General features: G+C 42.8%; 36 protein-coding genes, 3 tRNA genes and 1 other RNA gene. 12 read left to right on the top strand and 28 right to left on the bottom strand.

Annotated elements, in window-relative coordinates; genetic code table 11:
- Both QLG00_RS00630 and QLG00_RS00625 read right to left on the bottom strand, forming a co-directional pair.
- Window positions 1-2,435 (bottom strand): Ig-like domain-containing protein (locus QLG00_RS00630; RefSeq protein ID WP_282470348.1); only part of this gene is annotated, 2,435 nt, incomplete at its 3' end.
- A gap of 493 nt (window positions 2,436-2,928) precedes the next feature.
- The gene (locus QLG00_RS00625; RefSeq protein ID WP_282470347.1) at window positions 2,929-4,428 is read right to left on the bottom strand and encodes a cation:proton antiporter; all 1,500 of its coding nucleotides are present in this window, start codon (window positions 4,426-4,428) and stop codon (window positions 2,929-2,931) included.
- 198 nt (window positions 4,429-4,626) lie between these two features.
- Here QLG00_RS00625 and QLG00_RS00620 point away from each other — a divergent pair, with 198 nt between their 5' ends.
- Window positions 4,627-5,184 carry a hypothetical protein gene (locus tag QLG00_RS00620; RefSeq protein WP_004943159.1) on the top strand — a complete coding sequence of 186 codons (558 nt, stop codon included), beginning with the start codon at window positions 4,627-4,629 and terminating at the stop codon, window positions 5,182-5,184.
- A 23-nt stretch (window positions 5,185-5,207) separates the two neighbouring features.
- On the opposite strand, the gene QLG00_RS00615 is transcribed toward QLG00_RS00620, so the two are convergent.
- Complete coding sequence (locus QLG00_RS00615) at window positions 5,208-6,110, bottom strand: neutral zinc metallopeptidase (RefSeq protein WP_282470346.1); 903 nt, start codon at window positions 6,108-6,110, stop codon at window positions 5,208-5,210.
- A gap of 17 nt (window positions 6,111-6,127) precedes the next feature.
- Entirely contained in the window at window positions 6,128-7,048 is a 921-nt protein-coding gene (locus QLG00_RS00610) for a DUF808 domain-containing protein (protein ID WP_282470345.1), read from the bottom strand.
- Between the two features lie 206 nt (window positions 7,049-7,254).
- Here QLG00_RS00610 and trpS point away from each other — a divergent pair, with 206 nt between their 5' ends.
- Complete coding sequence (trpS, locus tag QLG00_RS00605) at window positions 7,255-8,268, top strand: tryptophan--tRNA ligase (RefSeq protein WP_004940919.1); 1,014 nt, start codon at window positions 7,255-7,257, stop codon at window positions 8,266-8,268.
- A 378-nt stretch (window positions 8,269-8,646) separates the two neighbouring features.
- Here the strand turns inward: trpS and pgaD are convergent, their stop codons facing one another.
- The 13 genes from pgaD to sdhC all read right to left on the bottom strand — a co-directional run bounded on the left by pgaD (window position 8,647) and on the right by sdhC (window position 26,738).
- On the bottom strand, window positions 8,647-9,186 hold the full coding sequence (gene pgaD / locus QLG00_RS00600; RefSeq protein ID WP_208477155.1) for a poly-beta-1,6-N-acetyl-D-glucosamine biosynthesis protein PgaD: 540 nt from the start codon (window positions 9,184-9,186) through the stop codon (window positions 8,647-8,649).
- Entirely contained in the window at window positions 9,183-10,442 is a 1,260-nt protein-coding gene (gene pgaC / locus QLG00_RS00595; RefSeq protein WP_282470344.1) for a poly-beta-1,6-N-acetyl-D-glucosamine synthase, read from the bottom strand. Before pgaC ends, pgaD begins: the two co-directional genes overlap by 4 nt.
- Window positions 10,442-12,268, bottom strand: coding sequence for a poly-beta-1,6-N-acetyl-D-glucosamine N-deacetylase PgaB (gene pgaB, locus QLG00_RS00590; protein ID WP_282470343.1), 1,827 nt, complete (start codon window positions 12,266-12,268; stop codon window positions 10,442-10,444). The genes pgaC and pgaB overlap by 1 nt, the downstream gene beginning before the upstream one ends.
- The gene (pgaA, locus tag QLG00_RS00585; protein WP_282470342.1) at window positions 12,268-14,721 is read right to left on the bottom strand and encodes a poly-beta-1,6 N-acetyl-D-glucosamine export porin PgaA; all 2,454 of its coding nucleotides are present in this window, start codon (window positions 14,719-14,721) and stop codon (window positions 12,268-12,270) included. Before pgaA ends, pgaB begins: the two co-directional genes overlap by 1 nt.
- Before the next feature lie 266 nt (window positions 14,722-14,987).
- Complete coding sequence (gene sucD, locus QLG00_RS00580) at window positions 14,988-15,878, bottom strand: succinate--CoA ligase subunit alpha (protein ID WP_004940921.1); 891 nt, start codon at window positions 15,876-15,878, stop codon at window positions 14,988-14,990.
- 12 nt (window positions 15,879-15,890) lie between these two features.
- Complete coding sequence (sucC, locus tag QLG00_RS00575; RefSeq protein WP_004940924.1) at window positions 15,891-17,057, bottom strand: ADP-forming succinate--CoA ligase subunit beta; 1,167 nt, start codon at window positions 17,055-17,057, stop codon at window positions 15,891-15,893.
- 174 nt (window positions 17,058-17,231) lie between these two features.
- A complete protein-coding gene (gene lpdA / locus QLG00_RS00570; protein ID WP_004940928.1) occupies window positions 17,232-18,665 on the bottom strand; it encodes a dihydrolipoyl dehydrogenase in 1,434 nt (477 codons plus the stop codon).
- 57 nt (window positions 18,666-18,722) lie between these two features.
- Entirely contained in the window at window positions 18,723-19,940 is a 1,218-nt protein-coding gene (gene odhB / locus QLG00_RS00565) for a 2-oxoglutarate dehydrogenase complex dihydrolipoyllysine-residue succinyltransferase (protein WP_004940933.1), read from the bottom strand.
- Window positions 19,940-22,780: a 2-oxoglutarate dehydrogenase E1 component gene (locus QLG00_RS00560; protein WP_004943169.1), complete on the bottom strand. Its 2,841-nt coding sequence runs from the start codon at window positions 22,778-22,780 to the stop codon at window positions 19,940-19,942. The genes odhB and QLG00_RS00560 overlap by 1 nt, the downstream gene beginning before the upstream one ends.
- 558 nt (window positions 22,781-23,338) lie before the next feature.
- Window positions 23,339-24,049 carry a succinate dehydrogenase iron-sulfur subunit gene (locus QLG00_RS00555; RefSeq protein WP_004940938.1) on the bottom strand — a complete coding sequence of 237 codons (711 nt, stop codon included), beginning with the start codon at window positions 24,047-24,049 and terminating at the stop codon, window positions 23,339-23,341.
- A 14-nt stretch (window positions 24,050-24,063) separates the two neighbouring features.
- Window positions 24,064-25,959: a succinate dehydrogenase flavoprotein subunit gene (sdhA, locus tag QLG00_RS00550; protein ID WP_004940941.1), complete on the bottom strand. Its 1,896-nt coding sequence runs from the start codon at window positions 25,957-25,959 to the stop codon at window positions 24,064-24,066.
- A 12-nt stretch (window positions 25,960-25,971) separates the two neighbouring features.
- On the bottom strand, window positions 25,972-26,337 hold the full coding sequence (gene sdhD / locus QLG00_RS00545) for a succinate dehydrogenase, hydrophobic membrane anchor protein (RefSeq protein ID WP_004940945.1): 366 nt from the start codon (window positions 26,335-26,337) through the stop codon (window positions 25,972-25,974).
- The gene (gene sdhC / locus QLG00_RS00540; protein ID WP_088459624.1) at window positions 26,337-26,738 is read right to left on the bottom strand and encodes a succinate dehydrogenase, cytochrome b556 subunit; all 402 of its coding nucleotides are present in this window, start codon (window positions 26,736-26,738) and stop codon (window positions 26,337-26,339) included. Before sdhC ends, sdhD begins: the two co-directional genes overlap by 1 nt.
- Before the next feature lie 1,041 nt (window positions 26,739-27,779).
- Here sdhC and gltA point away from each other — a divergent pair.
- The gene (gltA, locus tag QLG00_RS00535; RefSeq protein WP_004940950.1) at window positions 27,780-29,054 is read left to right on the top strand and encodes a citrate synthase; all 1,275 of its coding nucleotides are present in this window, start codon (window positions 27,780-27,782) and stop codon (window positions 29,052-29,054) included.
- Window positions 29,055-29,107: 53 nt separating this feature from the next.
- On the opposite strand, the gene QLG00_RS00530 is transcribed toward gltA, so the two are convergent.
- Window positions 29,108-29,563, bottom strand: coding sequence for a hypothetical protein (locus tag QLG00_RS00530; RefSeq protein ID WP_048765958.1), 456 nt, complete (start codon window positions 29,561-29,563; stop codon window positions 29,108-29,110).
- A gap of 273 nt (window positions 29,564-29,836) precedes the next feature.
- Between QLG00_RS00530 and QLG00_RS00525 the strand changes: the two genes are divergently transcribed.
- Together QLG00_RS00525 and QLG00_RS00520 are read left to right on the top strand one after the other, a co-directional pair.
- The gene (locus QLG00_RS00525; protein WP_282470341.1) at window positions 29,837-31,462 is read left to right on the top strand and encodes an NAD+ synthase; all 1,626 of its coding nucleotides are present in this window, start codon (window positions 29,837-29,839) and stop codon (window positions 31,460-31,462) included.
- A complete protein-coding gene (locus tag QLG00_RS00520; RefSeq protein WP_282470340.1) occupies window positions 31,455-32,489 on the top strand; it encodes a hypothetical protein in 1,035 nt (344 codons plus the stop codon). The genes QLG00_RS00525 and QLG00_RS00520 overlap by 8 nt, the downstream gene beginning before the upstream one ends.
- Window positions 32,490-32,530: 41 nt before the next feature.
- Here the strand turns inward: QLG00_RS00520 and QLG00_RS00515 are convergent, their stop codons facing one another.
- From QLG00_RS00515 to coaD, 6 genes are all read right to left on the bottom strand, one after another.
- Window positions 32,531-33,709 (bottom strand): porin, encoded by a 1,179-nt coding sequence (locus QLG00_RS00515; RefSeq protein WP_250365378.1) that lies wholly within the window; start codon window positions 33,707-33,709, stop codon window positions 32,531-32,533.
- A gap of 145 nt (window positions 33,710-33,854) precedes the next feature.
- Window positions 33,855-33,931, bottom strand: a tRNA-Met gene (locus QLG00_RS00510).
- A gap of 249 nt (window positions 33,932-34,180) precedes the next feature.
- Window positions 34,181-34,257 (bottom strand) — tRNA-Met (locus QLG00_RS00505).
- A 63-nt stretch (window positions 34,258-34,320) separates the two neighbouring features.
- An RNA gene (gene rnpB / locus QLG00_RS00500) (RNase P RNA component class A) lies at window positions 34,321-34,676 on the bottom strand.
- 27 nt (window positions 34,677-34,703) lie between these two features.
- Complete coding sequence (locus QLG00_RS00495; protein WP_025094358.1) at window positions 34,704-34,967, bottom strand: YfhL family 4Fe-4S dicluster ferredoxin; 264 nt, start codon at window positions 34,965-34,967, stop codon at window positions 34,704-34,706.
- A gap of 1 nt (window position 34,968) precedes the next feature.
- A complete protein-coding gene (gene coaD, locus QLG00_RS00490) occupies window positions 34,969-35,460 on the bottom strand; it encodes a pantetheine-phosphate adenylyltransferase (RefSeq protein WP_004940969.1) in 492 nt (163 codons plus the stop codon).
- A gap of 141 nt (window positions 35,461-35,601) precedes the next feature.
- Here coaD and smpB point away from each other — a divergent pair, with 141 nt between their 5' ends.
- A complete protein-coding gene (smpB, locus tag QLG00_RS00485) occupies window positions 35,602-36,078 on the top strand; it encodes an SsrA-binding protein SmpB (RefSeq protein WP_004940972.1) in 477 nt (158 codons plus the stop codon).
- Between the two features lie 36 nt (window positions 36,079-36,114).
- On the opposite strand, the gene QLG00_RS00480 is transcribed toward smpB, so the two are convergent.
- Genes QLG00_RS00480 through rluD form a run of 3 tightly spaced genes read right to left on the bottom strand, consistent with a single transcriptional unit; the run spans window position 36,115 to window position 38,522 of the window.
- Window positions 36,115-36,666, bottom strand: coding sequence for a flavodoxin family protein (locus tag QLG00_RS00480; RefSeq protein ID WP_004940973.1), 552 nt, complete (start codon window positions 36,664-36,666; stop codon window positions 36,115-36,117).
- A gap of 40 nt (window positions 36,667-36,706) precedes the next feature.
- The gene (gene pgeF / locus QLG00_RS00475) at window positions 36,707-37,447 is read right to left on the bottom strand and encodes a peptidoglycan editing factor PgeF (protein ID WP_282470339.1); all 741 of its coding nucleotides are present in this window, start codon (window positions 37,445-37,447) and stop codon (window positions 36,707-36,709) included.
- A gap of 22 nt (window positions 37,448-37,469) precedes the next feature.
- Window positions 37,470-38,522 carry a 23S rRNA pseudouridine(1911/1915/1917) synthase RluD gene (rluD, locus tag QLG00_RS00470; protein WP_025094360.1) on the bottom strand — a complete coding sequence of 351 codons (1,053 nt, stop codon included), beginning with the start codon at window positions 38,520-38,522 and terminating at the stop codon, window positions 37,470-37,472.
- Between the two features lie 72 nt (window positions 38,523-38,594).
- Here rluD and QLG00_RS00465 point away from each other — a divergent pair, with 72 nt between their 5' ends.
- Entirely contained in the window at window positions 38,595-39,644 is a 1,050-nt protein-coding gene (locus tag QLG00_RS00465) for an outer membrane protein assembly factor BamD (protein ID WP_149931174.1), read from the top strand.
- Window positions 39,645-39,791: 147 nt separating this feature from the next.
- Complete coding sequence (locus QLG00_RS00460) at window positions 39,792-41,678, top strand: CHC2 zinc finger domain-containing protein (protein ID WP_282470338.1); 1,887 nt, start codon at window positions 39,792-39,794, stop codon at window positions 41,676-41,678.
- A gap of 6 nt (window positions 41,679-41,684) precedes the next feature.
- Here the strand turns inward: QLG00_RS00460 and hemA are convergent, their stop codons facing one another.
- Complete coding sequence (gene hemA / locus QLG00_RS00455) at window positions 41,685-42,977, bottom strand: glutamyl-tRNA reductase (protein ID WP_282470337.1); 1,293 nt, start codon at window positions 42,975-42,977, stop codon at window positions 41,685-41,687.
- 87 nt (window positions 42,978-43,064) lie between these two features.
- On the opposite strand from hemA, the gene QLG00_RS00450 reads away from it, so the two are divergent.
- The 4 genes from QLG00_RS00450 to QLG00_RS00435 all read left to right on the top strand — a co-directional run bounded on the left by QLG00_RS00450 (window position 43,065) and on the right by QLG00_RS00435 (window position 46,276).
- Window positions 43,065-44,768: a tetratricopeptide repeat protein gene (locus QLG00_RS00450; RefSeq protein ID WP_004940993.1), complete on the top strand. Its 1,704-nt coding sequence runs from the start codon at window positions 43,065-43,067 to the stop codon at window positions 44,766-44,768.
- A gap of 3 nt (window positions 44,769-44,771) precedes the next feature.
- The gene (gene lolB / locus QLG00_RS00445) at window positions 44,772-45,353 is read left to right on the top strand and encodes a lipoprotein insertase outer membrane protein LolB (protein ID WP_282470336.1); all 582 of its coding nucleotides are present in this window, start codon (window positions 44,772-44,774) and stop codon (window positions 45,351-45,353) included.
- 13 nt (window positions 45,354-45,366) lie between these two features.
- Entirely contained in the window at window positions 45,367-46,188 is an 822-nt protein-coding gene (gene ispE, locus QLG00_RS00440; RefSeq protein WP_025094366.1) for a 4-(cytidine 5'-diphospho)-2-C-methyl-D-erythritol kinase, read from the top strand.
- 13 nt (window positions 46,189-46,201) lie between these two features.
- Window positions 46,202-46,276, top strand: a tRNA-Gln gene (locus tag QLG00_RS00435).

Here is a 46,276-nt window from a genome sequence, read left to right as displayed (position 1 = left end):
CCCGTCACTGGATCAACGTTGTCGATCGCTTGGGTAATCGTTACGGTTTGTACCGGTGCCGTGGTATCCACATTGATAGTGTAGCCGCTCGACACCGTGCCGCTGTTGCCTGCATCATCGACAATCGCAGCGGTGTAGGTGTGACTGCCTTCAGTCACAGCACTGTCAGTGTAGCTCCAACTGGTGCCGTTGACTGTCGCTGTGCCCACTTGCACACCGTCGCGGTACACGATCACTTGTTCGGTGCCCACTAAACCACTCGAGATGCTACCATTGAGCGTTGGGCTGGTGTCATTGGTAAAGCCGCCATTGGCCACCGTTCCTGTCACTGGCTCTACATCATCCACAATTGCGCCAATGCTCACCGTGGTGTTGCTGCCCGCAGTTTGGATGTTGATGCTATACGCATCCGAGGTACCGCCCACATTCCCCGCCGCATCTTCAACGCGTGCCGTGTAGCTGTAGCTGCTGCCGTTGCTGAGTCCGCCATCGGTGTAACTCCACGTGGTGCCATTCACCGTCGCTGTGCCGACTTTGACCCCATCTCGGTACACCGCAATCACTTCGTTTGCCGCCAGCGCTGCACTTACCGAACCTCTGAGTTCTGGTGTCGAGTCATTGGTGGTGCCACCATTCGCCACCGGTCCTGTCACCGGTTCAACGTTGTCGTTCACTGTCGTGATCGTCACGGTCTGGGTCGGGGCTGAGGTGTCGACATTGATGCTGTATGGACTGGAGATCGCGCCACGGTTCCCCGCTGCATCCACCGCACGGGCGGTATAAATGTAGCTGTTTCCATCAGTCAATCCATTGTCAGTGTAGCTCCACGTGGTGCCATTCACTGTCGCTGTGCCGACCACGACGCCATCACGTAGGATTTCCAGTGTTTCTCCCGCTGCCAAGGCCACACTCAGACTGCCTGAAAGCGTCGGTGTGGTGTCATTGGTGAAGCCACCATTGGCCACAGGGCCCGTCACCGGTGCCACGTCATCCACGATTGAGCCAATCGTCACTGCTGACAAGGGTGCAATCGTATCGACAGTGAAGTCTAGGCTTGGACTCTTGCCGCTTTCGTTCCCCGCCGCATCACTGGTGGTGTAGCTGATGCTGTGTGGACCATCGGTCAAGGCTGGCGATGGGATGAATGTCCACTTACCATCCGATCCTACGGTGGCTGTACCCAGCGCGGTGTTGCCATCATAGACCGTAATGGTTTGTCCCACGGTACCTGTACCACTTAACAGTGGCGTGTTGTCATTGGTCGAGCTGCCTGCTGCAATCGGTCCCGTGATCGGGGCTTGATCGTCTGTGCCTGATGGTGCTGTGGTTGGATCTGCCGGTGCAATCGTATCCACGGTAAAGTCAATTGCTGGACTCTTGCCGCTTTCATTTCCCGCTTTATCTGTTGCTGTGTAAGAAATACTGTGTGAGCCATCTGTTAGTGCAGGTGATGGTGTAAATATCCACTTACCATCCGATCCTACTGTAGCTGTACCGAGTTTGGTAGCGCCATCATAAACCGTAATGATTTCACCCGCAGTACCTGTACCCGTTAATGTCGGGGTGTTGTCATTGGTGGAACTTCCAGCAGTAATTGAACCTGTAACAGGGGCGACATCATCTGTAGCAGTTGGAGCAGTTGTTGGCGTATCTGGTGCGATAGTATCCACGGTAAAGTCAATTGCAGGGCTCTTGCCGCTTTCGTTACCCGTAGCATCTTTGACGGTATAGGTAATGCTATGCGCACCATCGGTTAATGGTGTGGTTGGTTTAAATGACCATTTACCATCCGAACCTACGGTGGTAGTACCCAAAACAGTATTACCGTCATATACCGTAATGGTTGTACCAGCTGTGCCTGAACCACTGATTAAAGGAGATGCATCATTCGTGGAGCTTCCGTTGCTTACATTGCCAGTGATTGGGTCTTTATCATCAAAGACAGTTGCTGGTGTGGTTGGTGTTGTAGGAGGGTTAATCACAGGCGGATTATTGTTATCGTTGTCATTATCTCGATTGTGTGCCCACCACAAGATGCCACCCGCAGTTACTGGAACGGCTGCCCATGCCCATGGACTGGTTTCACTGTGACCATATAGTAAGGGTTCAATGGAGTCGATTGGTTGATAAACAACATTCTCAAGCAGGGCACCTTGTGCATCTGTGAATTGCACCCAGATCAGTTTATTGGAATCATTTTGAAAGACTAGACTGTTATCGGTAGGACCTTCTGTACTGAAAAAGTCGTCAATAACGATGACTTCGTCATTTTTAAGCTTAATGATAACACTGGTACCATCCCGGGTTACTTCTTGAACATCATCTGCCGAAACCTTAACCAGAACAACGGATGCTTCTGTGAGTTTGGCGGAGTTTCCTGTGATATCTGCCAATACGGCATGCGATTCTTTAGCGATAATTTGTATGTTTGGCATGACTTTCATCTCTCTCGTATGCTTTATATTTTTTAATGTGCTTCCCAACACCGTGATGATTTACTCAAAACAACCATCTTTTATGATTTTTGCACGCAATCCATACCATTAAACATTCAAAAATGAAAAAAATAAATACAAGAACAGCCCAAAAAACAAACAAAGCGATAACTGGTTCACATAAATTACGCTTATATTTACCTTATAGTAAATTTTTTATTTTAATTAATTGATTTATATTGTTTTTTTATATAAAGCTTTTTAATCTCGAACAATTTTGATACAAATCTCTGATACATGAATCTTATAAAAAACTCTGGCAACAACTTTAAACTCAACAAATGATTTAAAAAGTGTGAAAGAACCGAGTTCAATCAGCTCAATCACAATTTTTACATCATTAGATATCATGATATATATTTTAATTTAAACTATACTTATTTATAAATTCTATTAAACAATCGAATGATCAAATTATGAATACTCTATATATTTAAAAATTATTCGGATTCTCCAGTCTTTTCGCTTCTTGTACTTTTGTGGGATTATGAACCGTCGCAATACCATCTTCGGCTTTCTGATCGGTTAGTTTATCCATGTCGTAAATGGTGATTGTTTCGTTGCCATATGCATCTTCTCCCACAATATACTTATACCCTTTGCGGTTCATTTTGTGGCACATACGTTGATACCAGCCTTTAAATCCTTGAGTTTCTTCATTGGGATTATAATAAAATGCATTCATCACAGCAGGTAAACCAAGTCCACAAACCACTCCCGACATCAGCACACTAATAAAGGTATACCCAATTAAAATACTGCTGTAATTTCGTAGCTCAGGTACGTTAGCGACCGCAAGAATCAAGGCCAATGAAATTCCACCTCGAACACCACCCCACGATAAAATTGCCAGACTGCCGTTGTAACTCTTATGCTTAAATGACGGGAAAAAAGAAAACGAGAGAAAGTTTGCGACAAAGCGCGAAATATGTAACGCGATAAAGGCGAAAATTCCACCTAAGATCATGCTTGTACTTAAATCTAGAATAAAAAGCTCAAGACCAATCAAAGTAAATAAAAATGAGTTAATAATGCCTTCTACGGTGTGCCAGAAATGGTTCACTTCTCGAATTTCACGTTCTTGTAAAATTTCTTTCCACTTATTTCCAACAATCAAGCCGCCAATCACACAAGCAATCGGTGCCGATGCGTGTGCGAACAATGACACCAAATAGGCACCACTTGCCAATAACGCTGTCGTCAGAATTAAAGATTCCATCTCGTGCTTACCACGCAACAGACGTAAAATTCCGACACCAAATGCCCAACCAATAATCACAGCGACCACGATTTCGTAAAGAAAGTTTTCGATTGTGCCCACCAAGCTAAAGTGCTCCCCTTTAAGTACATTTAAAAGGGTCATAAACACGGCGATACACATGGCGTCATTAAAGAGTGACTCACCTTCAAGTTTAACAATCAGGTGATGCGGGGCGCGAACTGAACTTAATACCCCTTTGATACCAATCGGATCTGTTGCTCCCAATGCAGAACCAAGTAACAGTAAAACCAGAATTGGAACAGGATTTCCAATCAAGTATTGAAAACCAAACAATAAACCTGCGAACAAGACAGCACAGAGCACCAACGCAATGGTGGCCAAGATACCGATTGGCTTCCAATGATTGCGCAAATCTGAAATTTTAAATTTGAGTGCCGAGGAGGTTAAAATAAAACAAATCACACCATTGATTAGGAAATCATAAAAATCAATACTTTTTACTGCATTTTCAATATTATGAATATTAATAGTAATAAACTGGTTGCCATTTAACAGGCTGGCTCCCCATTGCAAAATAAAAACTAAAACAGCCGAAACAATCGGCACACCAATCGCCTGAGGGAAATTTAAAATACGCTTATTAAAAATTGTGGTTGCAATCGAGAGCGCAAAAATAACCGTGAGAACTTGAAGGAGAAAAAAACTACCCATAAATATCCTTATGGATCATATAAATAAACAGATCTGTAATTTTACTTAAATTTACTTTGGATATTGCCAAAAATTAACTTTATTAACAAAAAACCATAATGTTTAGTTTTATCAAACACTTAAGCTTAGGTAGAAAACTTCTTTGTGAATTGAATCAAATCAGTTATTTTAATGGCGTTCAAAAGGAAGTCCTCGCACATGCATCAATCGATTAAAACTGTTGTTCGGCTTGTCTCAGCTACCTGTATTTTTTTAATTACGGCGGCACTCATCTTAACCTTTTATAGTAAGGCAAAGGAAATCTGGAATGCCGAGGATGAATATACCCACAAACAGATTTCACAGATTCAAAGTGATGCGACACATACTTATCGTCTATTAAGTAACAATAAAAAGCCCAATCAAGCTTTTTATATTGTGCTACAAGATCGCGGATATATCGCGAAATTGAATTGCGAACATTATCTTGCAACCTTATGTACAGATCGCTATAACGAAATTGGGACACGTGTAATTCAGGATGCAACGTTTCAAACCTTTGGTACACATAGTTATCTTGAGAAAATACGTTATATGGATACCCAGACCAATATGCCTGGCTCTTACACTTGGTCTGAGCAAGACATCAAGTCATTGTATGCTCAAGACATTAGCAATTTAAAATATGTACTTTTTGGCGTCGGTATTTTTGCCTTGATCGCTTTATATTGTAGTTACCGAATTCTTCGCAACTTCAAGCAGTTTCTTAAAAAATAAAAAAGAAGGTGTCGCCTTCTTTTTTAAATTGAACGACTATTGAATGTATCACACTGATTCAAGTCACCACTTTTTAATCCAGTTTCGAACCAATGCATGCGCTGTTGACTGGTACCATGGGTAAAACTATCGGGGACCACCTGCCCTGTTGCACGCTTCTGAAGATAATCATCTCCAATTTTTTGTGCTGCATCCATGGCTTCTTCAACATCTCCAGCCTCTAAAAATTGCGTGCGTTCTTGATTTCGATTGGCCCATATTCCGGCAAAGCAGTCGGCCTGTAGTTCAAGACGTACAGAAAGTTGATTGGCTTGAATACGATTGGCCTGTGCTTGCGCACGTTGTACCTGAGAGGATATACCCAATAAATTTTGAATATGATGTCCCACCTCATGTGCCACGACATAGGCCTGAGCAAAATCGCCTGCCTGATCTTGTCTGCTCAGTTCAGTCTGATTTTTATCGCCTGATATTCCCATTTGTTGGCGCATCTCTTTAAAGAACTGTGTATCGATATAAACTTTTTGATCACTTGGACAATAAAAAGGCCCCATCGCCGACTCCGCAGTACCACAGGCAGATTGAACGCGGCCATCAAACAACACTAATTTTGGCGCAACATAGCTTTGCCCCAGCTGTTGGAAGATGGGCGTCCAAGTGTCTTCTGTGTCTGCCAAAATTGTTCCTACAAAATCTGAGGCTTCTTTTTGTTCAGCAGATAATTGCTCTGGTGCTGTACCCGTCTGACTTTGTGCGGCTGTTATCTGCTGAGTTGCCTGATAGGCTTGTTGCGGATCGACACCAAAAAATTTCCATGCCACAAATGCCACCACCAAACCGACGATACTGATGCCACCCACTTTAGCACCACTACTTCCACGGCGATCTTCCACATTGCTACTGACTCGTCGACCTTTCCAACGCATAGATCATCTCCAATCGTTTACGCGGCTTTCGCTTTCATTTTTTGAAATACGGTTACGATCATAAACACGATCAAACCTGCCAGCATACCTATTCCAAAATTAATCAATGTTGGGGTAATCGCACCAATAATATTCCCAACTGTGGGAATCATTTCTAAATGATCACTGGTTTCTTCGCTAAAGTGATGAATCAGTGGAATCGTATGCGCAATAATGCCACCTCCCACTAAAAACATCGCAATCGTTCCAACCACAGACAGGGCTTTCATTAACCAAGGTGCAAATACCAACAACGCATTCCCAAGTTTTTGTTTAAAAGACGAACTTTGCTTGGTCCAGTACAAGCCCAAATCATCAATTTTTACAATCATGGCAACAAAACCATAAACACCCACAGTCATTACAATTGCGATAATACTGAGTACCATAACTTTGGTCATAAATGTTGCTGCGGCAACAGTACCTAATGAAATCACCACAATTTCGGCAGAAAGAATAAAATCGGTGCGAATGGCACCTTTTATTTTTTGTTTTTCAAAAGCAGCTAAATCAGTTTCATCGTTTTGTTGTTGTGGATCTGTGTGTTTTTCAGCGTGTGCTTTTTTTGAAAACAAACTATGAATGACTTTTTCAATCCCTTCATAACATAAAAATAAACCACCAATCATGAGTAACGGATTAATGAGCCAAGGTGCGACCACCGAAATTAATAATGCCAGTGGCACCAAAATCAGTTTATTAATAAAAGAGCCTTTTGCTACGCCCCATACCACCGGTATTTCACGCTCGGCGCGAACACCTGTTACTTGCTGGGCATTTAACGCCAGATCATCTCCCAGTACGCCAGCGGTTTTTTTCGCTGCCATTTTACTCATGAGGGCAACATCATCCAAAATCGTTGCAATATCATCGAGAAGTACAAGTAAGCCAGTTGCCATTTTTTATCCGAATTGATTTTTATCTCTCTATTGTAAGACGATTTTTTTGAATTTCTGTAATTTTAACCGATAGATTGACAGGATTATTTTATGAAAAGTACCGTGGATTGCTGACGATTTATTTTTATTTCCCGTACAATAACCCCATTCTTTTATATTGCAGCGGCTTAGCCTCTGAATAAACCCATTTAGTAGTGGACTATATAATGAGCAGTGTTGATCAACGACCTATTATTTTGACAGGTGACCGTCCGACTGGACAATTACATCTTGGACATTTTGTCGGTTCTTTACGTTCTCGTGTCGGTTTACAAGATAGTCATCATCAGCATATCTTGTTGGCAGACGCTCAAGCCCTAACAGACAATGCAGACAATCCAGACAAAGTACGCCGTAATATTCTTGAAGTGGCACTGGATTATTTGGCTGTGGGCATCGATCCAACTAAAACCACGATCTGTGTTCAATCATGCTTGCCAGCACTGAATGAACTGACCATGTTGTACCTTAACTTTGTGACTGTTGCACGTCTTGAGCGTAACCCGACTATTAAATCTGAAATTCAGATGCGTGGGTTTGAGCGTGATATTCCAGCAGGTTTTTTATGCTATCCAGTGGCACAGGCAGCCGATATTACTGCCTTTAAAGCGACCGTCGTTCCGGTGGGTGAAGACCAGATTCCAATGATTGAACAGACCAATGAATTGGTACGCCGTGTGAATCGTCAGATTGGTCAAGATTTGCTTCCTGAATGTAAAGCCCTACTTTCAAATACAGGACGTTTACCTGGATTTGATGGTAAGGCAAAAATGTCGAAATCTCTTGGCAATACCATTGTATTAAATGCAAGTGATAAAGATATTAAAAAAGCCGTCAATGCAATGTATACCGATCCAAATCACTTACGCATTGAAGATCCAGGTCAGGTCGAGGGCAACATTGTATTTGCATATCTAGATGCATTTGATCCAGACAAAGAAGAAGTTGAGGCTTTAAAGGCTCACTATCGCCGTGGTGGTCTCGGTGATGGAACTGTAAAAAAACGCCTTGAAGGTATTTTAAAAGAATTGATTTCACCTATCCGTGAACGTCGTGAAGCGTTGGCTAAAGATCCAGATTACATCATGGATATCTTGCGCGAAGGTACAATCAAATGTCAGAACATAACCCAAGCCACACTGGATGAAGTAAAAGATGGGCTTGGCTTATTCAAGTTCTAATCGATCATGATCGAAACACCATTGAAGTACTGTCTTATTCAGAGACAGTACGACTTTGGTCGAAAGCAAGCCTACATTTTGATCGATTATTTAACGTGATTTAACACATGTTAACGTGAATACCAATGAACTCTGAGTAGACCTTGAGTATATTAGGTTCATAGGTTATGCACTCCCCCAAGTTCATAACTCTTCTCCTTAACCGAAACTGTTATTACAGATTCGTTGTTCTGCGTAATGATCACCCCAATCATTACGCTTTTTTTTTGCTTTTTTAACCCTCAGCCATGCCGAGAATTTTCACAAAACATATCAATGATTAGAAAAAATAAATGCTTCAAATCATGGGATGAAATCGACAAGGATAAGATACCTCAATTAAGACAGTTCAGCTTGAGCATTTGATCTCACTTGAGGGTTTGATTGCTTACGTTGGTCACTCACATTATTTTCAAAGTCCACCAATTCACCTTGATCGTTGTAATATAAAGTTAAATTCTTATGCGCACGCATTCGTTTTAAATCAGCAGTTGAGACATTCAAACTTTGCGAAAGCTGATCGAGACAAGCTGGTTTCGGTGAGGAGCGACGTTCATTATTGACAAAACGAATCCAATTGTAGCTGGCCCATATCCAAAGTAATGCAACCAATACAGTAATACATACGCCTAGATTATATAGACTATATTTACCTGAGGTATGTAAGGAGAGAAATAGCTGCTCGTATACCATTTTACCTTCAAACCACCAAAGAAATAATGTCACAAGGGGCATCAGCAGCCACATCCATATTCCCCAGCCAACGATTTGTAAAAGATAACCTGCACTTTTATTTTTCACATACTCTGGTCGATCAATATACGCTGGAATATCAAGTGAGGTGGTGTCAGAGTGCATTACAGATTTGTTTTGGCTCATTTCGAATCACCTCTAAAACCACGATCGGGACTGACCCATCGGGCACGTTTTTGCTGTTTAAATAGTGTTTTTGGAACAGCTACAACTGTGGCAAGCATAGCCAGAACCCAATAAAATAAGGGATACCAAATCACCCAGAAATAGTTTCGAAAATGGCGCTGGTCATACTGGCGATCAATCATCAAACTCACCATAAATTGCATAAGACAGGTCAGACCCAAAATTACACCGTACCATTGTGGCAGTAATGACTGAATAGCCCACTCCCCCGGCAGACTGAAAAACAGGCCATAGAAATAAAGCATAAAGATCGTAAACATGGCATAAGCCCAAATCACACTGACAATCGCTTCAAACACAATTAACCACATGCGTCGTAATCTTAAGCTCAACATCTTATTGCTATAAGCCAAGATCACTTCGATGCCACCTTGTGCCCAGCGTAAACGCTGCTTCCACAAGCCTTTAAAAGTTTCTGGCATGTAAACGTAACACAATGCTTGTGGAATATATTGCAACTCCCAATGGTCAAATTGCAGTCGCCACGACACATCAATATCTTCAGTGATCATATCATCACGCCAGTAGCCAACTCTGGCTAATGCGGCTTTACGGAATCCAACAATTGCCCCCGAAACCGTAAACAACCGACCATAAGTACGCTGAGCGCGCTTAATCAGACCAATAATGGATGAAAACTCTCCAACTTGTATTTTCCCCAATACACTAGATCGATTGATAATACGAGGATTACCCGTGACAGCGCCTACGCGTGGAAATGAAACCAAGTGATGCATCATCCACAAAACGGTATGAGGATGCAGTAAAGCATCACCATCAATACAGATCAGATATTCATACTGGCTCACCATTGTACCTGCTTTGAGTGCATAAGCTTTACCCTGATTTTCCGCCAGATGCACGACACGTAAACACGGATGCGCTTGTTCAAGTTCATTCAAAATTTGAGCAGTTTGATCTGAGCTTCCATCATTCACAGCAATCACTTCAAATATGGGATAGTGACTTTGCAAGGCAAACCTGATGGTTTCACGCACTTGAGATGCTTCGTTAAAACACGGAATAATAATACTACAGCCTTGATCTGAGGCAATTGGAAGATCAGGTTGCTTATATTCCCTCTTGAGGTAGAACCAAACTCCGCCCCCAATCCAAATCCAAGCCATAAACAATGGATATAAAAAAGCAAAGCCAAAAAATAGATCACTCCAGCGCAATGAACCTAAATCTAACATTAGTTTCGAGCCCCTTGTGGTGAGGCTTTCATGACCTCTCGATAAGTCATTGCCGACGAGTTTAAACTCAGTTCACGATAAAGCTGCTGATGAATCATTGGCCCCGAATTTAATGTATAAGAATCAAGTCCTAATTTCTGAATTCCTTGACGCTTCAGCTTTTGATAAGCCTTTCGATAATTTGACCATGTTGGATGGGTTGATGAATAGGTAAAACCAACCATTAATTTTTGCTTTTCACTGGGTGTCAATGTACTTATTTCTCTTAACAATTTTTTAAATGCTTTAGGCTCTTGATCTGGATCTATTTCAAGATACAAATAGTCATTACTTCGCATATTTAATACCAAAAGCTGCTTTAATCCTTTAAAATTTGAATCTTGAGCAGACATTTTGATGATGGTACGAAATGTATTGCTGATATTGACTAAACGATGACTCTCTTGCGTCGTTCTCGACTTAATTCTCATCAGATCTTGAATCGTTATTTTGCAGGCTTCACCCCACTCGACCTGATTAAGTGCACAATTGAGCTGATCTGCCGTGTCTAGCACGACACCATCGAGGGCGCTATTATTTTTTAATAAGTCTTTCATGATGGCTGCAAAATCAATCTGCTGCTGTGTTGCTAACGAAAGAGGGAGCTGTGCATAGACTTTTTGTCCTGCGCGCGTTTTGCTCTGCCAAGCAATACGGTTCAATACGTCAATACTTGATGGAAATAGTGATGTAGGGAAATACGCCACTATGTGTTGCTGATTTGATGGATCGACTGTAACTGCATTCAAAATCAGCAGATTGGTTTTCAAACTTCCAATTTGGTCAAGAAATTGTCCAAGCTTTTGATCTGAAAGAGTGTTTGAAGAGTCAACCAAGAATGCAGGATCTAAAAGCACAAAACTTTTTCGAGCTGTTTTGTTTAACTGAGCATCTCTCAAAAAGTCGTTCATTTGGCCATGTAGTGTTTCAAGATTTGGATTATTCATCACAATCGCGCGTTGGAAAGTTTGAATGTCGGCATCTAAATCGGATACATCACCCAAGCTAAACGACAGTGGTAGCCCTGCACGCATTGCAATTTCCTCGGTTTGTTTGGTAACAGCACCATACGGCCAGAAAATTGCACGTGTATTAATACCCAGCTGCTGATCTAAAATCGCTTTTGACCGACTTAAATCTTGATAAATTCGCTCTTCAAATGCCTGATCGGTTTCATAAGTATGACGAATTGGATCATACTCATGTGTGATTGCTGCAGGCTGCATATTCTTTTGTGGGTTAGCCAAAATACCGTTATGTAAGTTATGCGAATGTGAAACGAATTCTGCAAATCCAGATTTTTGCATTTCTTGCATTTGTTTCCATGTCATCAGATTCCCCTGCCCATAAATTTCATAGGCATCTTTGGTATTGCCATTGATCCAACTGGTTGGAATCGCAAATACACCAGGGAGCTGATAATGCTTTAATAATGGAAAGACTCGGGTGTAACTACTTAATGCGCCATCATCAAAGGTTAATAAAACAGATTTTTCTGGTAAGGACAGACCACGCTGTTGCGCCTCAACAACTTGCTCTAAACGCAATACCTGCCAATCAGAATTTTTTAACCATGCCAAAAAGCGCGATAAGTGCTGCGTCTGAATGGCGTAAATATCTCGATCGCCTATTTGTGCTACATCATCTCTGACATCATGAAAAGTCAAAGTGACCAGCTGTTGCTGAAGCTTAGCTGCTGATTTACTCCCTTCAAACGGCTGCGCATGACCTGTCAAGCTTAATAACAACAGGCAAGTTAAAAACAAAAATTCCTTAAAAATCTGCATCAGAAACGCCCTTCAAATCCAAGTTGTGCATAGGTTTTTTGTTCACGCTCGCCGTTGTAATAATGGCTTGACCACCCCACGCCATAGTTGAGTCGCCATGTTCTTGAAAGCTGCCAATCGTGTTGATACATCAAATTCAAGATTGGTTTGGTGGCATAATCGGTTTGTGTAGCCGCACCAATATCAAATTTAAAATGTTGATTAAAATTGCGCTGATAATTCCGCCAAGTCATCCAGTCATGAGTGAAACTCAACTCGGTGCTTTGCAGATGAGATGGATTAAAGTAATTCACCGCAACATCTGAGTTTCTTGACCAATTTTGACTCAATGCAACATGGGTCAAATGATGTGGCGTTGCAAATATGCGCTGTTTGTAATAGACAGAGAGTTGTTGACGTAAGTTGTTATCTGTCATGTCGGTGCTTTGATAGCCAACGCCAGCCTGATAAGATTCATTGGCCTGCCAATTCAGATTCGCGGCATAAGCTTGCCCTGTCACCCCACGCTCTGAGGCTTGAAGCGGCACATCTGCTCGGCTATCAAAACCAATTGCATATTGCCAATGATCATTTAACCATTGCGACCAACGCACTCTCAGCCCCAAATCATTTTCTTTGAGCAAATGAGTGACGGCCAGATCTAAATCTTTACGATTGTCTTTCCACTCCATACCCAACGCCAAACGCTCTGCACGCAAGCTTTCTGCTCTAAACTCTGCTTGGCGCTGATGATGCGCGGCATAGAGTCGAAAATTATCGGCAAACCAAGGTGAATTTAATTGTGTAAAATATTCCTGCTCTGAGGTACCCAAGAGATTTTGTAGAAGTTGAGAATTATCAGCGCGACTTTTCGACCATGTGCTTTGATGCTGTATAGTCGCATGTTGACGGTCTTCCAACTCTTTTTTGCTGAGTTGAACGCCACTGTCATCTGGTAAAAAAGATTGCAAAAATTGGTTTTTGATCCGCCATTGTGCAATGTTATTTTGCGCTTGATCATTTTGCATCTGATTCAAAACAGAACCCAATGCCAGTGGTTCAATCCCATTAAATTGAGCGATTGTAGATTGGGAGGTTTCCGGTTTATTTCTCCAACGCTGCACAGTTGCCAATCCATTTTGATACATCAAATTATTAGGCGCTTTGGCCACTAAGTCTTGAAAATATCGCTCTGCAGCAGCATTCTGATTTTGATAAGCAAGGTTTAACCCTTTAAGCGCTAGAAATTCGGCTCGATCTTCATGAGTGGTTTTATCAACACCTTTGGCCGCACTGTATCGAAATTTTGGCAACTGAGTGCCCATTGTAAGTATCAGCTGGTCTGCTTCCTGAAATTTCTCTTGCTCGATCAGGGCATAATACAAACCAGAATATACAGCGTAATCAGCATAATTTTTTTCGTTAAGTAAAGACTTATATAGTCGCTCCGCAATCGCTGGTCGTCTTAGTTTTAAATAAGATTCAGCCACAGCATGCCGAATATAAGCAGGCATTTGCTCTACAGATTGCCCAACCTTTGGTAAAACTTCGATCACACTGGCGTAGCGATGCCTTGCATTCAACGCATAGATTTGGTGGTAATAAAATAAGGTGCGATAGTCAGAAGATGCGCTAAACAGATCTTCATTTTTTTGTAGTTCATTTAGAACATTATCAAGCTTAGCAAATGCATTTGAGTTCGATTGGGTTTCACTATTGAGTTTATAAAACGCTATAGCATCTCGAATATCTTGAGCAAACTGATTGATCTTGATGTATTGATCAATATTCGGAAACGTAAGCTGCATCCGATTCGCATCTACAAAATGAAGTGCACCTTCATAATCCTGATTACTAACCAAGGCATAAACATATTGTTCTTGAATAAATTTACTAGGTTGATGTGACAGTGCTGGAGTGATGACGTTAAGTGCATCTACAGGTTGATTGAGCAAACGATACGCATACGCCATTTGTGCACGCTGGTCTGGAGTACAACGTGACAAATCTACCTTCATGAGCGTGACAGCAGCAATTTTTGGCTTTTGAGCTTCAGCTTGAATAATACCGAGGATTAATTGCATATCATTGGATGGTTCGCGTTGCAAAAATATTGTGGCGTAATATTCAGCTAAGGCCATTTGTTTTAAGTCGCGAAGTGCTCTGATTAGAACCAATTGTCCATAACTTGGATAGGTCTTGGGGTCCAGATGATTTAAGCGCGGTATTAATGTGGTTGTAAATTGTCCGTTGATATAATGCGTGATGATAAGATCGGCCAGAAGTTTTTGATTATTTGGATATTGGTCCTGAAGTTGACGCAATGTTTCAAGACCGCTCTCGATCTGCCCTTTTTTAATTTGTGCGACAATTGCTTCACGCTTTAAATCGATTGGTGTTCGTGCATGTATACTATTTGAACAAGTAAAAATGAGAATACCGACAAGCGCGGTTAAGCCTAAATTATCAGCCATCTTTGACATATGGATAAAATACAATCAATAAAGTTATCTAAAATTGCGAATTAAATCACAAATTTTAAAATTATGGTAATTTTTTATACATTTTTATATTTTTTGGTTAATTAGTAAGCACAAATATAAGATATTAAATTGATTCTATCAAATCTCTCAACAATCAAATCCTATAAAATAGGGAAATTGTTTTGCCGAATGACAAATCAGAAAACAAAAAACCCTTCAGATGTTCTGAAGGGTTTTTATTGGATAAAGCTTAAAAATTATACCAAACCTTTTTCCTTAAGGACCTTATGCATGGTCGAGCCGAGTTCGGCCGGGCTACGCGTATACGCCATGCCTGCACGTTCAAATGCAGCAAATTTCTCTTCTGCTGTCCCTTTACCGCCCGAAATAATTGCGCCTGCATGCCCCATACGTTTGCCTTTTGGTGCAGTCACACCAGCAATATATCCAACAACTGGCTTACTTACATTCGATTGGATGTATTCAGCTGCTTCTTCTTCCGCAGAGCCGCCGATTTCACCAATCATAATGATCGCATCGGTATCTGGGTCATCTTGGAAAAGTTTCAATGCATCGATTTGGTTCATTCCTGGAATTGGATCACCCCCAATTCCGATACAAGTAGACTGACCTAAACCGAGTTTTGTGGTTTGCGCCACAGCCTCATAAGTCAAAGTACCCGAACGAGAAATAATCCCAATACGACCCGGTTGATGAATATGACCCGGCATAATTCCGATTTTACATTCGCCTGGAGTAATCACACCTGGGCAGTTTGGTCCAACTAAACGCACACCATTACCGTAGGTTTCAAGGTAACGCTTGGCTTTGAGCATATCTAGGGTTGGCACACCTTCAGTGATCACAACAATCAGACTCACACCTGAATCGACCGCTTCAACAATGGAGTCTAAAACAAAAGGTGCCGGAACATAAATAACCGATGCATCAGCATGAGTTTCACGAACCGCATCTTTCATGGTATTAAATACTGGCAAGTCCAGATGAGTAGTCCCACCTTTGCCTGGCGTTACCCCACCCACGACTTTCGTGCCGTAATCTAGCGCTTGGGCTGAATGAAATGTGCCGTTTTTACCCGTAAAACCTTGAACCAATACTTTTGTGTCTTTATTAATTAATACGCTCATTTTTATACTCCCTTAACCTTTTACCGCAGCAACAATTTTCTCTGCCGCATCCGATAATCCGTTGGCAGATGTCAGTTTTAAACCCGATTCGTCGAGAATTTTTGCACCCAATTCTGCGTTGTTGCCTTCTAGACGAACCACGACAGGAACGGTTACATTCACCTCTTGAACGGCTGCAATAATGGCTTCGGCAATCATGTCGCAACGTACAATTCCACCAAAGATATTGATTAAGACACCTTGAACAGAGGTATCAGCCAAAATGAGCTTAAAGGCTTCAATCACGCGCTCTTTGGTTGCACCACCGCCTACATCAAGGAAGTTTGCTGGTTGACCGCCGTACAGCTTGATAATATCCATTGTGGCCATTGCAAGCCCTGCACCATTGACCATACAGCCAATATTACCTTCAAGTGCGACATAGTTCAGTTCAAACTCAGACGCTTTTAATTCGCGCTCATTTTCTTGTGATTTGTCACGTGCTGCTGCAAGCTCTGGCAAACGATACAAGGCGTTTGAATCGATGCCAATTTTAGCATCGACCGCAAGAATATCGCCGTTTTCACGAACTGAGAGTGGATTAATTTCAAATAGGGCAAAATCATTTTCTACAAATGCTTGATAAGCACCTGTCATTAGCTTCACAAACTGGCTCACCTGTTTGTCTTTAAGTTGTAATGCAAATGCAACTTCACGTGCTTGGAACGGTTGTAAGCCTACAAGTGGATCTACTTCGACTTTAATAATTTTTTCTGGCGTTTCTTCAGCTACTTTCTCGATTTCAACGCCACCTTCGGTTGAAGCCATAAAAGTTACGCGACGGCTTGAACGATCCACCACAGCACCTAGGTATAGCTCACGTTCAACGGGATACACATCTTCGCAGATCAAGACACTGTTGACCGGCTGGCCGTTGGCATCGGTTTGATACGTTACAAGATTCGTACCAATCAACTGGTTGGCGTAGTCTGCAGCTTCTTCTTTCGATTTAACTACCTTTACACCACCAGCTTTACCGCGGCCACCCGCATGTACTTGGGCTTTCATCACGGCAAACTTGCCACCTAATTGTTCAAATGCAGCAACTGCTTCTTCTGCATTTCGTGCCAAAATTCCTTCTTGGACTGACACGCCATATTTTTTCAACAATGTTTTGGCTTGATACTCATGTAAATTCATTTAGTTACCTTTTTACGACTTTTGCCCTTGTTATAACTAACCTGTACTTAAACATCCGTCTCAGTAAATACAGATCATTTTTTCAATTTCATTTGTACTTATTTTTAGATGATTATTCAAATATAAACAACCATCTTAAACAAAAAAGAGCGGTCTAAACCGCTCTTTTCAATCTTACTTACGTTTGCGTTGAATTGCGTGAATGGCACGACCATCAACCGCTAAAGCGGCTTCATGTACCACTTCAGAATAGGTTGGATGACCAAATGTCATTAATTGTAAATCTTCTACAGAAGAAACAAACTCAAGTGCAATCATACCTTGGTGAACAATGTCAGATGCACCTGGTCCAATCACGTGCATACCCAACAAACGGTCGGTTTTTGCATCAGCCACAAACTTCACAAAACCTGCTGCTTCACCTGCTGCTAAAGCACGGCCGTTGACTGCAAATGGGAATTGACCCGTTTTAACGTCATGACCTTTTTCTTTCGCTGCTTCTTCAGTCAAGCCAACCCAAGCTGCTTCAGGATGCGTATAAATAACGCTGATAATTGTATCGTAGTTCACTTGTGCTGCATGACCGTGAATACGTTCAACCGCCATTACACCTTCTTCCATGGCTTTATGCGCAAGCATAGGACCACGTACAAGATCACCAATTGCATAAACACCTTCAAGAGAAGTTGCGCAGTGGTCATTGACTTCAATGAAACCACGTTCAGTCAACTTGATACCCGCATCTTCAGCCAACAAACCTTCTGCATATGGCTTACGGCCAACACAAACGATAAGCTTGTCGAATACTTGTTCTTTGTCTTCGCCGCCTTGGTTGTATTTCACAGTCACTTCACGACCATTTACTTCAGTCGCAGCAACTTTTGCACCAATGCGAATATCAAGACCTTGTTTGGTCAAGATTTTTTGGAAGTCTTTAGCAAGTGCCTTATCTGCCATTGGAAGGAATGTATCCAATGCTTCAAACACAACAACTTCAGCCCCCAAACGACGCCATACAGAACCAAGCTCGAGACCAATTACACCCGCGCCAATCACACCTAAACGCTTAGGCACTTCAGCAAACTCGAGTGCGCCAGTTGAGTCAACAATCAAGTCTTGATCGACTGGTGCTACCGGAATATTTACTGGTACTGAACCAGAAGCAAGAATCACGTATTTCGGCTCTAAAACCTGAGTTTCGCCTTCAAATGGCACAAACTCAACTTTTTTACCGGCAAGGAGTTTACCTGTCCCTTGTAACCACTCGATACCATTGCCTTTTAATAACTGAGCCACACCGCCCGTTAAGTTTTCGACAACTTTATCTTTACGTGCCAACATTTTTGCGATGTCAATTTTGACTTCACCTGTTGTAATACCGTGGTCATCTAGGTGATGTGCGGTATCTTCAAAGCGATGCGCTGAGTCTAAAAGTGCTTTAGACGGGATACAGCCTACGTTTAAGCAAGTACCACCTAAAGATGGCTTGCCTTTATGGATACGCTTTTCAATACACGCAACTTTAAAGCCAAGCTGAGCAGCGCGAATTGCCGCTTCATAGCCACCAGGTCCACCGCCAATTACAACAAGATCAAACTGTTGAGACATTTTTATCTCCATGAACCCAAGCGAAATGACTCAACTTGGGTGTTTATACGGACTAAATTAAAGATCAAGGATAAGTTTTGCAGGCTCTTCAAGAAGCTCTTTGATGGTTACCAAGAAACCAACAGCTTCTTTACCATCGATTAAACGGTGGTCATAAGAAAGTGCAAGATACATCATTGGTAAAATTTCAACCTGACCATTCACTGCCATTGGACGCTCTTGGATCTTATGCATGCCCAAAATTGCAGTTTGTGGTGTATTCAAGATTGGTGTAGAAAGCAATGAACCGAACGTACCACCATTAGTAATGGTGAATGTACCGCCTGTCATGTCTTCAATACCCAATTTGCCATCACGTGCCTTGTAAGCATAGTCACGGATACCGTTTTCAACTTCAGCATAGTTCATACGGTCAGTATCACGAAGTACTGGAACCACAAGACCACGGTCAGAAGAAACAGCAACGCCGATATCGTAATAGCCATGATAAACAATATCATCGCCATCGATAGACGCATTTACAGCTGGATAACGTTTCAATGCTTCAGTTGCAGCTTTCACGAAGAAAGACATAAAGCCAAGACGCGCACCATGACGTTTTTCAAACGCATCTTTGTACTGTGCACGCATTTCCATGATTGGTTTCATGTTCACTTCGTTAAACGTAGTTAACATTGCGGTTTCTTGAGTTGCAGCAAGAAGACGCTCGGCTACGCGCTTACGCAGACGTGTCATTGGAACACGCTTTTCGATACGCTCACCGACCGCAACGCTAAGCGGTGCAGCAGCAGGTGCTGCTGGTTTTGCTTGGTGATTGGTCACGTCTTCTTTAGTGATACGACCACCACGGCCTGTACCTTGAACATCTGCTGCACTGATGCCTGTTTCAGTCAATGCTTTACGCACAGCTGGTGCTTGATCAGATACAGGTTGTGCACGTTCTACAACTGGTGCCGCACCCGCTTCAGTTTTAGATGCTGCTTGTTCTACTTTTGAATCGCTTTGAACTGATTGAGTTTCATTGGCGCCAGAAACTGCACCTTCTTGGAACTGTGCAATTACTTCGTCAGATAAAACTGTTTCGCCTTCATCTTTCACGATAGAAACAAGTTGACCATCAGCTGGAGCAACCACTTCTAAAACAACTTTATCAGTTTCAATATCACAAATGACTTCATCACGTGATACTGCTTCCCCAACTTTTTTATGCCAAGTTGCAATGGTTCCGTCTGCAACTGACTCTGGGAATACCGGTGCTTTAATTTCGGTTGCCATTATTTTGTCTCTCCTGATTGTTCAGCTTCGATTGCTAATGCATCATGAATGAGCTGAGCTTGTTGTTTTGCGTGCAAGTATGGTGAACCACATGCTGGTGCAGCCGATGCTTCACGACCTGCATAGCTGATGCGGATTTGTTTTCCAGATTTCAAGATGTCGTCATATAGACGCGGCGCGATAAACAACCAAGCACCTTGGTTCTTCGGCTCTTCTTGACACCACACCACATCTTTAACATTTGGATAAGCTGCAAGCACTTCTTCCAAGCGTTTTTCTGGGTACGGATAGAGCTGTTCGATACGAACCAACGCAACGTTGTTTAACTCAAGCTCACGACGTTTTTCAAGCAAATCGTAGTAGACCTTACCGCCACACAAAACTAGACGGGTAACATCTGCTTTATTGATTTGATCAACTTCATCAATCACGGTTTGGAATGTGCCGTTCGCAAGCTCATCGAGTGTTGATGTCGCAAGTTTATGACGAAGCAACGACTTAGGTGACATTACAATCATTGGCTTACGAATTGGACGAACTGCCTGACGACGTAACGCATGGAAAATCTGCGCTGGTGTGGTTGGTGTGATCACTTGCATGTTGTCTTCTGCACAAAGCTGCAAGAAGCGCTCAAGACGTGCAGATGAATGCTCTGGCCCCTGACCTTCAAAGCCATGAGGTAGCAACATGGTCAAACCACACACACGCTCCCACTTGGTTTCACCAGATGCAATAAACTGGTCAATCACAACTTGCGCACAGTTAGCGAAGTCACCAAACTGAGCTTCCCAGATGATCAAGCTGTTTGGAATAGTTGTCGCATAGCCATATTCAAATGCCAGAACGGCCTCTTCAGACAACAAAGAATCATACAACGCAAAGCGTGGCTGATTTTCCTTCACATGACAAAGCGGGATATAAGTTGAACCGTCGACTTGGTTATGCAATTTCGCATGACGATGCGAGAACGTACCACGGCCAACATCTTCACCAGTAATACGAACCAAGTAACCTTCATCAACAAGTGTTGCGTAGGCCAGTGTTTCAGCAGCACCCCAGTTCAATGGCATTTCACCCGTTTGCATTTTCAAACGGTCGTCAATGACTTTTTGCACTTGGCGTTGCATCACAAAACCTTCAGGTAGCTTACGCATTCCTTCACCAAGCGCTTTTAAGCGATTGATATCGGTTGTGGTATCCCAAACGTCTGTATAGTCATGGCCCAAATACGGTTTCCAATCGACAAACATCTTGGTGTTTGGCTCAAGAACCAGCGCATTTGCAACGTGATTACCGGCTTCTAAATCAGCACGGTAATCTTCAATCAGTTTGTCCGCTTCTGCACGATCAAGTACTTTTTCTTGTACCAATTTGTCGGCATAAAGCGTACGAGTAGTTGGCTTTTTATTGATCACCTGATACATCAACGGCTGAGTTGCAGATGGCTCATCTGCTTCATTGTGGCCGCGACGACGGTAACAGAACAAATCAATTACAACGTCTTTACGGAAAGTATGACGGAAATCGTGGGCCAACTGTGCAATAAACGCGACCGCTTCAGGATCATCACCATTTACATGGAAAATTGGTGACTGAACCATTTTCGCGATATCGGTACAGTATTCAGTTGAGCGAGCATCGCGTGGATCTGAAGTGGTGAAACCCACTTGGTTATTGATGACGATATGAACCGTACCACCAACCGTATAACCGCGAGTTTGCGACATTTGGAAGGTTTCTTGGTTAACACCCTGACCTGCAAATGCAGCGTCACCGTGAACGATCACCGGAAGAACGTCATCACCACCGATGTCTTTACGACGAACTTGGCGTGCACGAACCGAACCTTCAACCACTGGTCCAACAATTTCAAGATGCGACGGGTTAAATGCCAATGCCAAATGTACTTCGCCACCTGACGTCATGACATTTGATGAGAAGCCTTGGTGGTATTTTACGTCACCCGAACCTTTTTTATGAATTGATTTACCTTCAAACTCACCAAAAAGATCAGCTGGGTTTTTACCCATAATATTTACAAGAAGGTTGAGACGACCACGGTGTGGCATACCAATCACAACTTCTTTACAGCCCACAGAGCCTGCACGCTGAATAATTTCGTTCATCATTGGGATGAAGGCTTCACCACCTTCTACACCAAAGCGCTTAGCGCCGACGTATTTGTTACCCAAAAACTTTTCAAGGCCTTCCGCAGCAGTTAAGCGCTCCAGTAGTCCTTTTTTCTGGTCATTGGTAAAATTGAACTGACCACGCGCACTCTCTAAACGTTGTTGAATCCAGCGTTTTTCTTTGGTGTCGACAATATGCATGTATTCTGCACCAATAGAACCACAATAAATGGCTTCCATTGCATCGATCATTTCACCGAGAGTAGCTTCAGTTTTACCAATAGCAAGATTACTGGTATTGAATATCGTATCAAGATCAGACTTCGTTAAACCATGAGCAGATAAATCAAGATCTGGAACGTCTTCGCGTTTTGCAAGACCTAGTGGATCGAGTTTTGCTTTTTGATGACCACGGTTACGATATGCTGCGATGAGTTGTAAGACACCAATCTGACGACGCTCATGATCACTGCTTACCGAACTCTGTACAACTGCTTGTACACGGCTCGAATTACGTCCAAGTAATAAGAACTGCTCACGCACATTGCTGTGTGGTTGATCACCTTTTGGGAATTTATCGAAGTATTGGCGCCAGTCCTCTGTCACAGAGGTTGGGGAGGTCAGGTATTGCTCGTAAAGCTGTTCAATATACGCTGCGCTATCAGCGGAAAGTTCAGTGTCAAGACGCAAAGCGTCAGCAACATCTTGCATTTGTGGACCCATTTCCTATTGCAAAAACATTACGGGTTGCTTTTTTAAACAGACCCATGATTGATAACGCCAAATTGTAAAATGGCATTACAAACCCATTCTGGCGCTGAGACCAAAGGGGGCGTTATGACCACATCAAGTTTCCTTGACATAATCAATGAAAAACAACGCCGTCATTGGCATCATTTATCATCTGTATACTCGGCGACGCCGAGCAATTTTTGCAAATCATCTTAGAAAAACAAAATCTTACCGCTATTTGGCTTTTCTAAAATAACTCTTCTACATAAAAATTAAGCACAATCAAAAATCGTGCTTCGTGTATATGGCCTATTATGCACTTTGTGGGCATAAAATTTCGTTTCAAATCGTATCATGTTCTGCTTACACGAATTGATTTTTTTGACATATACCTCTTATAAATTGACAAAATACATTGGCTATTTTAGCTGATAACCTATGGTGCTTGATATACATTTTAGATGCAATTTAGACATTAGTCCCATTTATTTTTAATAAAAAAAGCGCACATAAATATGTGCGCTTTTTTTAACGGAATTAACCTGCTTGATCGAGAAGCATGTTACGAATGTGACCAATTGCTTTTGTTGGGTTCAAACCTTTCGGGCAAACAGATACACAGTTCATGATTCCTTTACAACGGAACAATGAGAATGGGTCGTCCAAACGCGCCAAACGTTCTTGAGTAGCGGTATCACGCGAATCGATAATAAAGCGATAAGCGTTTAGTAGCGCAGATGGACCCAAGAATTTGTCTGGGTTCCACCAGAACGATGGGCATGATGTCGAACAACACGCACACAAGATACATTCATACAGGCCGTCAAGATGCTCACGGTCGGCTTGAGACTGTAAACGCTCTTTTGGTGGCGCTGGCTGATTGTTAATCAGGAATGGCTGGATCTTGTTGTATTGATCGTAGAACTGGTTCATGTCTACAACCAGATCCTTAATCACTGGCAAGCCTGGTAGAGGACGAATCACGATTTTTTCAGGCAAATCGTTGAGGTTCCACAAACACGCCAGACCATTTTTACCATTGATATTCACACCATCAGAACCACAAATACCTTCTCGGCATGAACGGCGGAATGTCAAGGTTTCATCCTGTACTTTCAGTGCAAGTAACGCATCAAGCAACATACGGTGCTTGTCGGTTAGCTCGAGCGTGAAAGTTTGCATGTACGGCGCTTTATCCTTATCAGGATCATAGCGGTAGATTTCGAATGTACGAGTACCTCTACTCATCTTTAGTCTCCCGATTAGAATGTACGTGGTTTAGGTTCAATTGCTTCAACCGTTAACGGATTGAAACGAACTGGCTTGTACTCAAGACGGTTATCCGATGAATACCACAATGTGTGTTTCATCCATTCATCGTCACGGCGACCATATGAATACGTTGGGTGATCAGGAGCCAACTCGTAGTCAACCACTGTATGCGCACCACGACATTCTTTACGTGCAGCAGCAGAAATTAATGTAGCTTTCGCAACTTCATACAAGTTTTCAACTTCAAGCGCTTCAACACGCGCGGTGTTAAATACTCTTGATTTGTCTTTCAAATGAATGTTACGTACACGAGATTCCATCGCAAGGATTTCTTGTACACCCTTGTCAAGCAAAGCTTGAGTACGGAATACACCAGCATGATCCTGTACGATGTCACGGATTGTATCGGCAATTTCTTGTGCATTCTCACCAGAAGTTGAATCATCTAGTTTGCGAATACGTGCCAATGTGTTTTCAAGTACGTCATTTGGTAATGGTGCATAATCATCACCATGGTGCTTGGTCACATAATCAATGATATGTTCACCAGCCGCCTTACCAAATACCACCAAATCAAGCAATGAGTTGGTTCCCAAACGGTTCGCACCGTGAACTGACACACACGAACACTCACCGATTGCATAAAAACCTTTAACCGGTTTTACATAATCGCGCGTACCTTGGTAGGTATATTGTTTAGTGTCTTTGTCGTAGTGTGCAGTAAACTCGCCTTCTTCCACACCATGCGGCACCACAACCTGACCATGGATATTGGTCGGGATACCACCCATTTGGTAGTGAATTGTAGGTACAACAGGAATTGGCTCTTTGGTACAGTCAACGTTTGCAAACTTTTTACCAATCTCAAAAACAGACGGTAAACGCTTCATGATGGTTTCTGCACCCAAGTGCGTCATATCAAGAAGAATGTAGTCGCCTTTAGGGCCACAGCCACGCCCTTCTTTGATCTCTTGGTCCATTGAACGTGATACGAAGTCACGCGGTGCCAAGTCTTTCAATGTTGGTGCATAGCGCTCCATGAACGGTTCGCCGTCCTTGTTACGCAAAATACCACCTTCACCACGACAACCTTCTGTCAACAGTACGCCAGCTCCGGCAACACCCGTTGGGTGAAATTGCCAGAATTCCATATCTTGTAATGGAATACCTGCACGCGCTGCCATACCCAGACCATCGCCTGTATTAATATAAGCGTTGGTTGATGCACGGTAAACTCGGCCTGCACCACCCGTAGCGAACAAAGTTGCTTTGGCTTGGAATACGGCAATATTACCTGTTTCTTGGTCGTAAGCGGTTACACCAAGTACATCACCTTCATTGTTACGGATCAGGTCAAGCGCAATCCATTCAACAAAGAACTGTGTGCCCATTTTTACGTTGCTTTGATACAACGTATGTAAAAGCGCATGACCTGTACGGTCAGCGGCTGCACAGGCACGTGGTACTGCTTTTGCACCATAGTTTGCAGAGTGACCACCAAATGGACGCTGATAAATCGTTCCATCTTCGTTACGGTCAAACGGCATACCCATGTGTTCAAGCTCGTACACCACTTTAGGTGCTTCACGCGTCATATATTCGATCGCGTCTTGATCACCTAACCAGTCAGAGCCTTTTACGGTGTCGTAAAAGTGATAGTGCCAGTTATCTTCTTGCATGTTGCCTAACGATGCACCGATACCACCTTGCGCGGCAACCGTGTGCGAACGTGTTGGGAATACTTTAGTCAAAACAGCAACTTTTAAACCCGCTTGTGCAAGTTGATACGCTGCACGCATACCAGAACCACCACCACCAACGATGACAGCATCAAAGGTGAGGTTTTGGATATTTGAATAATCTTCTTTAGGGTTTATCGCGCCCATGATGTCTTCCTATCAATTCGCCCAGAAAATCTGGATACCCCAGATTACAAATACAAACACGGCAATAATGACAGCCGTTGTTAGAACCAGACGTAAACCTGAAGCTGAAGGACCCATTTGACGAGTCGTTACATAGTCAGTAAATACTTGCCACATACCAATCCAAGCGTGTGCTGCCAATGACAATACAGCCAACAAAGACAAAATCTTCATTGGTAAAGTCATCATGAAACCAGACCATTGCTCATAGTTAAAGCCACCATGAAACAAAATCCAACCCATGATCACGACTGTATATACGGCTAAAACAACAGCACTAATACGCTGGACAAACCAATCGCGAGAACCTGAACCTGTTAATCCTGTAGCACTTTTCATTAGAACATAATCCATACGAAGGCTGCGATGATACCAATCACAGATAAGATCAATGCAACTGTAGCGGCAGTTCGCCCACTTTGAAGCTCTTCTGCAAAGCCAAGATCAGCAAGCAAGTGTTTAACACCAGCAATGAAGTGATAAATTAAACCTGCTACAAATACCCATACGATGAATCGTACTAAAATATTTCCGAAGATAACTGTTTTTACGTATTCAAATCCTTCTGGTGATGCTAAGGATTTATCCAAAATCCATAATAGAACGGGAATTAATAGAAATACGATGACACCAGAGAGACGGTGTAAGATTGATGCAATAGCCACGGGTGAGCGTAAGTTTACCGCTAACACCTGACCCATGGACAAATTGACAGGTCTGTTGCTTTTCACAGCGGGCATCCTGTAGTAAAAACTCCAGCTGGAGTTTGTTTGAATTAATTCGAAGGAAAGCTGGCATTGAAGGCAAGCAAATGCCTACTTAATAAACGACTCTTGAATTATAAAACGTCAAAAATCAAATTACAAACAATGAAAAACCTCTTTTTCATATAAAATTAAGCAAATAAGAATCATTTACCTATACGAATTGGTCACATAATCATCGTTAATTAGATTAAAAACTCGTATGTCTCTATTTTTATATACTATTTTAAAAAAACCAGCTTTAATTGGCTTTATGATCTTCATCATATGAGAATTAGACCAAAGATATTAAATACAACTGAACTCTTTGCTTACACAGATTGCAATTGAAGGTTTAAGCTTATTCTGAATCCGCTTTAAATCATAAAGCTTATATTTTTTTATAAAATGTCGTGCTGCTTTTATATTCTTTGCAGCCTTATATCGCTATTATAAAGAACTACTTACTTTGTGAATAACTTCAACTACACAATCAAATTTGATTTAAATTCACACAAAAATAATCTTATTAACCGCCCTATACGTTCTGAAAAGTACAAATTTTGAGGTGAATGATGAGTTCAATTAGCTATTTTTTAACCAGTTGAATCAATTTTAGAAATACTGGCCTATCTGTTTTAAAGCATGAAACCGATTAACCCATTCGAGGTAAATACTCGGTAAGTTATGGGTTTTAAGCCATTTTCATAATGCGTTGGCATAATCTACCAATAGCCAGATGGATTAATTGCTCTAAAAATTTGTTTACAATTTAGATTTTAGACCCAATTTTTTTCTGCACGGCGTCATAAATTTGACTTATCATAGCGCGTCGATACTGTGATTTTATTCATTTTTTTAACCCTTAACAGTTAAACTAAATACTTGTGGTGACGCTACTTTTTTATCCATTAGTATAATTGACAAAATTTCAGTTCACACTAATCTTAGTAACAATTTTTGACCCGTCTGATTCGTGCATTAAAAGATTAATACTTCGATTCAGATCAACATTCACCAGGACAGGAGATCTATTGAATGTCTGAAGCAACTGGCAAGAAAGCCGTACTAAAGCTTGATGGCAAAGAAATTGAATTACCAATTTACAGCGGCACATTAGGCCCAGATGTAATCGACGTTAAGGATGTATTGGCCGCAGGTCATTTTACGTTTGATCCTGGTTTCATGGCGACCGCTTCTTGTGAATCGAAGATTACCTTCATCGACGGGAACGAAGGTGTGTTATTACACCGCGGCTACCCAATCGATCAGCTTGCAACTCAGGCGGATTATCTCGAAACATGTTATTTGCTCTTAAATGGTGAACTCCCAACCAAAGAGCAAAAAGAAGAATTTGATGCGAAGGTGCGTAACCACACTATGGTTCACGACCAAGTAAGCCGTTTCTTTAATGGTTTCCGTCGTGATGCGCACCCAATGGCAATCATGGTTGGTGTGGTTGGTGCTTTATCTGCGTTCTATCATAACCAGTTAAACATCGAAGACGTGAATCATCGTGAAATTACTGCTATCCGCTTGATCGCAAAAATTCCGACGCTTGCAGCGTGGAGCTACAAGTACACGGTGGGTCAACCTTTCATCTACCCTCGCAATGACTTGGGCTATGCAGAAAACTTCCTGCATATGATGTTTGCGACACCTGCAGATCGTGATTACAAAGTAGATCCGATTCTAGCTAAAGCAATGGATCGTATTTTCACGCTTCATGCGGATCATGAGCAAAATGCATCAACGTCAACTGTACGTTTGGCAGGCTCAACTGGCGCGAATCCATATGCATGTATCGCAGCGGGTATTTCAGCGCTTTGGGGCCCTGCTCACGGCGGTGCAAACGAAGCTGTTCTGAAGATGCTCGACGAGATCGGTACAGTTGAAAACGTTGCTGGCTTCATGGAAAAAGTGAAGACCAAAGAAGTGAAACTCATGGGCTTTGGTCACCGTGTGTATAAAAACTTCGATCCACGCGCGAAAGTGATGAAAGAAACGTGTGATGAAGTTCTTGCTGCGCTTGGCATCAACGATCCACAACTTGAACTTGCGATGGAACTTGAGCGTATTGCGTTGTCTGATGAATACTTCATCAAGCGTAACTTGTATCCAAACGTAGACTTCTACTCAGGTATCATTCTCAAAGCGATTGGTATCCCAACAGAAATGTTTACCGTGATCTTTGCACTTGCACGTACTGTTGGCTGGATCAGCCACTGGTTAGAAATGCACAGTGCTCCGTACAAAATTGGTCGTCCTCGTCAGCTTTATACTGGCGAAACCAAACGCGACATCCAGCGTTAATCGCTGCCTAAGCGTTATACCAATAAAAAAAGACCGCATTTGGCGGTCTTTTTTTATTGCGGGGAAGCAATAAACGGAATACAGGCAGCCAGATCATCACAAGATTGTTGACGATGTTTTTTGAGAAAGTAGTCTTGAACCATTTGCGCCTGCTGCTCAACACCAAACTCTAAAAAAGTTTTACCGCGCTTAAGCACATAATGATATTGGCGCTCAAAAATAGCCTTTCGAATCAGCTTAATGCCCTGCTGTACTTGCCATACATGTACCAATTCATGAATGAGCCAAGATTGCTTTTCAATCGACTGCGTCGAAAAATCTTCGCACCAGTCGATCACATTAAAATAAATATGCCCATTGGGACTGATTGCATAGTGCTTCAATACCAAACGATGTGCACAAATAAAGATCGAATCATAATTGAGATGCGAGCTAAAAATTTCGCGTGCAAGTGATATTTCACCCGAGGTCAGCTTTCGTCTTCTGAGGATGAGAAAATTTTGTAGCATGATCTTTTTATTGATTGAAGATTAATTTGAGTGTAATCGATGTCGGCTATAGATACAGCCAAATTACAACAAATAAAAAATCGATTAAAATAGATAATTCTTGTTATTTTTGCGCAGAAAAAGCTTTGATTAGTATATATTATCTGTCTTGCACTGTTTTTCAATTCGATTGACTTTTTTTGTGTTATCCCATGCGTCACCCCGTTGTAAAAAGAAAATGACAAAAGCAACGAATGGCGTATATCTGTGCTATCGATCTAGGATTAGGTTTGAATGAAAAGTTTTAAAATTGCCCTTGCTCAATTTTCACCGCATATTGGCAATATTGATTCAAATGCTCAAAAAATGATTGAGCAAGCAAATGAAGCTAAAAAACAACATGCTGATTTAATTATTTTTCCAGAACTCTCCATCATCGGCTATCCAGCCGAAGACTTGCTGCTACGTCCAAATCTTGGTAAACGAATGCATCAGGCATTTCAGCAACTTAAAGAAGTAAAAGACATTGTAATGGTGTTTGGATTTGTACATCAAACCGAAGAAGGACATCGTTATAATTCTGCCGCTGTCATGAAAGATGGTGTCGTGCTCGGAATCTATAACAAGCATAATTTACCCAACTATGGCGTTTTTGATGAAAAGCGCTACTTCAACCCTGGGCATCAACACCTTGTGTTTGAGTATTTAGGACACAGATTTGGTGTCTTGATTTGTGAAGATATTTGGTCACTCAACACGGTTCAACAGCTCACGCAGCTCAATGTAGAAACAGTTTTGGTGCTCAATGCATCACCATATGAGGTGGGTAAGCCGCAGCACCGTGTTCAGACTTTGACTGAACTCTCTAAGCAGCTCAATGTCAATCTGGTTTATCTCAATCAGGTAGGCGGGCAAGATGATCTTATTTTTGATGGCACCAGCTTTGTCATCAATCACACTGGAACTGTGGCTGTACAGGCACCGAGCTTTAAGGAAGCGCTGTACTATGCTGAATATGATGTCGAAAATAAGCAGTACAAAACCACTGAAGTGACGCCTGCACTCGATACCATGGCGGAAATTTATCAAAGTTTGGTGATGGCCACGCGTGACTATGTACAACGTTCTGGTTTCCCGGGTGTGATATTAGGTTTGTCTGGCGGTATTGACTCAGCACTCACCCTAGCGATTGCAGCCGATGCAATTGGTGCCGATAAGGTTCAAGCAGTCATGATGCCTTATACCTATACGGCTCAAATCAGTGTGGAAGATGCGACCGAGCAAGCGCGACGTATGGGCGTTACCTTCGGGATCGCTGAAATCCATCCGATTGTAAATAGCTTCATGCAAATGCTATATCCATTTTTTGGCAACACACCGGCAGATGCGACGGAAGAAAACCTACAGGCACGTGCACGTGGCACGCTGTTGATGGGGCTGTCTAACAAGTTTGGTAATCTGGTGCTTTCAACCGGTAACAAGTCTGAAATTTCAGTGGGTTACTGCACACTTTACGGCGATATGGTGGGTGGTTTTTCTGTACTTAAAGACGTGTATAAAACCATCGTGTTTGAGCTGGCAAAATATCGCAACACGCTTGGTGATACGCCTGTAATTCCTGAACGTGTCATTACTCGCCCGCCATCGGCAGAATTACGTCCAGATCAGAAAGATCAAGATTCATTGCCGCCTTATGATATTCTGGATGCGATTCTTTACGCTTATATCGAAGAAGATCAAAGTCAGGCCGATATTATTGCCAAAGGCTTTGAGAAAGACGTAGTTGAAAAAGTGATTCGTCTCGTTGATCGTAATGAATACAAGCGTCGCCAAGGTGCAATTGGCCCTCGAATTAGTTCACGTGCCTTTAGCCGTGAGCGCCGCTACCCTATCGTAAATGGCTGGAGACCAGATGACTAAGGATCAGACATCGTCTAGCGCGCAGCTTGCTCAAGCACTTTTGCTTGAGCAGGTGCATTATTTCAAGTCTCAGCTCTGTGCTGAGCACTCTTCGGAGTATCTACAACATCTCTCGCATTTGATTTTTCAGTCTCTCCAACAGCTCAAACTCCATCAAGTCATCGATATGCAACAACTTGAAATGGTGGTTCGGCGCTATGCATTTGAGATGCAGTTGGGTGCAGATTTACTCGAATTCATTGGTGAAATTTCTAAGCAGATTTATCTTAGCGCACTTAAATCACCATCAACTTTGAATGATTTGGTCTCGGATCAACAGTTTGATATCTGGTTAGCCAAGTTTTTAGAATTAGACAATATTCGGCTTTACTTCAATACCTTCTTACGTCACAGCCCAGCCATTGAGCAACTGTGTCACTTCATCGCCACCAGCGCAATACATCATAAATTGCCTAGGTTTTTGCAGCCGGCATCGGGCAACGAATCTAGCACTACTTTACATGCGCGTTGGCAGCAAAATCTAAAATCCTTTTCACACAAACATCAGCAACGAATTGAGCAAAAAATTGAAGACTACTTGGCTCGCTTGATTCAGCAGCAATTGGCAGAACTAAGTGTCTTATCCAATGATGATCTTGAAGATTTACTGCGTACACTCTGGGACGATGTAAAAGACAAAACTGTTTACGAGTACATCTCTAAAATTAATCCTCTAGATATTGAAGAGTTTTTTGTACTGGTTTATGAATACTGGAAAGAACTGCGCCAGCAGCCTTTCATTCAAAATCTCGTGTTGCGGGGTGTCGAAGTATTTTATGAATTTTATCGTGATGATACGTTGCAGGATTTATTTTACGGCATTGGGTTAGACGAACAGGATATTTATACTGAAGTACAGCGGTTTTACCCCAAACTTATTCGAGTTCTAGATCGGGAAGGATTACTTGAACCGCTTTTGGTGAATGTTTTATCACCATTTTATGCGCGTAGCGAAACCTTAAGCCTGATTGAACAACATCAGTCATAAAACAAAGCCCAAACCGTAGCTAACGATTTGGGCTTTTACATTTAGAAATAATAACCCAGTGCTAAATACAGCATGCGGTCCCATCCATTGCCATCGCCCTGTGCCAATCCATTACTGCTGGCACCGACCATCGGATCATTTTTACTCCAGATGTATTCACCTTGAATCCCAATCTTTTTGTAGTTAAATGCAACACCTGCAATGATACGTTCTGAGTCTTCATAGCCCGTCTGATCTTTAAATAAACGACTATACGAGAAATATGGCTTAATATTCTTAAGCTCATAAAAGGGCTTTGCCACACTGTAATTGATTTCATTGACCACATAGTCGGTCTTATTGGCCACCTGATAAGGAAAATCAAAAGCACCCAAGGTTGAAAAGTCAGGAAACTCAGTGTCGCGGTTTTGAATGGATTGTGATCCGGCAAGTAACATCCACTGCCAAGCATTGTACTGCGTCTGTGTAAAGACATTCCAACTGTTACGTGAGCCGTCTTGACCGTTTTTTTTGTTTTTCAGTTCAGAATGCCAGAATGAAGTACCAATCTCGGTACTCAGTCCATCAATCGGCGTTACCTCAAATTTTTTAGATAACCGACCAATCCAGATATTTCTTTCTTTTAAATACGTTCCCGTTGTTAAATCATCTGCCTCGACAAATGCCGGGCTGTAGCGGCTTGAATCTTTTGACGTCCCCTTATAATTTCCACCATCTGTTGGATAAAAACCCAAACTTAAACTGTAATCATTCTGGTTGATTTGATAACGTAGCCCAAGCGCTGAAATATCCTCAAAACCGACTGTATTCATGAGGGTTTCGTAATAACTGCTGCCCCAGAAGCGTCCGAAGCCAAACTCAACAGGTTGCAATCCAACGCTCACCCGTTGCTGATCTGAAATCTTGTATCCGACCCACGCATCACTCAAAAAAACAGCATCACAAAGTTCATCGTATTCATAGCAACGCGCATCGAGTGCTGCCAGCCATTTAGGATTTTCATAGTTTAAATTGAGCTTGATATCTGCAAGACGCCAGTTGTTATTTGAACCCTCATTGGCTTCATCTTGAAAATCTTTGCTCAGATAGCGCGTACGGATAGCACCAGACACTTTCACTTGCCCCGCTTCGGCCTTTGGATCGCCCCAGCTTAGATCTTGTGCATATACCACTGGAGTAAATGCAATTGTTGTTGTGAGTAGTAATAATGACTTATTCATGCCATAACATCCTTTTGAGTGGGTGATGAAAATGCATAAGTTCGGTTGGAATTAGAAAACTAAAACAGTGAACTTGAGTGTGAAATAAAAATCTAAAAAAGATAGATAAAAAAAAAGATCACGTAATGTACATGATCTTTGAAAATGGTGGCTATGACGGGACTTGAACCTGTGACCCCCGCATTATGAGTGCGGTGCTCTAACCAACTGAGCTACATAGCCGTAAACTGTGAGCGCATTATCTATAGAACCTTCTTGGCCGTCAATAGATTTTGTTTTCAGCTGTTCACCAAACACTCAAATCATGCTAAATCGTACAAATTTATGACAATTTTGTAGATACCCTAACATTTTATGCGTTCATCAACAACCGCACGATGGTGCATCAGATCTGAATATCTAAAAAGGATAATGCTACGATTCAAAAACAATAAGCAAAAAAAAGACCATGCAGGAGCATGGTCTATAAAATGGTGGCTATGACGGGACTTGAACCTGTGACCCCCGCATTATGAGTGCGGTGCTCTAACCAACTGAGCTACATAGCCGAAAACTGTGCGCGCATTATCTTCATTAATTCAAGATACGTCAAGCATAATTTACATAAAATTTGGTGAAGTGGACCTGTAAGCCGGGTTCTGTCGAGGACGATCATTCCTCTAGGCGTACAATCACTCATACGCTCAAGCGACCTACCCGAATCCAGTACGGGCCGTACCTCAGGATTCCTATTTGGTCTTGCTTCTGGTGGGGTTTACCATGCCGTGAACTGTTACCAGACACGCGGTGCGCTCTTACCGCACCCTTTCACCCTTACCTCACGAATGAGGCGGTCTACTCTCTGCTGCACTTTCCGTCGGCTTGCGCCGCCCAGGCGTTACCTGGCACCCTGCCCTATGAAGCCCGGACTTTCCTCCCCTGTTTCAGTCACGAAGACCTCCACAGCAGCGACCGTCCAGTCCACTTCGTGTGCGCATAGTATCAAAGATTTGATTTAATTGCTTGTGCTTTTTTGATCAATTAGTTTTTGATACTTCTGCATGAGCTGATCTTGTGTCTCGACATGATTCGGATCTTTTGGAATACAATCGACAGGACAAAAAAGCTGACACTGCGGCTGATCAAAATGTCCAACGCATTCGGTACATAAATCGGGATGAATCTCATAAATCAATTCACCCATATAGATTGCCTCGTTGGGGCAAACCGGCTCACAGACATCACAATTGATGCATTCTTCGGTGATAAAAAGTGACACGTTACCAACCTTGCTGATGTTTTTGTTCAAATGCCTCAACCACAGCCTGAGGCACAAACTTGGCGACATCGCCTCGTAGGCGAGCAATTTCACGCACCAGAGTCGATGAAATAAACGAGTATTGTTCTGAAGGCGTTAAAAATACCGCTTCAAAATGATGATCAAGCTGTCGGTTCATGTTGGCCAACTGAAATTCGTACTCAAAATCTGAAACAGCACGCAAACCTCGTAATACCGCAGTAGCGTTTTGCTCACGAAAAAAGTTGACCAGTAATCCATCAAAGCCAACAAATTCTACATTATGTAGATGACTCAGAGAGGATTTGGCTAAACGTACACGCTCATCAAGACTAAAAAGTGGTTTTTTATGGTGTCCAATCGCAATTGCGACCACGACTTCATCAAACATTCGGGATGCACGGGTGACTAAATCTACATGACCATTGGTGATAGGATCAAATGTGCCTGGATAGATTACACGTGTTTTAGACATCCGTTTTTACTCTAGTTTATTTTGTAAGTCTTAATTCTAGCAAATCTTGATTTCATAGCGAAGTCACTCCATTAAAATGAAAAAACTTCACCTCAGTCGCGGTTTAGGGCACAATAGGCATAACTTTGGAATTTTAAGATTATGGCGAAAGCAGTAGTAGTTAAAAAAAATAATGGCGGGACCATTGCGCAAAATAAACGCGCGCGTCACGATTATTTTATTGAAGAAAAATTTGAAGCGGGTATGTCTTTGCAAGGCTGGGAAGTGAAATCCTTGCGCGCAGGTCGTATGAGCCTGACGGAAAGCTATATCATCTTTAAAAATGGTGAAGCCTATCTGTTTGGTGCCCAAATTCAGCCTCTTTTAACCGCATCCAGCCATGTTGTTCCCGAAGCGACACGTACGCGTAAACTGTTACTGTCACGGCGTCAAATTGATCAACTCATGGGTGCTGTCAATCAAAAAGGTTATTCGTGCGTTCCCCTCGCCTGTTACTGGAAAGGCCACTTGGTCAAACTTGAAATTGCGCTGGTGAAAGGTAAGCAATTACATGACAAGCGTGCCACAGAAAAAGATCGTGACTGGCAACGTGACAAAGCACGTTTAATGCACAAATAAAAAAAGCCTCAATTGAGGCTTTTTTTAGCTCTGGACTCAGTGCAAACGATACAATAATCCACCAATATACTCACCAAACCAGATGGCAGTGTCTAAATCACCTTGTGGCGGCGTAATGTCTACAGGCGCATTATCGGACTGGGTCATAAGCCCTAAACTGCTGGCCAGACGGTTTAAATCATCTTGGTTGTGCCCGGTGCTCATCAAAGGTAAACCCGACCACAACATGCCGTGCTGCATGGCAAACAGATGAATCTGTTGTAGCACCGAGAGCTTATCACCGCTTAAGCCGCCAGAATTGGCAAAACCTGCGGCGAGTTTACCTTGCCAGATCCGGTCTCTCCAACGTTTGGAGCTACTGTCCATAAACCTTTTAAAATCTGCCGAAACACTTCCCATATAAGTGGGTGAGCCAAAGATAATTCCTTGCGAGGCATCAAGTAAATCCCAGTCGATATGCTCAATCGGCATCAGATGTACTTCAATGCCCATTTTTTTGGCACCTTGTGCAATATATGCCGCGACCTTAGCTGTATGACCATAAGGACTATGATAAACGATTGAGAGAGATTTTCTGATCTGCGACATAAGATGCTTTAATCACCAAGTTAATGAAAGTTTAGCAGTTTTACTGCATGAACACGAATGTCGCCATACGCCCGGTTTTCGGATCTCGCCGATGCGAAAAGTAATGCTGCGCTTGACGATACGAACATTGATTGCCACCCAAAATCGTTTCTACACCAGATTGCTGCAAAATATAGCGTGCAATTGCATACAAATCGGCTTGAAATTTACCGGGCTGTTTACCTTCTTCAAACGCGGTGACGAGATCGGGGTATTTGGCACAAAAGGTCTGCTGTACTTCTGAACCGACCTCAAAGCACGGCTGACTGATGGCTGCACCTAACCATGCATAGGCAGGGCCACTTTGCATCGACTCGATGGTATTTTCAATAATACCATCTGCAAGACCACGCCAGCCGGCATGCAAATTAGCCACCTCAGTCCCCGCACGATTCACCAATACCACAGGCAGACAGTCTGCGGTCATGATCATGAGCGCCTGTGCCTTGCTTTGGGTAATCAGTGCATCGCCAGTTAATGCATCAAAACTAAGTGCTTGATTGACAGTATGACAAATCGTACTGTGGGTTTGGGTCATCCACGTCAGTTGCTTCACGCCATAAGCGCTTAACTCATTCAGTAGGCTCATTCGGTGCTGCTGCACACGATACGGATCATCGTGAACATGCAAGGCCAAATTAAAGCCCTCAAGCTCGGGAGTCAAACTCGACTTCGCTTGAGGATGCATGAGGGTGGTCTGCCCCACATATACTCCAGCGGGTAAACCTTCTACAAAGTCCATGCGACGATCCTGTAATTTTGGATTAATAAGCAGCGTTGTCTTGACGTAATACCTCAACCAGATGGGTGAAATCCTCTGGCCATGGCGCTTCAAACATCATTTCCTGTTGAGTTTTTGGATGTACCAGCCCCAATTTGGCTGCATGCAACGCTTGGCGTTTAAACGTACGCAAAGTGATATTTAAGCGCTCGCTGGCTCCTGCCGGTACGCGTACACGACTCATATACACCGGATCGCCAACTAAACCATGCCCAATGTAGCTAAAGTGCACGCGAATCTGATGCGTTCGGCCTGTTTCAAGCTGCGCCTGAATACGCGTGAAATGCTGAAAACGTTCTTTAACATTATAGTGTGTTACGGCATCGCGACCACCAGGTAAGATGGTCATTTTGATACGATCCACCGGATGGCGTTTAATCGGCTCATCAATAGTGCCACCCGCCACAATATTGCCGTATACAATCAGGTCATAAATTCGATATACCGATTTATCTGCCAATTGTTTGCTCAAAGAAAATTGTGATTCAAGATTTTTAGCCACCACCAAAAGGCCACTGGTGTCTTTATCGATTCGATGTACCAATCCGGCACGGGTGAGCTCGGCTGCTTTTGGATAATGATACAAGAGCGCGTTTACCAAAGTTCCCGTATGATTGCCCGCACCCGGATGCACCACCATTCCGGCAGGCTTGTTGATGACCAGAATATCATTGTCTTCATAAACAATTTCCAGCGGAATGTCTTCAGGCTTACTGGTGGTCTGTGCCTCAAGCTCTACATTCAAAGTTAGTAGTTCATTGCCTTCACAGCGATATTTGGGCTTTACAATTTCACCATTTACCAACAAGTGACCGTCTTTCATCCACTGTTTTAATTTCTCGCGTGAAAAGTCACTCCACACCGATGCCGCCACTTGATCAATACGTTGACCCAAGTATTCAAGATCAAGTTGAACTTGCAACGATAAACGTGTTGCAGTTGGCTCAGAAGTATGGTTATCTGCATCCTCAGAATCTTCGAGTAAGTTGAAGTCTGTTTCGGAGAGATTAGGATTCGAAGATTGTGCTGAAGTCATTTGCTCTTTCAGATAAAAGTGATTTAATAGCGCAATTGTAGCTCATTGCCCGTATTAAACAGAGGAGTTTTTATGTCGCTACCAAATTATAAGATTACCATGCTTGCCCTTTCTCTTGGCGTAGCGGCTGCAATGGTGGGCTGTAGCAGTAATCCCAAAAAAGAAGTAGTCGATACAGGCCCTCAGTCAAGTGAACAAATTTACATGCAAAAAGCGCAGCAAGCGCTTGATCGCGGTCAATATTCTGAAGCGGCAAAATCATTAGAAGCAATTGATACCTACTATCCAACAGGTCAATCTTCGGCACAAGCACAACTCGATCTTCTGTATGTAAAATTCCAGCAAAAAGAATTTGAAACCGTGGTCACGCAAGCCGATCGATTTATTCGCCTGAATCCACAGCATCCAAACGTGGATTATGCGTACTATATTCGTGGCGTTGCCAACATGGAATTAAACTACGACAGCTTGATGCGCTATACTTCTTTACAGCAGTCACACCGTGACACCAGCTACATGAAGTTGGCTTATCAAAACTTTGTCGATTTAATTCGCCGTTTCCCAAGTAGTCAATATTCGGTCGATGCAGCACAGCGCATGAAGTTTATCGGGCAAGAGCTGGCTGAAAGCGAAATGAATGTGGCACGTTTTAATATTAAACGTAAAGCCTGGATTGCAGCCATTGATCGTGCGCAGTGGGTGGTAGAGCATTATCCTCAAACACCTCAAACACCTGAAGCTTTGGCTACTCTGGCTTATGCCTACAATGAAATTGGCGATAAAGCCACCTCAGAACAGTACGTTAATCTGTTAAAACTGAACTACCCGAACTTGGTTCGTGCGAACGGAACAGTAGATCTTGCGGCATCTCGTCATGATGCGAGCTGGGTTAACCGCGCAACATTGGGTATTTTTGGTCGTGAAGCCAAAGCCAATGCAAACGCAGAAACCACTTCAAGCAACGTAGAAAGCACAGAAAAACGGAGCTGGACCAACCGTTTAAGCTTGGGTTTACTCGACAAGCAAAAAACCGTCGATACCAGTACTACCGAGATGCCAAAACCACCAGCACAAGCGACACAAGCCGTACCAAGTACAACTGAAGCAGATGCTGCAAAATAACGTATCGGCTGGTTAAAAGCACATTGAAAAGGGCAAGCATGGACTTGCCCTTTCATTTTTACTTACGATCAAAATTCTTTTTTTTGTTTGCTTCAGCTAAACTATTTAATTGAAGCTTTTTTGCATGTGCTCGGGATTCTTTCTGTTATGGCCATTCCTCAACATACCATTGATCAAATTCTAGACCGAACCGATCTGGTAGAATTGATTGGCCAACGCGTAAAACTCAAAAAGTCAGGGCGCTCCTACTCTGGTTGCTGTCCATTCCACCAAGAAAAAACTCCTTCTTTTCATGTTTATCGTGACAAGGGCTATTACCATTGCTTTGGTTGTCAGGCCAACGGTAATGCAATTCGTTTTTTAATGGACATCGACGGGCGCAACTTTATCGATGTCATGCAAGAGCTATCGAGCAAATCGGGCGTAGAACTCCCTAAAGACAATTTTGAAAGCAAGAAACTCTCTTATAAACGCGCTACACAAAAACCGCAGCCAATCGCACCAGTACCAGCTCAAACGTCGATACCAGAGACGAACTCAAATGAAACATCCGATGCATCACAGGCACTCGAAGCGCCAGTGTTTATGGATGATCCATTTGCGCAGTTTGAACAAAATTATCAATCTTTTGATGATGATATTCCACAAGAAGGCAATTTATATGATTTGCTGGAAAACGTGGCGCAATTTTATGAACGACAACTTCCAAATAGCATTAAAGCCCAGCAATATTTTAAACAGCGTGGACTCACTGCAGAAACGATTCAGTTTTGGCGTTTGGGCTATGCTCCCGAAGACTGGCAGCATTTGGAAAAAGCCTTTCCTTACGACGTAGAAGGCTTAAAGCAAGTCGGGCTGATTCGTTCTAGCGACAGTGGGCGTGACTTTGATCTCCTGCGTGAACGGGTTATTTTTCCGATTCGTGATCATAAAGGTCGTGTGGTGGGCTTTGGTGGCCGCGCACTCAACGACGAAATCAAACCCAAATACATCAATTCCCCCGATTCGGATGTCTTTCATAAAAATCAGCTGCTTTACGGACTGTATGAAGGGCGCAAGCTTAAAGCCAGAGACTGGCTGATGGTTGAAGGCTATATGGATGTCATTGCGTTGCAGCAGTATGGCGTATATGGAGCCGTAGCAACGTTAGGCACGGCCAGTAATGTCGATCACCTGAATACGCTATTTAAGCAAAACTCGCGCATTACCGTGGCTTTCGATGGCGATGCGGCCGGTCAAAAAGCCGCACGTCGAACCTTGGAAATTGCATTGCCCTCTTTAAATGATGGGCGGGAACTCAAGTTTTTTGTATTACCCAAAGAACATGACCCAGACTCACTCATTCGGCGTGAAGGACTCGAGCATTTTCAACGCTTGCTTGAGCAGGCGCCATTACTGTCCGATTTCATTTTTGCACACCTCACTCAGCAGCACGATATTTCAACGCCTGAAGGAAAAAGTCAGGTCATGGGAGAACTCCGCGAGCTGACCGATTTATTGCCTAAACAAGGGTCATATCGTTATTTGTTAACGCAGTCGTTTCGAGAAAAGTTAGGACTGGGGCGCAAGTTTACTCCGCAAGTCAGTCATGATGCATCGTTATCCTTTAATATTCAGACCAAAGATGAAGACTTGGCGATTGCACTGCTGATTCAACATCCATATCTGTATATTCATTTTGAGGCCTTACGCGCCGTGATCGCGCCAGATCAACTTCTGGCCAAGATTTTATCGGTACTGGATCGTGTTTTTGAAGAGTTGCCAGACGACCAAGAGCTCGCGACCTATTATATTTTGGGCGCATGTAATTTATATCGACATGAAATTGCAGATATTTTGGAGCGAACGAACCTTCAAAATCTGATGCATGCACCAGAAACTGCCGACAAACTGGCCAAAGAATATGCACTGGGTTTACAAGAAAAATATTTAAGAACGAAACTCAAAACGCCTATTTCGCTCATCGAATCGCGTAATTTGCGTCAGCAACTAAACGAATTGACCAAGCAAATCAGTTTACGCTTATTGTCTTAAGGATACTTAGTCTGCTGTATTTTTGGGCTTGCGCTCATGCTCAAATACATCATTGAGCTGATTTTTCATCCACTCAAAATAGTCTGGATGTTCATGTTGTGCCGCTTCGCGCAGTAAGATCGATGTCGGGTGCATGAGCTTTTGAGTCAAACGATGCGCCAGTTGCGTCATCACTTCTTCTGGTGCTTGGCCTTTTTGCAAAGCAGCTAAGGCTTTGCCTAACTCAAGCTGCTGTTGCTGCTCACTGTGCACACGATAAGCATGAATTGTACTGCCTGCTTGCAGAATTTTTTGCTGGGTGAGCAATTGACTGGCCAGTTGACTCACCATGACTTCGGCTTCAACTGCCGCCTGACGTCGCTGCGCCAAATTTTCATCAATTACGCTTTGTAAGTCATCTACACCATACAGATATACGCCGTCTAGCGTTTCGACTTTCGGATCGATATCGCGCGGAACAGCCAAATCGACCAGTAGCATCTGGTTATAGCGACGCTTTTTGAGTGCAGCCTTAATATCTTGATAAAAAATGACCTGATGTAAACTTCCGGTACAACTCGACACCACATCAGCACGGTGCAAATTGTCGGCCAGTTGATCAAATGCAATGATCTCGACTTCTACCTGATGGGCAATTTCTTGCGATAACTGCTCTGCCCGCGCTTGACTACGGTTACAGATGATGACCTTTGCTACACCCATTTCGGCCAGATGTTTGGCCACCAAAGTGTTCATTTCACCAGCAGCAACCATCATGACGGTAAGCTTTTCTGGTTGACTAAACACCTGTAAGGCCAATTGCGCAACCGCATAACCCATCGATACAGCATGGCTACCGACTGCTGTTTCGGAGCGAACACGCTTGGCTGCATAAAATGCGTATTCAAAAATGCGGTTTAAGTCGGAAGAAACGGTTTGTGCGTCTTTAGACAAAGCCAATGCACTTTTGACTTGCCCCAAAATTTGAGGCTCGCCCAACATAAGCGAATCGAGTCCACTGGCTACACGCATTAAATGTGTGACCGCCTGCGCATCTTGGTAACGATAAACATGATGAAGTAACTGTTTTATCTCAATACCATTGGTCTCGGCCAACCAGTTCAAGATCAGATCGGCATGCTCAGTCATGGCATAGACTTCGGTACGATTGCAGGTAGACACCACAACCATATCGTTTAAATCGGCATGACGATGCTGTTGAGCCAACAAATCGCGTAAACGTTCTGCGTTAAACGCGACTTGTTCTCTCAACTCGACTGAAGCTGTTTGATGGTTGACACCCAATGCAAAGAAAGACATATCAGATCATCATTTCGCTAAATTTATGCTATTGTGCAATATCGGTGTCATAAAAAGCATTACTTGGATTACTAAAAATTGCGACAAATGAATAACCGGTTAAACGGTACATCCATTAGACAATATTCTACCACATTCTTGTTGCTCGGTAGCATGGCTTCGACAGCACATGGACAAGCTGTGGATGAATTTCATCCAGCCGCATTAAATACCGATGCGCTTAAACAAAGCATGATTGCCGAATTTGCCTTGGCTTATGATGATATTCCAACCGCCATTCATAACTACACTGTACTCGCAATAAAAAGTAATTCAACCACCATTAAACAGCGTGCACTCGATATTGCACTCGAATACAACGATTTAAAAGCCGCTCTGGATATTGCAACGCACTGGGTGGTTCAAGAGCCTGAAGATGTGCCTGCACTCTTTTATCTGGCCCATATTGCGCTGCGTGCGCATGAATACAAGCTGGCTGCCAATACACTGGATAAAATTTTAACCATCGACCCCAATGCCGATCTGGAACAAATTCTTGCCGGTATTGCACCCGAATCCAAAGAAGATCGGGAAAATTTATTGGCTACACTCAAAACCAGTAAAGAGAAAGAAAACCCTTCGATTTTGGTCATGATTGCAGGCTTTGAGGCACAAAATGGGCATTTAGAGGATGCGCTTAACAACACCAACAAGGCCCTAAAAAAGCGTCCGAAGGTCACGGGCTTTATTTTAATGAAAGCCAATTTGCTGACCAGCCTAGGCGAAATTGAAGAAACACAAAAATGGCTGGCAAAATCCAGTCGTCGTCATCGAGACAACCTAGATGTTCGACTGGCTGAAGCGCGCTTTCTTATTCGTCATAGTGAGCCACAACTGGCGCTAAAAAAGCTCGAAGACATTATCAAAATGTGGCCTGACAATGAAGATGCCAAGTTTATTGCCGGCCTTACCAGTATCGATTTAAAATATTACGAGAAAGCCGAGCAATATCTGGTCGATTTACGTTACTCTGCAAAATATCAAAATGACGCCTATTATTATTTGGCCGTCAATGCAGAGCGCAAGCAGCACTTTGAAACAGCAAAAGCGTATTATCGTTTGGTCGATGGCAGCTTGTATGTGGTGTCTAGGCGTAATCTGGTGTCGATTTTTGAAAAACAGGGCAATCTAAACGATGCCTTACGTTTTTTAACCCAAGAGCGGGTCAATTATCCGCAGCATGCTAGTTTTTTATATCAGGCACAGGCCGAAATTTTAAAGAAAATGGGCAACAAGAAAGCCGCATTGCGCTTGCTCGATGAAGCCATTAAAAATATTTCGGATGATCCTGAACTGATCTATGCCGAAGTGCTGATGCTGGATCCTTTCTCAGATCGCGACAAGCTGGACCGCACATTAAAACAGTTGCTGCTCATCGAGCCAAATAGCCCGACCTATCTGAATGCTTATGCTTATACACTGGCGTTACAGAACCGACGCTTAGATGAAGCTCGTCAGTATGCTCAACTCGCCCTTGAATATGCCCCCGAACAAGCCTCAATTTTAGATACCTTGGGATATATCGCCTTTTTGCAAAATGATTTCAATGCAGCGATTGACTCTCTAGGCAAGGCGTATGCAATAAGCCAGAATGTGAATATTGGTGTACGGCTGGCCAAAGCCCTATACATGCAAGGCAATCTGACCGAATTTAGCCAAGTGTTACAACAGCTCAAAGAAAAAAATGCAAATGATCCACAATTAAAGCAACTCGATGCGCTAATTTTACCGACAGCAACTAAAAAGAGTTAATTTATGCTTACCACATCTCGTCTTTCCCTTGCCCTATGCTGCTCGAGTGCGTTATTTTTTACCGGTTGTCAGCATATCGTCAAAACGCAATCACCGGCTACTCAGAATCAAACTGAACAGCTTAATGAATTTGATTTACAAGGTAAAATTGGCGTTCGCACACCAAAACAGTCTGGCAGTGCCTTTTTTACTTGGTCTCAGCATCAAGATCAATTTGATATTGAGCTCAGCGGTATTTTAGGGGTTGGTAAAACTCAAATTACAGGCAAACCCGGACAAGTGAGCTTAAACAGCGCCAAAACTGGCTTGATTACTGCACAAACGCCTGAAGAGCTGTTACAGCGTGCAACTGGCTGGCAAGCTCCGATTACGCATTTGGTGAACTGGGTACAAGCTAGACCTGCCACAATGTCTGCAAAAACGACACAAGATCAAAATGGCCGTGTAACCAATATTGTTGAAGATGGTTGGGATGTGTCATTGAGTTATAACGATCAACAAAAACTTCCCAGCAAACTGATTTTAAAGCAAGCGCTTGCCGATAATCAGGAAAATCGTATTACAATGCTTATTCAAAATCGTTAAGTCAAATCCCCTTATGATGCGCGTTCCTTCACCTGCAAAACTGAATCTGTTTTTACATATCACGGGCCGTCGCAGCGACGGCTATCATGAATTGCAAAGCATTTTTCAACTGATTGATTTGTATGATTGGCTCACCTTTACGCCATTAAACGACAAGCATGAAATTGAAATTGAGGGAATTGCGCAGGTCGATCTGACACAAAATTTAATCTACCGGGCCGCACAATTGCTCAAACCATATGCAACAAAATACTGTGGCTTACACATCTTGATAGAAAAAAATATTCCCATGGGTGCAGGGCTAGGTGGCGGATCATCCAATGCAGCCACCACCTTACGGGTACTCAATAGCCTTTGGGAATGCAGCCTAACAATTGATCAATTGGCAGATTTAGGTTTAAGTCTGGGTGCAGATGTCCCGATTTTTGTTTATGGAAAAAATGCATGGGCCGAAGGAGTCGGAGAAAAGCTTACTTTTGTAGATTTAGATCAAAAACAATACATTGTTTTAAAACCTGACTGTTTTATCAGCACTCAACTGCTTTTTTCGCAAAAAACATTGACAAGAGATTCTAAGCGCACTACATTTTGCGCCTATCAGATGAAGCCTTCTGATTTTGGAAATAACTTTGAAGCACTTGCTAGAAGCCTATATCCAGAAGTAGAAGAAGCGATGCAGTATCTCGATCAGTTCGGTTCTGCACAGCTTACAGGAACAGGTGCCTGTGTTTTTACTGAGGTCACTTCCGATATGAATGTGAACGAAATTGTTACTCATGCCCCATGTAAAGCTTATGTGGTTCACGGGTTAAAACAATCTCCTTTATGTTTGTAAAAGAATGATATTTAGGGGCGTCGCCAAGTGGTAAGGCAGCGGGTTTTGATCTCGCCATCCGTTGGTTCGAATCCAGCCGCCCCTGCCA

It is taken from the genome of Acinetobacter sp. V89_7, assembly GCF_029967895.1.
Lineage (GTDB): Bacteria > Pseudomonadota > Gammaproteobacteria > Pseudomonadales > Moraxellaceae > Acinetobacter > Acinetobacter soli.
Note: the sequence above shows the minus strand (reverse complement) of the source record. Positions and strands in the feature narration are given on the sequence as shown.

Coding starts and splice junctions, on each gene's coding strand:
- pgaC (WP_282470344.1), bottom strand. CDS start 10,442: ATGTTAGATTTAGGTTCATTGCGCTGGAGTGATCTATTTTTTGGCTTT.
- QLG00_RS00465 (WP_149931174.1), top strand. CDS start 38,595: ATGTCGCTACCAAATTATAAGATTACCATGCTTGCCCTTTCTCTTGGC.
- QLG00_RS00480 (WP_004940973.1), bottom strand. CDS start 36,666: ATGTCGCAGATCAGAAAATCTCTCTCAATCGTTTATCATAGTCCTTAT.
- sdhA (WP_004940941.1), bottom strand. CDS start 25,959: ATGGGCGCGATAAACCCTAAAGAAGATTATTCAAATATCCAAAACCTC.
- pgaD (WP_208477155.1), bottom strand. CDS start 9,186: ATGAGCCAAAACAAATCTGTAATGCACTCTGACACCACCTCACTTGAT.
- pgaB (WP_282470343.1), bottom strand. CDS start 12,268: ATGCAGATTTTTAAGGAATTTTTGTTTTTAACTTGCCTGTTGTTATTA.
- QLG00_RS00520 (WP_282470340.1), top strand. CDS start 31,455: ATGACTAAGGATCAGACATCGTCTAGCGCGCAGCTTGCTCAAGCACTT.
- lpdA (WP_004940928.1), bottom strand. CDS start 18,665: ATGTCTCAACAGTTTGATCTTGTTGTAATTGGCGGTGGACCTGGTGGC.
- pgeF (WP_282470339.1), bottom strand. CDS start 37,447: ATGGACTTTGTAGAAGGTTTACCCGCTGGAGTATATGTGGGGCAGACC.
- QLG00_RS00515 (WP_250365378.1), bottom strand. CDS start 33,709: ATGAATAAGTCATTATTACTACTCACAACAACAATTGCATTTACTCCA.
- gltA (WP_004940950.1), top strand. CDS start 27,780: ATGTCTGAAGCAACTGGCAAGAAAGCCGTACTAAAGCTTGATGGCAAA.
- QLG00_RS00525 (WP_282470341.1), top strand. CDS start 29,837: ATGAAAAGTTTTAAAATTGCCCTTGCTCAATTTTCACCGCATATTGGC.
- QLG00_RS00530 (WP_048765958.1), bottom strand. CDS start 29,563: ATGCTACAAAATTTTCTCATCCTCAGAAGACGAAAGCTGACCTCGGGT.
- QLG00_RS00610 (WP_282470345.1), bottom strand. CDS start 7,048: ATGGCAACTGGCTTACTTGTACTTCTCGATGATATTGCAACGATTTTG.
- QLG00_RS00560 (WP_004943169.1), bottom strand. CDS start 22,780: ATGCAAGATGTTGCTGACGCTTTGCGTCTTGACACTGAACTTTCCGCT.
- QLG00_RS00460 (WP_282470338.1), top strand. CDS start 39,792: ATGGCCATTCCTCAACATACCATTGATCAAATTCTAGACCGAACCGAT.
- sdhC (WP_088459624.1), bottom strand. CDS start 26,738: ATGCCCGCTGTGAAAAGCAACAGACCTGTCAATTTGTCCATGGGTCAG.
- sucC (WP_004940924.1), bottom strand. CDS start 17,057: ATGAATTTACATGAGTATCAAGCCAAAACATTGTTGAAAAAATATGGC.
- QLG00_RS00620 (WP_004943159.1), top strand. CDS start 4,627: ATGCATCAATCGATTAAAACTGTTGTTCGGCTTGTCTCAGCTACCTGT.
- lolB (WP_282470336.1), top strand. CDS start 44,772: ATGCTTACCACATCTCGTCTTTCCCTTGCCCTATGCTGCTCGAGTGCG.
- QLG00_RS00625 (WP_282470347.1), bottom strand. CDS start 4,428: ATGGGTAGTTTTTTTCTCCTTCAAGTTCTCACGGTTATTTTTGCGCTC.
- rluD (WP_025094360.1), bottom strand. CDS start 38,522: ATGACTTCAGCACAATCTTCGAATCCTAATCTCTCCGAAACAGACTTC.
- QLG00_RS00555 (WP_004940938.1), bottom strand. CDS start 24,049: ATGAGTAGAGGTACTCGTACATTCGAAATCTACCGCTATGATCCTGAT.
- QLG00_RS00615 (WP_282470346.1), bottom strand. CDS start 6,110: ATGCGTTGGAAAGGTCGACGAGTCAGTAGCAATGTGGAAGATCGCCGT.
- pgaA (WP_282470342.1), bottom strand. CDS start 14,721: ATGGCTGATAATTTAGGCTTAACCGCGCTTGTCGGTATTCTCATTTTT.
- sucD (WP_004940921.1), bottom strand. CDS start 15,878: ATGAGCGTATTAATTAATAAAGACACAAAAGTATTGGTTCAAGGTTTT.
- ispE (WP_025094366.1), top strand. CDS start 45,367: ATGATGCGCGTTCCTTCACCTGCAAAACTGAATCTGTTTTTACATATC.
- sdhD (WP_004940945.1), bottom strand. CDS start 26,337: ATGAAAAGTGCTACAGGATTAACAGGTTCAGGTTCTCGCGATTGGTTT.
- coaD (WP_004940969.1), bottom strand. CDS start 35,460: ATGTCTAAAACACGTGTAATCTATCCAGGCACATTTGATCCTATCACC.
- hemA (WP_282470337.1), bottom strand. CDS start 42,977: ATGTCTTTCTTTGCATTGGGTGTCAACCATCAAACAGCTTCAGTCGAG.
- trpS (WP_004940919.1), top strand. CDS start 7,255: ATGAGCAGTGTTGATCAACGACCTATTATTTTGACAGGTGACCGTCCG.
- odhB (WP_004940933.1), bottom strand. CDS start 19,940: ATGGCAACCGAAATTAAAGCACCGGTATTCCCAGAGTCAGTTGCAGAC.
- QLG00_RS00450 (WP_004940993.1), top strand. CDS start 43,065: ATGAATAACCGGTTAAACGGTACATCCATTAGACAATATTCTACCACA.
- smpB (WP_004940972.1), top strand. CDS start 35,602: ATGGCGAAAGCAGTAGTAGTTAAAAAAAATAATGGCGGGACCATTGCG.